Below are 53,802 nucleotides of genomic sequence, written 5' to 3'. Positions count from 1 at the left end.
CCGGCTCCCCGTCCGAGGAGGCGCTGCGGCTGCTGTCGGTCATCGGCACACAGCGCATGAACGTATGAACGTACCGAGCTGAGCGCTCCCCCCGTCAGCCCGTCCCCGGGATCCCCGGGATCCCCCGGCCCCCCCGGACCCCCCTGACCCGGCGGATCTCCTCCAGCGGGTACGGAGTAGCCCGGCTCACCCCCCGCAGCGCGCCGAGGAACTCCGACACCACCACGGCGAGCGGCGCGTCCCGCGCGAGAATCGCGGCGGCCACCGCCGGAATCCCGGTGGGCCGCTCACCCCCGGCCCAGGCGCGGAAGAGCGCGGCACGCTCCTCGCCCCGGCATCCGTACAGGTGGGCGGCCAGCCAGTGGACCAGATACGAGTCGGCGTAGTCGCGGTCGTAGGTCAGGTGCCGCTCAAAGAAGTCGGCTTCCTCACCCGACAACTCAAAACCGGACGAGACGGCAAGCCCGAAGTCCGTGAAGAAGAGGCGCCGGCCGTCGGTCAGGATGTTCTCGAAGTGCGCGTCGAAGTGCAGCAGCCCGCGCCCGTTCATGAACGAGATGCCGGCCTCCAACTCCCGCTCCACCAGGGCGCAGGCCCGGTCGGCGGCCTCGCCCCCGGCGTCCACCTGCTCACCCAGCCACTGGTGCAGGTTCCGCGGGATGTACTCCAGAAACAGCACAACACTGGCCGACGCGTCCCGCAGCCCCTCGATCCGGCGCCGCACCGCCGCACCGCCTCCCCAGAAGGCGACGGTACGGTCCACATCGGCCAGTTCCGGCGGCAGGGGTACGGGCACCCCATCCGGCAGCACCCGCCAGTGATACATGAGCGGGAAGCCCTCGTACGCGCCCGCGAGGACCCAGTCCGTCGTCATGGTGTGCACGGCCAGCTCCCGCCACACCCCGAACCCGGGCCCACCAATGCCGTACTGACACACGACCGGCAGCCCGAACAGATTCGCCGTGGACCGCACATGCTCCGGCCGCCGCTCCCAGTCGGTCAGAGGCACCCGCTTCACAAAAACCGGCGCCCCCGCAACCTCCACCAGCGCCGACGTCCCGCCAATTCCGGCACCCAGGGGCTGGGCACCCGCCACGAGCGCGCCCAACGCCCGGTCACTGAACAACCCCAGAGCCGCAGACACGGCGCCATGGGCGGCAAGGCGCGCACCACGCGGCATGTCGGCCCCGGTCACGGGCAAGATCCCCAGCACTCCGACGCTACGGCCCTCTCGGGGCCCGTTTCGGGCCCTGCCGTCGCGCTCAATGGACCTCGCCCTGTACGCCGCCGATGAACGCGGCCCGTGCGGCGACGGGAGAAATGAGCACGGGGCCGGTCTTGCGCCTGGAGCCCGAGCATAGCCAACACGGTGGCGGCACAGTGGCAGCCGCCGGATGCCCCCGGAGCGGCCAGAGGTCGTCAGCAATCCGCACCGTGGCCAAGACTGGGCAGCAAAGGCCGCCCGCTCACGAAGTTACTCAGGGCGCCGAAGCAAGCAATCGACCCAGCCGTTGCCGTGGAGAGCCCTGCGGGGCATCAAGTGGCTCGGTAGTCCTTTAGTTAGATTTCAGCCACGGCAAAATTTTGCCCTTGCTTTGCGTTTTCACGTCCTCTTACAGTCACACACACCCATCGCGATCTTGCCCATGCCAAAAGCGTGTTGGAGACAAGGGGCCGCGATCACTTCCGGGGCAGGGTGGATCACCAAGAAGTGCCCGCCACACCCAAGGAGGCACATATGCGCAAGTTCGAAACGTTGCCACGGTGGCCACGGCCGCCGTAGTAGCTGCAATGCTCGGAGCCGAAGCAGCCCACGCGGAAGGCAGTTTCAACACAACCATCTCCAGGTGGCTCACCGGAAAGGAGTCCAGACACTGGACAGACAAAAACCTCGATTCCACTGCCACGACGGTGAAATTCTCGGGATGCAGCACCAGCTCGACCAGCTTCAGGTCTGCGACGCTTCAGTTGAAGCGCAAGCGCGAAAATTTGCCCGACCCTGTTCTCGACAGGCACGACAACACCTGCAACACATCGAACTTCGGCCGTCAGGGAAGCGGCAGCTACTACTTCAACCTTTCAAGAATAAATGGTTCGGACAGTGGTCTGCACCTCAACGTCAATTCGGTTACCGTCACGTACTGAGCCAGGCTCGCCAATATGCCGCGCCCGACAGCCCCGTTCGGCGGCCGGGCGCGGCACGCACTCCACCGCCTGTTCGCCACTCCCAACGGAAATCCCGTGCCTCTTCGCTACATAGACTGCACCTTCGGGTACCGAGCACACGCACCCGTCCTCGATTCACTCAGCATGGATTTCCCAGCCGGGTGCACCGTGCTGCTGGGACCGAATGGGGCCGGGAAGTCGACCCTGCTGTCGCTCGGCGCCTCTATTCTCCAGCCTGCCGCAGGCAGGGTGACATTCGGCCGGTTCGACAGCTCTCTGCGCGCTGATCGCAAGTGCTATCGCCGCTCCATCGGCTGGCTGCCACAGAACATCCAGCCCGTACCTGGGCTGACCGTCAGGGAACAAGCAGCATATGCCGGCTGGCTCAAGGGCCTTTCGAAGCGCGAGGCATGGGACCGGTCCTCCCTCGCGCTCGACCGGGTCCGGCTCGCAGATCTGGCCGAACGCCGAAGCCATGAACTCTCCGGCGGCCAGCTACGCCGCCTCGGGATCGCCCAGACCCTCGTCCACGAAGCAGAAGTGGTCCTGCTCGACGAACCCACCGCAGGACTCGACCCCGTACAGCGGGGAGTCTTCCGCGAACTCGTGGGAGGACTCTCCGAGATGGTCCACTTCGTGGTCTCCACACACCAGACGGAGGACTTGGCCGACATCTACGGAACCGTCGTGGTGTTCGACCGTGGCTCCCCCGTCTTCCAGGGCACCACACAGGAGTTCTTCTCGCTCGCACCGGACTCAGTCGCGCCGGAGCGCCGTGCGGAGACCGCGTATCGCGGCCTCGTACGAGGAGAGGTCTGACCATGCGTCCAGGGACCCTTCTCCGTACCAGCCCCGCTGTGTGGGCTGGTGTCCTTCTCATCTTCGGGCTGTTCTTCTTCGGCTCCGGCAACACCGGTGCGGTTATCAACTACTGGGAATCGGTGACAGCCCAGTCAACAGTCGTACTCGGCGTCATCAATGCGGTGTGTGGCGCCAGTGCCGCGTGGGAGTCAGCCAGGTTGAGGCAGGCGGCCATCTCCACCTGGGCCCCGGCTCGCAGCGAGCTGCGGATCGCCTGCGAACACCTGGCGCCGATTGCCCTATTGGGCCTGCTCGGCGTCCTCGCCTCGCTTCTGGTGTTCGCACCGGCCGGGCTGCTCGACGTGCCAGGCGGGCCAGACGTGACCGTGCTCGGCACCGCATACGTCGTGATCCTCGCTCACATCGCACTCGGCTGGCTCGCGGGGCTCCGGGTACCCCGGCTGCTGGGCCCGGCCCTCATGCTCATCGTCGGCTACTTCTGGGGTTTCTGGCCGGCGGCAATAAGCGACCCCGCCTGGCTGCGGCACCTCAACATCCAGGGTATGACGGAGTGTTGCAGCATCGATCAGGTTCCTTCACCGAGGAGCCTGGCCGCCACCGTCGCATTCTCCGCCGGCATCATCGTGGCAGTCCTGATCACCAGTACGACGCTGCGGCCCGGAAGCCGCCTGCTCCTGTCGCTGATTGCCTTCTTCACCGGGCTCACGGTGGCAGTGACGGCCGCAATGCCACTTGAGTTCAACGGAGTACAGCCGCGAGACCGCGCACTGCTTCACTGCACAGGCAGTAAGCCCGAGATTTGCCTGTGGCCAGAACAACGCCCCGCAGCAGATGACTTCCGACGCTGGACCGCTGAAGCCGACAACAACCTACGCGCCATCGGTGTGACGCCGGCAAAGAAGATCGAGTTCTCAGTAGTCGTCCCCGAACGCAACGACGTGCTTGCCGCGACGGCCGGCAGTGCGCTTCGCCTGGACATTCCTTCCTGCGCGGAGCAGCCCTACGCGGAATACCCGGGCGATGAGGCCGCCTCCGTCATCTACCCATGGCTGGTCCTGACAGCAGGAGTCACGCCCGACTCATTGGCCTGGCCCGCCGAGGCCATCAGTCTCGCCCAGGAAGTACGCAAGATGCCCGCCGCCTCGCAGCAGGCATGGCTCGACCGCAATATGCGTTCCGTACGGGACTGCTCGGTGAAACCCGAACTGTCACCTTCGGCATTCGCGCAGGCCGGCAAGGAGAAACGGTGATCTGGTGGCTACGCGCTCACGCGACCGCCGCCTGGGCCGCGACTCTGGCGGCCTGCTTCATCTGCTGCCCGCTGCTCGCGACCTCGTCCATTCCCACCCTCTCGCTGTTCAGCGGCGCATCCGGCAGCATCCCCGTTCCGCTCGTACTCCCCGTCTTCCCCGCCTGCGTCCTCCTCTACGGACTGAACCGAACTCCATGGCAAGCACACGCAACCGCCGTTCGTGAGATGCGCTACTGGACAAGTGGAGCGGTCGCCATCACCGGCGTCGCCGCATTGGCCGTCGCCTTCGCCGAGGCCGCCCTTCTGGACTTCCCCCTGAGCTTCGCCGTGGCCCGCAACCTGATCGGTTACCTGGGCGTCGGCCTGCTCGTCCAATACGTCAGCAACGCCCAGTACGGTGCGGTGGCCGTGGCCGCGATCCCCGTCGTGTGCGGCTTGATCGGGACAGGCCCGGGCGGACGCCCCTACCCGTGGATGTGGCCGGCGCAGCCATATGAATCCGTGACCGCTGCTGGCGCCGCGATCTTCTTGTTCTGCTCAGGAATGCTCTTTACGGCGAGCACCGTGAAGAGCAAGCGGACTCACGTTTGACTTCCGCGTTGATGTCCCGGTCGCGGCACGAACAGACCTGGGAGGCCGGCTCGAACCGTCCGATGCGCACGAAGGCGCGCTCGTACCCGCAGACACGGCACCATGGGCGGCAAGCCGCGCGCCGCTCCTGCGTGCCTTTGGAGGCATTAGACCGTTAGGGGTGTCACGGACGCACTCGGCGTCCCGGCCGGAAGGATGATTGATGTCCACGAAGCGCGTTGCCCGCCGTCTGTTGGTGCTGACCGCCACGGCGGCTGCCGGTACAGGCGCACTGAGCGTTCCGGCCGTCGCGAGCACGAACATTCTGGCGGCCGGCAATGCCGGTTACGACACCACGATGATCAACAAGGGCCGTGAGGTCAAGGCGGTTGGCGCGACGACTCACAGCAGCGGGGTGGGCAGCGGCCTGATCCAGCTGCCGGTGGACAGTCCTCAGAACCGCGGCGGCGGGGGCAGCCTGCTCTTCTCGGATCGCCGACTGAAGACCGATGTCACCGCGGTGGTCTGGGAGCGATGAGCGCCTCCTGGCCGTCGGCCTCGCGCGGCAGACGCCATCACCGACAACGCCCCCGTCGAACGGGCACCTCAACCCGTACCTCAACCCGTACGCCATGTGGAGGACGCAACGAACGCGGTCCAGGCGACAGCGGGGACGACGAGGGCGGGACCGGTCGTACGAGGACTTGAACCATGCCTGCTCGGAGGCTACTTCAGGTGCAGTGTGGTGACTCATACGCCAGATCCCTCCCCATAGTTGTTCCAGAACACGTCCGTCTCACCCGGCGGGAGCCGCTAGCAGAGCCGCTAGCAGAGCCGCTAGCAGAGCCAGCGAGGTGGCGCAGCGTGGGGCCGCCCCCTCCTTTTGCCAGTGTCGCGCCTCCAGGGGAGGTGTAAAGGGCGCTCCTACGTCGCGTCGGCTGCGCCGATTACGCTTCGCTACACCCTTGACACCTCCCCTTCCGGCGCGTGTGCGGATGAGGGGGGGCGGCCGGGGGGAGGGGGCCCAAGGGGTGCCCGGTACTACCGGTCGGCTCAGGGTCCGGCGGCCCGGTGGACCCTGCGGGGCTGCGCGGCAGTGGCATGGGGCTGCCGGGCTCGTCTCGGCGGCTGACGGCCGCCGGTTGGCCGGCACCCATGCCCCGCTGGTCACCGTTGCGTTGTGGTGCCCGGGAGGTGGGCGGTGCCTGCTGTCCGGTCGGGGTCTTGGGGCCGGTCCGGGGTCTCCGGGCGGTGCCCGGGGCGGGGAGTGCGACGTTGGAGCCACTTCGGGCACGGCAGACGGCTACAGCGTCGCAGTCGTCGGGATCAAGCACTCCACCACCCGCCGATCTGTCCCATATGGGGTGATTTGGCGGGCGATTGGGAGTCTCTCCGGACGGCACATGTGTCCTCAGGTGCGTTAGACGCCCTTCTGGAGGCAAAGACCGCCTCCGGGAGCCCACGCCACACGAGTCCCAGCAGACCCTGCCCCCACTCCACGGTCACCAGCGGGGCATGTGTCGCAACCGGCAACGGACCGTTGGCCGCCGAGCCGGTGTCGGACCGCCCCTCTCCTCTGCCGCGCAGCCCCGCAGGGCCCACCCGCCCGAGGACCCCGAACCGAGCGGCAGCCCGGCCGGTCCCCCGGGCAACCCCCTCCCACCCGGCCGCCCCTCCCGATAAGCCGCACTTGCGACTCCGGGACAGGAGTCAAGGGTGAGCGAAGCGAAATCGGCGCAGCCGACGCGACGCAGGAGCGCCCTTTACACCTGTCCCGGAGACGCGACACTCACAGCAGGAGGGGCGGCCCCATACCCAACAACCCGCGCCACCCACCACCCACCCCCACCCCGGTTGAGCGAGTCACGGTGGATCTCCACCAGGAAGTCCACGTCCTCCTGGTCAAGGCCCGTAAACACGGCGCCATGGGCGGCCAGCCGCACACCACGCGGCATATCAGCCACTCCCTCACTCCCTAATCGAAGTCGTAGTCGTAGTCGATGAAGGCGAGACAGACAACGGTTCCGTCCGGCTCCACCGCTGAGTAGCCGTCCCTCTCCTCCCCCTCGACAGGAAAGAACAGGGCGTTGCCGCCGCGGTCCGGATCGGTGACGATCTCGGCATAGTTGGCTCGGCGCCCCTCACCGTCGCCCACCGCGATAACGGACTTGGCCTTGCGGAGATGGGCCGCAGCGCCTTCCACGCCGGCCCGCTTCGGATCGAACGGGGCGCTGCACAAGACCGCGTATCCGTCCAGCGGGGCCGGTTCGTAGCCGTTGTATCCGTCGCCCCAAACAGCCGCCGCGACACGGGCGGGGTCCGCCAACGGCACAACGACGATGCCGACCCGCGCCACCGGAGGCTTACCGTCCTCCCGCCGCCAGTAGAAGCCCGCGTAGACCGGGGCCTTGCTCAGTTCTGCGGGCAGTCCACCGTGATACCAGCCGCCGCGCCCCATCCCGAACCAGGTGACCTCTCCCTCCAGCGCCAACTCCCCTACGTAGGCGAACCATTCCGGTTTGAGCGCGCACGTCTCGCGATTGCGGTTGATGTGATCCACGCACTGCCGCAACAAGGCGTCAACGGCATCCGTGGCGCCCACGAAATCGTCTGAGTCCTTGGCCGAGGTCATGCCACGAACAATGGCACGGGGGTCCGACAGCCCCACCTCCACACCGCTACGCGGTGGTTGGGCCCTCAAGCCGTACGCCACCGACGAACGCGGCCCACGCGGCGGCCGGGACGACGAGGGCGGGGCCGGTCTTGCGCTTGGAGTCGCGGATGCCGACCTGGCCGGTGGCGGCGAGGTCGGCCACCTCCAGGCAGTTGGTACCGTTCTCCGAGCTGTACGAAGACTTGAACCAGGCTGCCTCGAAGACGAGTTGGGGTGTGGCTCGCTGATTCATGAGGGTCAGATCTCTCGTGATAGTCGTTGCAGGAACGCCACTGTCTCACCGGGGGCGAGAGCACCGGCCCGCAGGGCGTCGAATCTGCGGGTGAAGCCCCAGATCTCCGTGTCCTTGTCACCGAGGCGCGAGCCATCAGCCGCGTCGGATTGGACCACCGCGGGCAACGGAGCGCCGAAGTCCAGCAGCGCAAAGTTGTAGCTACAGCGGTAGGTCGGGATGTTCGACGGCAGGATCTGAACCGTCACGCTGTCCAGGCGAGAGAGTTCGACAATCTCCTCGTACTGCTCCCGCATCACATCCGCTCCGCCGATGACTCGGCGCAGAGCACCCTCGTCCAAGATGGCCCACAGTTCCAACGGACCGTGCTTGCGCGTCAACACCTCTTTCCGCTGCATGCGGATCTGAGTGTGGCGCTCCACGAACTCGGTGTTCGTCTCTTCGACGGACTTGGCCGTCTGGAACATCTCCCGCGCGTAGCGCTCAGTCTGGAGCAGTCCGTAGACGAGGTCCGGTTGCCAGGCACGGACACTACGCGCGCCGCTCTCCAGCCCGATGAACATGCTCATACCGGACGGCATAACGCTGCGATAGACGGACCACCAGCCCCGGTTGAGCGAGTCCCGGTGTACGTCCACCAGGAAGGCCACGTCTTCCTCGTCCACCACGCCGTAGCGGTCGAGCAGGTCCTTCAAGTCCTGGACCTTCGGCAGACCGGTCAGTCCGTTCTCCACGCGATGGAGCTTGGACGAGGAAAACGTCAACCCATCGGTTGCCTGGGCAAGGGTGAAACCGGCCTTGTCCCGCAACTCTTTGAGTTCCCAGCCGAGTTGCATACGCCGGACCGTTGGTCCTGTCGGTGCTGCCACGAGCGTGCCTCCGTAGTGGTAGAGCCTGCCGCGCTGCGGTGCTTGTGTCGAGTCTGGCAGCGCGAGTGGCCTCCGGAGAGTCGCTAGCCCCTTCGATCACATATACCAATCCATCGGGGATTCCCACTTCGGCTTGCTAAGCAGGCACAACGCGTCCCAATCTGGCTGAGCGACCACCCAGTCACCGACGGTAGCGATCGCTGAAGTTACCGCTTACGGGTGATCTGCGCCCAAAACCCAGAAAAGCCGCTGGAGTTCCCCATGCCCCTCCACCACCCGGCCGACCCCGCACGCTCCAACCGCCCCTCCACTCACCGCCCGTTCATACTGAGCGCGCTGGAGGCGCACGGCGCCCTCCCCTCCCCCACCGGCCGGCCCGCCTACACCCAGACGCTGCCCTGCGCGCCGGAGTCGGCCCGCCGGGCGCGGCTCCTGGTGAGCGCCGCCTGCACCGCGTGGGAGCTGCCCGGCCTCGTGGACAGCGCGACGCTGCTCGTGTCGGAGCTGCTGGCCAACTCCGTTGAGCACAGCGGCAGTCGACTGGTCCGGGTGGTCGTCTCGCACCCCGAGCACGACCGCGTACGGGTCGCCGTAGCGGACAACTCCCGCACGCAGCCCTCCCCCCGCACCGCACCCGACGACGCCGAGGACGGACGCGGCCTCGCCGTCGTCCAGGCCCTCGCGGACCGGTGGGGTACGGACCTCAGGCGCTGGGGGAAGCTGGTGTGGGCCGAGTGCGCCACGAAGACCGTGAGCCGTGACCCACCTACCCTTGGCCCACCCGCCCCTGACCCGGCTCACACCTCGCCAGCAGATGGCCATCGACTGCGTCCGCTGCGCCCGCCGCCTCGGCATGGACGGCCGCGTACTCGGCGAGGTGCACCACCTCGGCCGGCTCTTCCGCCTCTGGGTCTGCGCACCCGACTGCGCGGGGCCTCACCGCACACCACACGCGGACGGTACGACGTGATCGGCCGACGCCCACACCCACACCCGCGCCGGCGCCGGCGGCCACCCCACCGCGGCCTCCCCAATCGCCGCACGCTCCTGCTGGAGGCCGTGCTGACCAGCCTGACGACCGCCGTCCTCCTCATATCCCTGGCCTACGGGGTCACCGGCCGGAACGGCCCCGGCCGGTGACCTTCGAGGCCGGGAGGCGCCCGGCCTCGGACGCGCCGATCAGGGTGTCGCCGTCGACGGTCACAGCGGTGTCGCTCCACGACGCTATTCAGCCGCCGACGCCCCTCCCAGTGGCATTAGTGACACCCTCCAACGGGATACCGCCAGGCCCACCCGACTCAGGTGCCTTCCGTCCAGTACTGATGGAGCCGGGCCACCGCTTCTTCCTTGGCCAGCCCGGCCACCGTCGCCTCCGCCAGACCGACTCGGTGAATCAGCAAATACACCAGGTCCGCGGGGAGCGATTCCTTGGGTACGGGCGGGACTCCCCGGTCGGGCAGCAGGCCGTCGACCACGCAATCCCAGAATTCGCCTTCGGACACGTCGAGTTGGTCACGGAGGATGTGTCCCCAGATCGCGGCACCGTAGACCGTGCGGTCCACCGGATGGGAAATCCGCGTGCGCAGGATCCGGCCGTCATACAGCGTCAGCTCGTAGGTGACGTGATGCGTGCCAGTGCGTCCGCGCGCGTCCCGGACCCGCTCCCACTGCTCGATGCGGCAGAACCGCTCGTGCCGCTCGCGGTCCGGCCGTGGCCGACTCACCGACTGATTCACCGACTGATTCACCGGCCCGCTCCGACCAGCCAGTCGGCCAGCTGCTGGTCATCGCTCAGCGCGACCAGCTGCACAAGGCCCCAGCCGTCCTGATGATTGGGAGCGGTGCGGAGCCGGTCCTGCCAGTCCTCGGCATACTCGCGCAGCGCGTCGACCATTTCCTGTACGGCCTCGTCGAAGGTCGCTCCGTCCGCCGAGACGGGGAGCCCCGGCAGGAAGATCGACCAGCCTCCGGATTCGGCGACAGCTTCCGCTTTCGACGGGCAGACCAGTGACAGATAGTGGCGAAGCCGTTCCACGTCCACCACAGCGGCACGGCCGGTGTCGCGCCGTACTGTGGCCACCCGGCCCTCGCCTGCCGCGTCAAGCAGTTCCTTGAGGTGTGTACGCGCCTCGGTGTAGCTCTCGTAATGCACTGCTGACATGGCGGGGCCTCCTCGCGGTTTCCCTCAAGACTGCTCCGCCATCCCGCGTACGTCAAGTACGTGAAGTACGTGAAGTACCCGCGTACGTGACGTACGCGGGGCCGGGCCTCAGCCCAGCGCCACCTTCACCGCGTCCGCCAGCCGACCCGCCACCGCGCGCGCCTGGTCGATGTCCGCGGCCTCGACCATGACCCGTACGAGCGGCTCCGTGCCCGAGGGGCGGAGCAGGACGCGGCCCGTGGTGCCCAGGTCGCGTTCGGCCTCCGAGACCGCCGTGGCCAGCTCGGCCGAGGTCTTGACCCGCGACTTGTCGACGTCGGGGACGTTGACGAGGACCTGCGGCAGCCGGTCCATGATGCCGGCCAGGTCGGCCAGCGTGCGGCCGGTCGCGGCGACGCGGGCCGCCAGCATCAGGCCGGTCAGCGTGCCGTCGCCGGTGGTGGCGTGGTCGAGGACGATGACGTGGCCCGACTGCTCGCCGCCGAGGGCGTAGCCGTGCTCCTTCATGGACTCCAGGACGTACCGGTCGCCCACCGCGGTCTCCACCAGGTGGATGCCCTCGCGCTCCATCGCCATCTTGAAGCCGAGGTTGGACATGACCGTCCCGACCACCGCGTCGCCGCGCAGCGTGCCCGCCTCGCGCATCGCCAGCGCGAGCACCGCGAGGATCTGGTCGCCGTCGACCTCCGCGCCCGTGCCGTCCACGGCGAGGCAGCGGTCCGCGTCGCCGTCGTGGGCGATGCCGAAGTCCGCGCCGTGCTCGACGACCGCGGCCTTGAGCAGCCCGAGGTGGGTGGAGCCGCAGCCGTCGTTGATGTTCAGGCCGTCCGGCTCGGCGCCGATCGTGATGACTTCGGCGCCCGCGCGCGCGAACGCCTCCGGGGAGACCCGGGCCGCCGCGCCGTGCGCCTCGTCGAGGACGACCTTGAGGCCGTCGAGCCGGTTCGGCAGTACGGCGATCAGATGCGCGACGTACTGGTCGAAGCCCTCGTCGTACGTACGGATCCGGCCGACGCCCCCGCCGGTCGGCCGCGCCCACGGCTCGCCGGTGCGGTGTTCGTCGTAGGTCTTCTCGATCCGGTCCTCAAGATCGTCGGCGAGCTTGTGGCCGCCGCGCGCGAAGAACTTGATGCCGTTGTCGGGCATGGCGTTGTGGCTCGCGGAGAGCATCACGCCGAGGTCGGCGCCCAGCACACCGGTGAGATACGCCACCGCGGGGGTGGGCAGCACACCGACGCGCAGGACGTCCACGCCCGCGCTCGCGAGGCCCGCCACGACCGCGGCCTCCAGGAACTCGCCGGACGCGCGCGGATCGCGCCCGACCACCGCCGTGGGCCGATGCCCCTCGAACGTCCCCACTTCGCCGAGCACATGCGCCGCCGCCACCGACAGCCCGAGCGCCAGCTCAGCCGTCAGATCGGCATTGGCGACACCGCGCACGCCGTCCGTGCCGAAGAGTCGTCCCACAGCTCTCCCTCCGAGAAACGCGCGGGCCGCTACCCGCCCGCGCGCGAAACTCCGAAAATGCTCCGAAAATGCAAACCCATGCGAACTTATGCCAACACGAGTCGACGGATGCCAACACATGTCGACGCAGGAGGCTCGCTCGCCAAACTGACTAAGTGTCCGATGAGCCTGTGATCCTGTTATACGCCCGCATAAGCAGGAAAACGAATGCCCCGGCAGCACGGAGTGCCGCCGGGGCGTTCGAATGCCGTAAGGCCGGGCCTGAAACAGTCGTGACGTGCGAGTGACGTGCGAGTCTCGCGGACGCGCGGGCGACGTTCGGACCCGTGAGCGATTAACGCTTGCTGTACTGCGGCGCCTTGCGGGCCTTCTTGAGACCGGCCTTCTTGCGCTCGACCGCACGGTCGTCGCGGCTCAGGAAGCCGGCCTTCTTCAGCGTGGCGCGGTTGTTGTCCACGTCCGCCTCGTTCAGCGAGCGGGCCACACCGAGACGCAGCGCGCCGGCCTGGCCGGAGACGCCACCACCCGAGATGCGGGCGACGACGTCGTAGCGGTTGTCGAGCTCAAGCACCTTGAAGGGCTCGTTGACAGCCTGCTGGTGCACCTTGTTGGGGAAGTAGTCCTCAAGGGTGCGACCGTTGATCTTCCACTTGCCGGTGCCCGGGACGATCCGGACGCGGGCGATGGCGTTCTTGCGGCGGCCCAGGCCGGCGGCCGGCTGCGGGTCGCCGAAGCGGCCCGCCAGCGACTCGGAGGTGTACTCGCCCTCGACGGGCACCTCCGACTCGAAGGTCGTCACGGCGTCAAAGGTCTCCTCGACCTCAGCGCCTTCGACGGGGGTCTCAACAGTGGTCTCGGCCACGATGCTCCTCAGATTTCTTTTCGTCTTTGGGGGTGGCCGGAATTACTGCGCGACCTGGGTGATCTCGAACGGCACCGGCTGCTGGGCAGCGTGCGGGTGCTGGTCGCCCGAGTAGACCTTCAGCTTCGAAAGCATCTGACGGCCCAGGGTGTTCTTGGGGATCATGCCCTTGATGGCCTTTTCGACGGCCTTCTCGGGGTTCTTGGCGAGCAGCTCGTCGTAACGGACGGAGCGCAGACCACCCGGGTAACCGGAGTGGCGGTACGCCATCTTCTGGGTCTTCTTGTTGCCGGACAGGTGCACCTTGTCCGCGTTGACGATGATGACGAAGTCACCGGTGTCGACGTGGGGCGCGTAGATCGCCTTGTGCTTACCGCGCAGAAGGTTGGCGGCGGTGGTCGCCAGACGGCCCAGGACGATGTCCTGCGCGTCGATGATGTGCCACTGGCGCGTCACATCGCCGGGCTTGGGGCTGTACGTACGCACGGTCGTATGCCTTCGCTTCTTCAGAGAGTGGAGTCCTGACAAGGCCACCCGGTCGATCACGACAGCCCTGGTGGTACGCCGGGGACGCAACCCGTGTACCTACCGCTGTCCATCGGCCCGGTGGACCGGCGTAAGGGCCCCTCGCGTGAGAACGACCAAGCCAATACGCATAACGAACCAGAAGAATACCGTCGTGCCCCCGTACGGGTCAAAACGAGGTCCCGGGGCGACGAAACGACCCCCGGAAGGGAAGCCCGCGCCACCGCGAACCGCGCCCACTTACCGCCCCTGCTCACCCCGCCCGCTTACCGCGCCCGCTCCACCCGCCGCTCGTCCCACACCGGCTCCGACGTCTCCCGTACGACCCCGTCCGACCCGAAGACCAGATACCGATCGAACGTACGAGCGAACCACCGGTCGTGCGTCACCGCCAGCACCGTCCCCTCGTACGCCTCAAGGCCCTCCTGGAGCGCCTCCGCCGACTCCAGGTCCAGGTTGTCCGTCGGCTCGTCCAGCAGCAGCGCCGTCGTCCCGCGCAGCTCAAGCAGCAGGATCTGGAAGCGCGCCTGCTGCCCGCCCGAGAGCCGCTCGAACGGCTGGTCGCCCTGGCGCTCCAGCTCGTACCGCCGCAGCACGCTCATCGCGCCGCCCCGGTCCTTCGCGTGCTCCGTCCACAGGATGTCGACCAGCGCGCGCCCCAGCAGCTCGGGGTGGGCGTGGGTCTGCGCGAAGTGGCCGGGCACCACCCGCGCGCCCAGCTTCCACGTCCCGGTGTGCCGTACGTCCTCCCCCGCCAGCAGCCGCAGGAAGTGCGACTTGCCGGAGCCGTTCGAGCCGAGGACCGCCACCCGCTCGCCGTAGAAGATCTCCAGCGAGAAGGGCTTCATCAGCCCGGTCAGCTCCAGGTTCTCGCAGGTCACCGCCCGTACGCCGGTACGGCCGCCACGCAGCCGCATGGTGATCTCCTGCTCGCGCGGCGGCTCAGGCGGCGGGCCCGCCTCCTCGAACTTCCGCAGCCGCGTCTGCGCCGCCGAGTACCGGGACGCCATCTCGTGGCTGACCGAGGCGGCCTGCCGCAGATTGACCACCAGCCGCTTGAGCTGCGCGTGCTTCTCCTCCCAGCGCCGCTTCAGCTCCTCGAACCGGGCGAACCGCTCGCGCCGCGCCTCGTGGTACGTGTCGAACCCGGCGCCGTGCACCCAGACGTCCGAGCCCGCGGGCCCCGGCTCCACGCTGACGATCTTCTCGGCGGCCCGCGCCAGCAGCTCCCGGTCGTGGGAGATGAAGAGCACGGTCTTACGGGTCTCCCGCAGCCGCTCCTCCAGCCACCGCTTGCCCGGTACGTCCAGATAGTTGTCCGGCTCGTCCAGCAGCAGTACCTCGTCGGGCCCGCGCAGCAGCGCCTCAAGCACCAGCCGCTTCTGCTCGCCGCCGCTCAGCGTGCGCAGCGCGCGGAACTGCGCCGTGTCGTACGGGACACCCAGCGCGGCCATGGTGCAGATGTCCCAGACCGTCTCGGCCTCGTACCCGCGCGCCTCCGCCCAGTCGCTCAGCGCCTGCGCGTAAGCCATCTGGGCGGCCTCGTCGTCCACCGTCATGATCGCGTGCTCGGCCTCGTCGACGGCGGCGGCGGCCTCGCGGATACGCGGCTGAGCGACGGAGACCAGCAGGTCACGCACGGTGCGCTCGTCCCGTACCGACCCCACGAACTGCGACATCACACCGAGCCCGCCACTGACGTTCACCGTCCCGCCGTGCGGCTGGAGCTCCCCGCTGATCAGTCGCAGCAGTGTGGTCTTGCCCGCGCCATTGGCTCCGACGAGCGCGACGACGCTGCCCTCCGCGACGCGGAACGACGCATCGCCGAGAAGCACCCGTCCGTCGGGGAGGTAATACTCCAAATGCGCGGCCTCTAGATGTCCCATGCCCCGCATTGTCCGTGCATTCGTCCCAACGGCCCAATCACTTTCCGGATTCCCGTTCCGCTCACGGGGCGACCGCACGCGCGTCCGGGCTTAAACTCCCGGCATGAGCTTTGGGCAAGGGGGGGCCTCCTGGGGTGACTCCGGTTCACCGGGACAGAACCCGCATGGATCACAGGACCCGTACGCATCGCAGGACCCACACGGAACGCCGGCTCCCTACGGAGCGGCCGACCCGTACGCGCAGGACTCTTACGCACCGGACTCTTATGCGCGGAAACCGTACGCGCAAGATCCGTTCACTCAAGATCCATTCGCGCAGGACCCATTCACACAAGGCCGTCAGGAACGGCAGAACCAGCAGGACCCATACCCGGCAAGAGAGCCGTACGCGGCACAAGAGCCGTACGCGCGGGACCCGTTCGGACCGTCCAACCGGTTCGGCTCGGTGAACCGGCACGACGGCGAGGACGGGTACGGCAAGAGCACCCCGGACTGGGGCGCGCTCGCCGACGCCTCCGCCGCGCGCAGCCGCCGCAGGCGCTGGCTGCTCGTCGGCGGCGGTGTCTTCGCGACCGGCGCGATAGCCGCGCTCGTCGCGACCAGCGTCGTGTCCGTGGGCAACCCGGACGCCAACGCCTCGGACCGCGCGGCGAGCAAACTGCCCGCGGTCGCCGAACTGCCTTCGGAGAGCGCCGAGCCGGAGCCGAACTTCTCCTCGGTCGCGCCACCGCCGCCGCCGAATCCGAAGGACTACGTCTCCAGCGCCGACAAGGACCAGGCGCCACTCACCGCCGAATCCCTGTTCCCCGGCGCCAAGTTGACCCTCGCGGACCGCTCCTACCAGAAGGGCGCCACCACGACGACGACCAACTGCGCAGCCGCCGCACAGGGCGCGCTCGGCTCCATCCTCGCCTCGAACAGCTGCGACCAGGTCATCCGCGCCACCTTCCGCAAGGACGGGGTCGCCGTGACCGTGGGGGTGGCGGTCTTCGAGAAGGAGGCGCAGGCCCTCAAGGCCAAGGCGCAGGCCGAGGGCGGGATCGCGTCGCTCTCCGGAGCGGGCGTCCCCACCTTCTGCCGGGCCCCTTCGGTCTGCCGCAAGACCGCCAACTCCTACGGCAGGTACGTGTACTTCACGGTCGGCGGCTTCGTCAGCGGCCAGAACGTGACCACCGCGGACAAGGACGTCTTCACCGCCGGTGACGATGTCGCGGAGTTCACGTTCCAGCAGATCCTGGCCCGCGGCCAGGCGCAGGCGTCGGCGGCGGCCACCAGACCCGTGGACCCGTAAACCGGAGCCCGAAGACCGGAGACCCGGAACCCGGAGCCCGGAACCCGGAACCCCGCGAAGGATCCGTTCCGCTCAGCAGCAACCGTCCACCGGAATCCCGCCCAGCGTCCGCTTGTTACGTGCCTGAAGATTGCGCGCACCGAGCAACTCGTCTGCCGGGTAACCGACTTCCTCCAGCGTCAGCCCGTGCGGCCGTACGACATGCACCGCAGAGTCGCGTACGCCCGCCGCGAGCACCTTCGCCGGCCACCCCACGGGCCGGTGCCCGTCCCCCACGAACAGCAGCGCACCGACCAGCGAGCGCACCATGTTGTGGCAGAAGGCATCGGCCCGAACGGTGGCGGTCACGACGCCGTCCGCCCCGCGCTCCCACTCCAGCCGCTGGAGCGTACGGATCGTCGTCGCCCCCTCGCGCCGCTTGCAGTACGCCGCGAAATCGTGCTCGCCGAGCAGCCCGGCCGACGCCTCGTTCATGGCGTCGACGTCCAACTCCCAGTCGTGCCAGAGCACATGGCCGCGCAGCAGCGGGTCGACCCCGCCGGGGTGATCGGTCACCCGGTACGCGTAACGCCGCCAGATCGCCGAGAAACGCGCGTTGAAGCCCGTCGGCGCCTCAGCCACGCTCCACACCCGTACATCGTGCGGGAGGCGCCCTGCGAGCCGCCTGAGCAGCCTCTCGGCGTGCTCCGCCCAGACCTCCGCCGGCAGATCCACATGCGCGACCTGCCCGCGCGCGTGCACGCCCGCGTCGGTACGCCCGGCGACGGTCAGCTCGTACGTACGCGACGAGCGCGTCACCGTACGCAGCGCGTCCTCGATCTCGCCCTGTACGGTCCGCCGGGTCTTCTGCTTGGCCCAGCCGGAGAACTCCTTGCCGTCGTACGACAGATCCAGCCGCACCCGCACCTGCCCGGCCGCCGGCCCCTCGACCGTCACAGCGCCCTCAACGTCCGCACTCACCCGCGGTCACTCCCCTCAGTTCGAGCATCTTCGAGCATCTTCGAGCATCAAAGAAAAACGGGCCCGCTCCCCATGAGGGAGCGGACCCGTCCGTCAGTCGCGTGAACGCGCTCAGGCGTCCTTGGACTCCGCCTCGGCCTCGACGGCCGCGGGCTTGGCGTCCTCGACGGTCTCGGCCGGAGCCTCGTCCTTCTTGAGGGCGTCTTCCTTGACCGCGCGCTTCGTCGCGGCCTCGGCCTCACCGGTGGCCTCCTGCGCCACGGTCAGCGCCTCGACCAGCTCGATGACCGCCATCGGGGCGTTGTCGCCACGACGGTTGCCGATCTTGGTGATACGGGTGTAACCACCGGGGCGGTTCTCGTACCGGGGGGCGATCTCGGTGAAGAGCGTGTGGACGACGCTCTTGTCCGTGATCGACTCCAGCACCAGGCGACGGTTGTGGATGTCGCCCTTCTTCGCCTTGGTGATGAACCGCTCGGCGATGGGACGCACGCGGCGGGCCTTCGCCTCGGTGGTGGTGATGCGGCCGTGCTCGAAGAGCGACTTCGCGAGGTTCGCGAGAAGCAGCTTCTCGTGCGCAGCGCTGCCGCCCAGACGGGCGCCCTTGGCGGGCTTCGGCATGGTGTTACTCCTTCATATCTGCACCGGCCGTGTCAGGTACCGATGTCAGTTCCCGGACGGGCGATTACCCGCCGGAACCCAGAGCTCTCGCTCCGGAAGTATTCACTTCAAGCCCGTCCGGCGATTGAGGACAACGCCCCAACCGCCGGCCGGAGGCGTATCAGTACTGCTCGGTCTCGACGAAACCGGCGTCCGCGTCGTCATCGGCGCCGAAGGCGTCCGCCGCGGCGGTCGGGTCGAATCCGGGCGGGCTGTCCTTGAGCGCCAGGCCCATGCCGGCCAGCTTCGCCTTGACCTCGTCGATCGACTTGGCACCGAAGTTACGGATGTCGAGCAGGTCGGCCTCGGAACGCGCCACGAGCTCACCCACGGAGTGGATGCCCTCGCGCTTGAGGCAGTTGTACGACCGAACGGTGAGCTCCAGCTCCTCGATCGGCAGGGCGAGATCGGCGGCGAGCGCGGCGTCCGTGGGCGAGGGGCCCATGTCGATGCCCTCGGCGTCGATGTTCAGCTCGCGCGCGAGACCGAACAGCTCGACCAGCGTCTTACCGGCGGACGCCATGGCGTCGCGCGGTCGCATGGCCTGCTTGGTCTCGACGTCGACGATCAGCTTGTCGAAGTCGGTGCGCTGCTCGACACGCGTCGCCTCGACCTTGTACGTGACCTTGAGCACCGGCGAGTAGATGGAGTCGACCGGGATCCGGCCGATCTCCTGGCCCACCTGCTTGTTCTGGACGGCGGAGACGTAGCCGCGACCGCGCTCGACGGTCAGCTCCATCTCCAGCTTGCCCTTGCCGTTCAGCGTCGCCAGGACGAGGTCCGGGTTGTGGACCTCGACACCGGCCGGGGGCGCGATGTCGGCGGCGGTGACCAGGCCGGGACCCTGCTTGCGCAGGTACATCACGACGGGCTCGTCGTGCTCCGAGGAGACGACCAGCTGCTTGATGTTGAGGATGAGGTCGGTCACGTCCTCCTTGACGCCCGGCACGGTGGTGAACTCGTGCAGGACTCCGTCGATCCGGATGCTGGTGACAGCGGCACCGGGGATCGAGGAGAGGAGCGTACGGCGGAGGGAGTTCCCGAGCGTGTAGCCGAAGCCCGGCTCCAGCGGCTCGATGACGAACCGCGAGCGGTATTCGTCAACGACTTCTTCGGTCAGCGAAGGGCGCTGAGCGATCAGCATGGCGAGATCCTTCTGTCATGGGCACCCACTATTTGATGCCCTATGTGCAAGGGTACGGGCGGCACAGCCCGAATGAGCCGTACCGCCCGCACCCCAGAAAACAACGCGTGTCACCGACCCCGAAGGGTCAGACGCGACGACGCTTCGGCGGGCGGCAGCCGTTGTGCGGGGTGGGGGTGACGTCCTGGATCGAGCCCACCTCCAGGCCGGTGGCCTGGAGCGAGCGGATCGCGGTCTCACGGCCGGAGCCGGGACCCTTGACGAAGACGTCGACCTTGCGCATGCCGTGCTCCTGCGCGCGGCGGGCGGCCGACTCGGCGGCCATCTGCGCGGCGAAGGGGGTGGACTTGCGCGAGCCCTTGAAGCCGACGTGGCCGGCGGAGGCCCAGGAGATCACGTTGCCCGAGGGGTCCGTGATCGAGACGATGGTGTTGTTGAACGTGCTCTTGATGTGGGCGTGCCCGTGAGCGACGTTCTTCTTTTCCTTGCGGCGCACCTTCTTGGCAGCGCCCTGACGACCCTTGGGGGGCATCTATTACTCCTACAGGGAGGTGGTCGGTCCTACAGCGCAAGACCGCTGATGAGCGTCCGGCTGAGGACTACTTCTTGCCCGGCTTCTTCTTACCGGCGATGGCGCGACGCGGGCCCTTGCGGGTACGAGCGTTCGTGCTGGTGCGCTGGCCGTGCACCGGGAGGCCGCGGCGGTGACGCAGACCCTGGTAGCAGCCGATCTCGACCTTGCGGCGGATGTCGGCCGCGATCTCGCGACGGAGGTCACCCTCGGTCTTGAGGTTGGCGTCGACGTACTCGCGGATCTTGACGAGGTCTTCCTCGGCAAGGTCGCGGACGCGGACGTTCGCGTCGACACCAACGGCGGCGAGGGTCTCCTTGGACCGGGTGCGCCCGATACCGAAGACGTAGGTGAGGGCGACCTCGACGCGCTTTTCGCGCGGGAGGTCAACGCCTGCAAGGCGTGCCATTCATGGCTCCTGTTGATTCGGAGGTCTTCAGCAGTGTCTTTCCCGGCCGGCTGTGGCCGGGTCCCCGGCCTCCGCCGGAGGTGTCGGCCTCTGCCCTGTCATGACTGACGGGGGCGGGACCGGACACTGCGTAATTACGGTGTTGCTCGCGTCGCGCGAAGTACTGCGAGAGGCAGGCGGTCGTACGTCAGCCCTGGCGCTGCTTGTGGCGCAGGTTGTCGCAGATGACCATGACCCGGCCGTGACGGCGGATCACCTTGCACTTGTCGCAGATCTTCTTGACGCTCGGCTTGACCTTCATGGGATGAGGTTCTCCGGGTCAGTGCGGACACCCGTCTGAGGGGTGCCAGCAAGATCTACTTGTATCGGTAGACGATCCGGCCACGCGTCAGGTCGTAGGGAGACAGCTCCACCACTACCCGGTCATCGGGGAGGATTCGGATGTAGTGCATCCGCATCTTCCCGCTGATGTGCGCGAGGACCTTGTGACCGTTCTGCAGCTCCACCTTGAACATAGCGTTCGGGAGGGACTCGATCACGGTGCCCTCGATCTCGATGGCACCTTGCTTCTTGGCCACGCTTCGCCCTTCGAATCGGCTACCTTGATCGATTCTGGCAGCCGCATGAGGACACACGGGTACACCAGAGCCGACGCGTCAGTCTACGGGAGTGCCCTCGAAAAGACGAATCCGTTGAGTTTGCCCAGAGCGCGTGAGTTTTAAGCAGGCGGAACGAGGCCGCCCCTTACGCCAGCGGATCCGGCGCCGCCGTCACGCCCAGCTCCGCGAGCTTCGCCTTGCCGCCGTCCACCGCCGTCAGCACCAGCGGGCCGTCCTCCGTCAGCGCCACCGAGTGCTCCCAGTGCGAGGACCAGGTGCCGTCCGTCGTGATGACGGTCCACTCGTCCTCCAGCACCTCGGTGTGGGGCGTGCCGAGCGAGACCATCGGCTCGATGGCCAGGCAGAAGCCCGGGACCAGCTTCGGGCCCTTGCCGCGCTTGCGGGTGACGTAGTTCAGCAGGTGCGGCTCCATGTGCATCTCCGTGCCGATGCCGTGGCCGCCGTAGTCCTCGATGATCCCGTACTTGCCGCCGCCGGGGCGCGGCTGGCGGCGGATGTACGTCTCGATCGCGCGCGAGACGTCGACCAGCCGGCTGCCGGCGCGCATCGCGGCGATGCCGGCCCACATGGACTCCTCGGTGACCCGGGAGAGCTCGATCAGCTCCGGAGCGTGACCGGTGCCGACGAAGGCGGTGAAGGCCGCGTCACCGTGCCAGCCGTCGATGATCGCGCCGGCGTCGATGGAGATGATGTCGCCGTCCTTGAGGACGGTCTTCCCGTCGGGGATGCCGTGCACGACGACCTCGTTGACCGAGGTGCAGATCGTCGCGGGGAACCCGCCGTACCCGAGGAAGTTCGGCTTGGCGCCGTGCTCGGCCAGCACCTTGCGCGCGATCTGGTCGAGATCGTTCGTGGTGGCGCCGGGTACCGCCGCGGCGCTCGTGGCCGCGTGGACGGCGGCGACGACCAGTCCCGCCTCGCGCATCTTCGCGATCTGGTCGGGAGTCTTGATCTCCACCATGGCTATGCCTTCGCCTTCCAAGAACGTTTCAGCAAATCGGTCATCTTAATGAACGGTCATCTTAATGAACACCGTGTTCAACAGTAAGGCCGCAGTGCCCCGAGGGACACCACGGCCTCACCAAAACTACGTCGTACGTACGGGATCAGGCCGCGGCCGGCCCCCGCCCGAGCGCCTCCATCGCACGCTCGGTCACCTCGGTGACCTTGCCGAGCGCGGAGATCGTCACCACGAGGCCCTGGGCCCGGTAGTGGTCGATGATCGGCTCGGTCTGCGTGTGGTAGACCTCCAGGCGCGTCCGTACCGTCGCCTCGGAGTCGTCGTCCCGCTGGTACAGCTCGCCGCCGCAGAAGTCACAGACGTCCTCCGTCTTCGGCGGGCTGTACGTCACGTGGAAGACATGCGCGCTGTCGTTCCGGCAGATCCGCCGTCCGGCGATCCGCTTCACGACCTCGCCCTCGGGGACCTCCAGGTCCAGCACCGCGTCCAGCTTCACACCCTCCGCCGTGAGCGCCTCGTCGAGCGAGACCGCCTGCGACACATTGCGCGGGAAGCCGTCCAGGAGGAAGCCGTTCTCGGCGTCCGGCTGGGCCATGCGGTCCTGCGCCATCGCGATGGTCACCTCGTCGGGCACCAGGTTCCCGGCGTCCATGTACGCCTTCGCCTGTTTCCCGAGGTCCGTGCCCTTGCTGATGTTGGCACGGAAAAGGTCGCCCGTGGAGATGTGCGGGATCGACAGGTTCTTGGCAAGGTACGCGGCCTGCGTTCCCTTGCCGGCACCGGGCGGCCCGACGAGGACGATTCGCATCAGCGGAGGAACCCTTCGTAATTGCGCTGCTGAAGCTGGCTCTCGATCTGCTTCACGGTCTCCAGACCCACACCCACGATGATCAGGATGCTTGTCCCGCCGAACGGGAAGTTCTGGTTAGCACCGCCGAAGCCCGCCAACGCCATCGTCGGAACGAGAGCGATCAGACCCAGGTACAGCGAGCCCGGCCAAGTGATCCGGTTGAGCACGTAGCTCAGATACTCGGCCGTGGGACGACCTGCCCGGATACCCGGGATGAAGCCACCATACTTCTTCATGTTGTCAGCGACTTCTTCGGGGTTGAACGAAATCGCCACGTAGAAGAAGGCGAAGAACACGATCAACAAGAAGTACGTGGCGATGTAGTAGGGGTGGTCGCCCTTGACGAAGTGCGCCTCGATCCAGGTCTTCCAGCCCGACTGGCCACTGGAGAACTGCGCGACCAGCGCCGGGATGTAGAGCAGGGACGACGCGAAGATGACCGGGATAACACCCGCCTGGTTCACCTTGAGCGGGATGTACGTCGACGTACCGCCGTAGGACCGGCGGCCGATCATGCGCTTCGCGTACTGGACGGGGATACGGCGCTGCGCCTGCTCGACGAAGACGACGAGGCCGACCATCACGAAGCCGATCAGGATGACCGTGCCGAACTCGATCCAGCCGTGGGCCAGATTGCCGCTCTCCTTGATGGCCCAGAGCGCGCCGGGGAAACCGGCGGCGATCGAGATGAACATCAGGATGGACATGCCGTTGCCGATGCCGCGGTCGGTGACGAGCTCACCGAGCCACATGACGCACGCGGTGCCGGCGGTCATGGTGATCACCATGGTGGCGGTCACGAAGATCGACTTGTCGGGAACGATCTCCGAGGCGACCGGGCAGCCGCTGAAGAGAGCGCCGCTGCGGGCGGTGGCGACCAGGCCGGTGCCCTGGAGGATGGCAAGGGCGACCGTCAGGTAACGGGTGTACTGCGTGATCTTCGCCGTGCCGGACTGCCCTTCCTTCTTCAGGGCTTCCAGCCGGGGGATGACCACGGTCAGCAGCTGGAGGATGATGCTCGCGGTGATGTACGGCATGATGCCCAGGGCGAAGATCGTGATCTGGAGCAGCGCCCCGCCGCTGAACATGTTCACGAGCCCGAACAGGCTGTTGTTGCCCTTCTGAGCCGCGTCGACACAGATCTGGACATTCGCGTAGCTGACCCCGGGAACGGGCACGTGCGCCCCGAGCCGGTACAGCACGATGATGGCCAGCGTGAAGAGCAGCTTCTTGCGCAGGTCGGGCGTCTTGAACGCCCGGGCGAACGCGGTGAGCACGGTGCCTCCTGCGACCCCCGCGCTACTGCGTCAGAGGTGACGGTATTGAGGATCGACGGATACGGAACGAGCGGTTCCGGGAAGGGTCCCCGGGTCCGGGGGCGAACCCCCGGCTTCAATACAGCAAGAACGCACGCCACCTTACCGGCGACTGTGCCCCCCTTGGAACGACCAACCGGGGATGCCCCTTTTGAGAGGCATCCCCGGTCGGATGTTCAGGCCATCGAGTTGTCTCAGACGAGCTCGGTGACGGTGCCGCCGGCGGCGGCAATCTTCTCCTTGGCGGACCCGGAGACGGCGTCAACCGAAACCTGGATCGCTACGGAGATCTCGCCCTGGCCCAGGACCTTGACGAGGCTGTTCTTGCGTACCGCACCCTTGGTGACCAGGTCGGCCACCGTGACCACACCGCCCTCGGGGTAGAGAGCGGAGAGCTTGTCCAGGTTCACGACCTGGTACTCGGTGCGGAAGGGGTTCTTGAAGCCCTTCAGCTTCGGCAGGCGCATGTGGAGGGGCATCTGCCCACCCTCGAAGCGTGCCGGAACCTGGTAACGGGCCTTCGTACCCTTGGTACCACGACCTGCGGTCTTACCCTTGGACGCCTCACCACGACCCACACGGGTCTTGGCCGTCTTGGCGCCCGGGGCGGGACGGAGGTCATGTGCCTTCAGCGGGCTGTTCTCCGCCATGTCAGTCAACCTCCTCAACCGTGACGAGGTGCCGCACGGTGTTGGCCATGCCGCGGAACTCGGGACGGTCTTCCTTGACAACCACGTCGTGCAGGCGCTTCAGCCCGAGCGAACGAAGGGTGTCGCGGTGGTTCTGCTTGCTGCCGATGTACGACTTCGTCTGCGTGATCTTGAGACGGGCCATTACGCACCCGCTCCCGCACGCGCACGGAGCAGAGCCGCGGGAGCGACGTCCTCGAGGGGCAGACCGCGGCGGGCCGCGATCTCCTCGGGACGCTGCAGGCCCTTGAGGGCCGCCACGGTCGCGTGCACGATGTTGATCGCGTTGTCCGAGCCGAGCGACTTCGACAGGATGTCGTGCACGCCGGCGCACTCGAGCACGGCACGCACCGGGCCACCGGCGATAACGCCGGTACCGGGGGAAGCCGGCTTGAGCAGAACGACGCCGGCCGCCTTCTCGCCCTGGATCGGGTGAGGAATCGTGCCCTGGATACGGGGGACCTTGAAGAAGTTCTTCTTGGCCTCCTCAACACCCTTGGCGATGGCGGCCGGAACCTCCTTCGCCTTCCCGTAACCGACGCCGACGGTGCCGTCACCATCGCCCACCACGACCAGCGCGGTGAAGCTGAAGCGACGACCACCCTTCACAACCTTGGCGACACGGTTGATCGCGACAACGCGCTCAACGTAAGCGGTCTTCTCGGCGGCAGCGCCACCGTCGCGACCCTTCCGGTCCCGCCGCTCGCCGCCACCGGCACCGCTTCCGCGGCGCTGGGGTCCAGCCATTGGATTTACCTCTCTCTGTTACGTCCGTTAGTCCCGGAACCGGGGCTTAGAACTTCAGCCCGGCTTCGCGGGCGGCGTCAGCCAGAGCGGCAATGCGCCCGGCGTACCTGTTGCCACCACGGTCGAACACGACGGCCTCGACACCGGCAGCCTTGGCGCGCTCGGCGACCAGGGCCCCGACCTTCTGGGCCTGGGCGCTCTTGTCGCCCTCGCCACCGCGGATCGAGGTGTCCAGCGTCGACGCCGAAGCGAGCGTGTGGCCCGCGATGTCGTCGATGACCTGCGCGACGATGTTGCGGTTGGAGCGCGTCACTACGAGGCGAGGACGCTCCGGCGTACCGGAGACGTGCTTACGGACGCGGATGTGACGACGCTTGATGGCAGCGCGCTTGTACGCGTCACCCTTGGCGATCTTTACACCGTATGCCATGGCTTACTTACCCGCCTTTCCGACCTTGCGGCGGATGACCTCGCCCGCGTACTTGACGCCCTTGGCCTTGTACGGGTCGGGCTTCCGCAGCTTGCGGATCTTAGCGGCGACCTCGCCGACCTTCTGCTTGTCGATGCCCTCGACGGTGAACTTCGTGGGCGTCTCGACCTTGAAGGTGATGCCTTCGGGGGCCTCGATGGTGATCGGGTGGCTGTAGCCCAGGGCGAACTCCAGGTTGGAGCCCTTCGCCTGGACGCGGTAACCGACACCACTGATTTCGAGCGCCTTGATGTATCCCGTGGTCACGCCGGTGATCATGTTCGCCACCAGCGTGCGGGACAGGCCGTGGAGGGCCTTGTTCTGACGCTCGTCGTTGGGGCGCAGCACCGAAAGAGTGCCGTCCTCGCCCTTGGTGACCTCGATCGGCGCGGCGACGGTGTGCGAGAGGGAACCCTTGGGGCCCTTCACCGCGACCGTGCGGCCATCGATGGTGACGTCCACACCGGCGGGAACCTGGATGGGGAGCTTGCCGATTCGCGACATGAGCTTTTCCTCCGTTCCCGACTACCAGACGTAGGCGAGGACTTCCCCACCTACGCCCTTCTTGCTGGCCTGCTGGCCGGTCAGGAGACCGTGGGACGTGGAGATGATCGCCACGCCCAGGCCGCCCAGAACCTTCGGCAGATTGGTGGACTTCGCGTACACACGCAGACCCGGCTTGGAGATGCGCTTGATGCCGGCGATCGAACGCTCGCGGTTCGGGCCGAACTTCAGCTCCAGGACGAGGTTCTTGCCGACTTCGGCGTCCTCGACCTTCCAGCCGGTGATGAAGCCCTCCTGCTGGAGGATCTCCGCGATGTGCGACTTGATCTTGCTGTGCGGCATCACGACGTCGTCGTGGTATGCCGAGTTCGCGTTGCGCAGACGCGTGAGCATGTCTGCGATGGGATCAGTCATGGTCATGAATTGGCCTTCGGCCTCTCTCGCCGGGGTTTCCTGTATGCGCCATCCCTCTCCCCGATCAGAGCCGGGACGGGTGCGGTGCGGGGACCTACGGCGTAGTAAGTCTTAATGGACGGCAGGCGCCCAACCCCACAAGCCTACGGCATGTGGGGGAGGGCTCCTGCCCACCCAAATTGCTTACCGAGAGTTTCGAGCAGTTCTCCGGAGAACGGAGGACTACCAGGAACTCTTGGTCACGCCCGGCAGCTCGCCACGGTGGGCCATCTCACGAAGGCACACGCGGCAGAGGCCGAACTTGCGGTAGACGGAGTGGGGACGGCCGCAGCGCTGGCAGCGGGTGTAACCGCGCACACCGAACTTCGGCTTGCGGGCGGCCTTAGCGATCAGAGCCTTCTTCGCCACGGTCAGTTCTCCTTGAACGGGAAGCCGAGGTGACGAAGGAGGGCACGACCCTCGTCGTCGTTGACCGCCGTGGTCACCACGGTGATGTCCATGCCCCGGACCCGGTCGATCTTGTCCTGGTCGATCTCGTGGAACATGACCTGCTCCGTGAGACCGAAGGTGTAGTTGCCACGGCCGTCGAACTGCTTCGGCGACAGACCACGGAAGTCACGGATACGCGGCAGCGCGAGCGACAGCGTACGGTCCAGGAACTCCCACATGCGGTCACCGCGGAGGGTGACGTGGCAGCCGATCGGCTGACCCTCGCGCAGCTTGAACTGCGCGATGGACTTGCGGGCCTTGGTGACAGACGGCTTCTGGCCGGTGATCGTGGTGAGGTCCTTGATGGCGCCCTCGATCAGCTTGGAGTCGCGGGCGGCGTCGCCCACACCCATGTTGACCACGATCTTGACGAGACCGGGGATCTGCATGACGTTCTCGTAGGAGAACTCCTCACGCAGCTTGCCGGCGATCTCCTCGCGGTAGCGCAGCTTCAGACGCGGCGCGGTAGTGGTCGCAGTCATCAGATGTCCTCACCGGTCCGCTTGGCAACGCGGATCTTGTTGCCCTCGTCGTCAAAGCGGTAGCCGACGCGAGTGACGACCTTCTTGCCGTCCTTCTCCACGACCAGCTGAACGTTGCTGACGTGGACGGGGGCCTCGGTGGTCACAATGCCGCCGGTCTGCGAACCGCGAGCCGTCTGACCGGCCTTGGTGTGCTTCTTGACCCGGTTGACACCCTCGACGAGAACACGGTCCTGCGTGGGGTAGGCCACGATGACCTTGCCCTGCTTGCCCTTGTCCTTACCGGTGATGACCTGAACCAGGTCGCCCTTCTTGATCTTCATGCTTACAGCACCTCCGGAGCGAGCGAGATGATCTTCATGAACTTCTTCTCGCGCAGCTCGCGGCCCACCGGGCCGAAGATGCGGGTGCCACGAGGGTCGCCGTCGTTCTTGAGAATGACGGCGGCGTTCTCGTCGAAGCGGATGTACGAGCCGTCCGGACGGCGGCGCTCCTTGACGGTGCGAACGATGACCGCCTTGACGACGTCACCCTTCTTCACATTGCCGCCGGGGATCGCGTCCTTGACGGTGGCGACGATGACGTCGCCGATGCCCGCGTAGCGGCGACCCGAGCCACCGAGAACACGGATGGTGAGAATTTCCTTCGCACCCGTGTTGTCGGCGACGCGCAGTCGCGACTCCTGCTGGATCACGTCTATCTCCTGATCGTCTGCCGGTTCCCCGGGGGCCGCTCGGTGAGCGGCCCCCGGAGCCTGGCGGAACTACCTCCGCGGGGAGACCCCCGCGGAGGGAATTACCGAATTACTTGGCCTTCTCGAGGATCTCGACGATGCGCCACCGCTTCGTGGCGGACTGCGGCCGGGTCTCCATCAGGAGGACGCGGTCGCCGATGCCGGCGGCGTTCTGCTCGTCGTGCGCCTTGAGCTTGTTCGTACGGCGGATGACCTTGCCGTACAGGGCGTGCTTCACGCGGTCCTCGACGGCGACGACGACGGTCTTGTCCATCTTGTCGCTGACGACGAGACCCTCACGGGTCTTGCGGTCTCCGCGGGAAACCTTGTTCTCGGTCACGTTGTTCTCAGTCATCAGGCGCTCTCCACCGTTTCGATGCCCAGCTCGCGCTCACGCATCAGGGTGTAGATCCGCGCGATGTCCTTACGGACGAGCTTCAGCCGCCCGTGGTTTTCGAGCTGACCGGTCGCCGCCTGGAAGCGGAGGTTGAACAGCTCTTCCTTGGCCTCGCGAAGCTTGGCGACAAGCTCCTCGTTGCCCAGCTCGCGCAGTTCGGACGCCTTGGTAACGGCCGCCATCACGACTCACCTGCCTCGCGCCGAACGATCCGGCACTTCATCGGAAGCTTGTGAGCAGCGCGGGTAAGCGCCTCACGCGCAATCTTCTCGTTCGGGTAGGACAGCTCGAACATCACCCGACCGGGCTTGACGTTCGCGATCCACCACTCGGGGGAACCCTTACCGGAACCCATGCGGGTCTCGGCGGGCTTCTTGGTGAGCGGACGGTCCGGGTAGATGTTGATCCAGACCTTGCCGCCACGCTTGATGTGACGGGTCATCGCGATACGAGCGGCCTCGATCTGACGGTTCGTCACGTACGCGGGGGTCAGCGCCTGGATACCGTATTCGCCGAACGCAACCTGCGTGCCACCCTTGGACATACCGCTGCGCTTCGGGTGGTGCTGCTTGCGGTGCTTGACCCTACGGGGGATCAGCATTTCGGTCAGGCCTCCGTTCCGCCGGTAGAAGAGGACGTCGCCTCAGCGGCCGGAGCGGTGGTGGCCTCGGCCTTGGGGGCCTCGGCTCCCGTGCCCTGCGGCTTGCGGCCACGGCCGCCACGCTCGCCACCGCGGCCACCGCGGCCGGCGGGACGGTCGTTGCCGCCACCACGGGCCGGACGGTTGCCGGCGCGGGCCGCGGCGTTCTCGGCGCGCACCTCGGCGATGTTCTTGACGTCGCCCTTGTAGATCCAGACCTTCACACCGATACGGCCGAAGGTCGTCTTGGCCTCGAAGAAGCCGTAGTCGACGTTCGCACGGAGCGTGTGCAGGGGCACGCGGCCCTCGCGGTAGAACTCCGAGCGGGACATCTCGGCGCCGCCGAGACGGCCACCGCACTGGATCTTGATGCCCTTGGCGCCGGCCTTCATCGTCGACTGCATGCTCTTACGCATGGCGCGACGGAAGGAGACACGCGAGGACAGCTGCTCGGCGACGGCCTGGGCCACCAGCTGAGCGTCCACCTCGGGGTTCTTGACCTCGAGGATGTTCAGCTGGACCTGCTTGCCGGTCAGCTTCTCCAGCTCGCCGCGGATGCGGTCGGCCTCGGCGCCGCGGCGGCCGATGACGATGCCCGGACGCGCGGTGTGGATGTCCACGCGGACTCGGTCACGGGTGCGCTCGATCTCGACCTTCGAGATGCCGGCCCGCTCCATGCCCTTCGTCATCATGCGACGAATGGCAACGTCTTCCTTGACGTAGTCCTTGTACAGCTTGTCGGCATACCAGCGGGACTTGAAGTCCGTGGTGATACCGAGCCGGAACCCATGCGGGTTAACCTTCTGGCCCATTACCGGGTTCCTTCCTTGCTGCTGACGACCACGGTGATGTGGCTGGTCCGCTTACGGATCCGGTAGGCCCGTCCCTGTGCGCGCGGCCGGAACCGCTTCAGGGTCGGACCCTCGTCCACGTACGCCTCGCTGATGACCAGCGAAGAGGCGTCGGTGTGGTCGTAGTTGTGAGCGGCATTGGCAATGGCGCTGTCGAGCACCTTGCCTACCGTCACGCTCGCGGCCTGCGGGGCGAAGCGCAGGACCGCCTGAGCCTCCGTGGCATCCATGCCACGGATGAGGTCCACCACTCGGCGGGCCTTCATGGGCGTGACGCGGATGTACCGCGCCTGGGCCCTGGCTTCCATGGTTGTCCCTTCGGTGTAAGTCATAGTCAGTCACCCCGCGTTAGCGGCGCTTCGACTTCCGGTCGTCCTTGACGTGGCCGCGGAAGGTGCGAGTCGGCGAGAACTCGCCGAGCTTGTGGCCGACCATCGACTCGGTGACGAACACCGGGACGTGGATCTTGCCGTTGTGCACCGCGATCGTGTGGCCGAGCATGGCCGGGACGATCATCGAGCGACGGGACCAGGTCTTGATGACGTTCTTGGTGCCTGCTTCGTTCTGGACGTCCACCTTCTTGATGAGGTGTCCGTCGACGAAGGGCCCCTTCTTGAGACTGCGCGGCATCTAAACCCGCTCCTAGCGCTTCTTGTTCGTCTTGCGGCGGCGGACGATGTACTTGCTGCTTGCCTTCTTCGGCGAGCGAGTACGACCCTCCTTCTGACCCCACGGGCTGACCGGGTGGCGACCACCGGAGGTCTTGCCCTCACCACCACCGTGCGGGTGGTCGACCGGGTTCATCGCGACACCGCGGACGGTCGGGCGAACGCCCTTCCAGCGCATACGGCCGGCCTTGCCCCAGTTGATGTTCGACTGCTCGGCGTTGCCGACCTCGCCGATGGTGGCGCGGCAGCGCACGTCGACCATCCGGACTTCACCGGAGGGCATACGAAGGGTGGCCATGGAGCCCTCCTTCGCCAGCAGCTGCACCGAAGCGCCCGCGGAGCGGGAGATCTTCGCGCCGCCGCCGGGACGCATCTCGATGGCGTGGATGGTCGTACCCACCGGGATGTTGCGCAGCGGCAGGTTGTTGCCCGGCTTGATGTCGGCGCCGGGGCCGTTCTCAACCCGGTCGCCCTGGCTCAGCTTGGCCGGGGCGATGATGTAGCGCTTCTCGCCGTCTGCGTAGTGCAGCAGCGCGATGCGGGCGGTGCGGTTGGGGTCGTACTCGATGTGCGCGACCTTGGCCGGCACGCCGTCCTTGTCGTGACGACGGAAGTCGATCACCCGGTAGGCGCGCTTGTGGCCACCACCCTGGTGGCGAACAGTCACACGACCGGCGTTGTTACGGCCGCCCTTGCTGTGCAGCGGGCGGACCAGCGACTTCTCCGGCGTGGACCGCGTGATCTCGACAAAGTCGGCGACGCTGGAGCCACGACGGCCCGGGGTCGTCGGCTTGTACTTGCGGATACCCATTGTCTCTCAGTCCTCGGAAATATTCCGGATCCTGGACGTCTCGACCTCCGTCAGGAGGTCGGGCCGCCGAAGATGTCGATACGGTCGCCCTCGGCAAGGGTCACGATGGCGCGCTTGGTGTTGGCGCGCTTGCCGAAACCGGTGCGGGTGCGCTTGCGCTTGCCCTGACGGTTGATCGTGTTGACCCCGGCGACCTTGACCGAGAAGACCGCTTCCACGGCCTGCTTGATCTGGGTCTTGTTGGCGTGGGGCGCCACGATGAACGTGTACTTGTTCTCGTCGAGCAGCGCGTAGCTCTTCTCGGAGACCACGGGCTTCACGAGAATGTCGCGCGGGTCCTCGAAGGTCTTGCTGGTGATCTCGGCCATCAGTCTTCGGTCCCTTCGGAGTCATCGGCCTTGGAAGGGCCAGACACGAAGGACTCGAAAGCGGCCTGGGTGAAGACCACGTCGTCGGAGACGATCACGTCGTACGTGTTGAGCTGGCCCGGCGCCAGGATGTGCACCTGGGGCAGGTTGCGGGCGGAGAGCCACGCGGCCTCGTCGGAGCGCTCGGCGATCAGGAGCACGTGCTTGCGCTCGGAGATCTTGCCCAGCAGCGTCTTCGCGGCCTTGGTGGAGACCGCGCCGTCGACCACGCCGGAGACGACGTGGATACGGGAGTGACGGGCCCGGTCGGTGAGGGCACCGCGCAGGGCGGCGGCCTTCATCTTCTTCGGGGTCCGCTGCGAGTAGTCACGCGGCTGCGGGCCGTGGACGACGCCACCGCCGGCGAACTGCGGGGCGCGGGTCGAGCCCTGACGGGCGCGGCCGGTGCCCTTCTGGCGGTACGGCTTCTTGCCACCGCCGCGGACTTCGCCACGGGTCTTGGTCTTGTGCGTGCCCTGGCGGGCAGCGGCCAGCTGGGCGACAACGACCTGGTGGATCAGCGGAATGCTGACCTTCGCGTCGAAGATCTCCGAAGGGAGTTCGACGGTCCCGGCCTTGTCGCCTGCCGGCGAAAGGATGTCAACGGTGCTCATCAGTTACCTCAGGCCCCCTTGGCCGCGGTACGGACCAGGACGAGGCCGCCGTTCGGACCAGGAACCGCACCCTTGATCAGGATGAGGCCCTTCTCCGCGTCAACGGCATGAACGGTCAGGTTCTGGGTGGTGACCCGCTCGTTGCCCATACGGCCGGCCATCCGCATGCCCTTGAACACGCGGCCCGGGGTGGCGCAGCCACCGATGGAGCCAGGCGAGCGGTGCTTGCGCTGGGTGCCGTGACCGGCGCCGAGGCCCTTGAAGTTGTGACGCTTCATGACACCGGCGAAGCCCTTGCCCTTGCTCTTGCCCGTGACATCAACCTTGATGCCGGACTCGAACACGGCGGCGGTGATCTCCTGGCCGAGCGTGTACTCGCTCGCGTCGGAGGTCCGCAGCTCCACCAGGTGGCGGCGGGGGGTCACGTCGGCCTTGGCGAAGTGGCCCTTGAGGGGCTTGTTCACCTTGCGCGGGTCGATCTCGCCGAAGGCGATCTGGACCGACTCGTAGCCGTCGCTGTCATTCGTACGGACCTGGGTAACAACGCAGGGCCCGGCCTTGACCACGGTCACCGGGACGACACGGTTGTTCTCGTCCCAGACCTGGGTCATGCCGAGCTTCTCGCCCAGGACACCCTTGATCTGCTTTGCCATCTCTTCCGCGCCTCTCAGAGCTTGATCTCGATGTCAACGCCGGCCGGAAGGTCCAGGCGCATCAGCGAGTCAACGGTCTTGGGCGTCGGGTCGAGGATGTCGATCAGGCGCTTGTGCGTGCGCATCTCGAAGTGCTCGCGCGAGTCCTTGTACTTGTGCGGCGACTTGATGACGCAGTACACGTTCTTCTCAGTGGGCAGCGGCACCGGGCCCGCGACCGACGCACCAGTACGCGTCACCGTCTCGACGATCTTCTTCGCCGAGGAATCGATGACCTCGTGGTCGTAGGCCTTGAGCCGGATGCGGATCTTCTGTCCCGCCATGGCTGCTTCGTAGTCCTGTCTCTCGTAACGCTCTGGGACCCGGTGATTCCGGGCTCTTCTCCGACCCACGCGGTCGGGCGTGTCGCATCCTCGCCAATGAAAATTTCCCTAAGGATTTCCCCTGCGAGGAGCGGCCCGAGTCCGCCGGCCGGAGCAGAACCGCGACCGCCTGAGCGATCACTCTCCGCCACCGGGAGCCTGGTCGGCACCCCACTGACACTTCCCGAAAGATTCCCGTACGTCCGCCCCAGCGCTGCCCCGTAAGGCAGTTGGGACGACGAGTACTGTGGGACTCGCTTCCGGTCCTCCCGGCGGGAGGCGCGCAGCATTGGCACTCAACCGAGCAACCTGAACAGTGTGCCATAGGGCCACTTGCCCTGGCCAATCGGCCGGAAAGAGTAGCACCGGTGACGCGGAGCGACGCCGGGGCCGATCAACGGGGAACACTTTCGGTGACGTTTGGGTCACTGAAAGTGGAGTGGATCGGCACATGGTGCGCTTACGGCTGACGATCGGCAGAGAACACGTGGCGGAACTCGCGCGGCTCGGCAATCCCCTCGGCGCCGTCGAGGAACTGATCTGGAACGCGCTGGACGCGGACGCCGAGCATGTCGAGGTCGTCCTGGACCGCGGCGACCTCGGCGGCGTCGACCGGGTGACCGTCGCGGACGACGGCACCGGCATCGGCGCGGAGCGCTGCGACGAGTTCTTCCGGCACATCGGCGTGTCCTGGAAGAAGCGCGCGCAGAGCAGCCCCCTGAAGAAACGGGCGCTGCACGGCAAGAACGGCCGCGGCCGGGTCCGCGCCTTCGCGCTCGGCCACGATGTGCGCTGGACCAGCGTGAGCGAGGGGCCGCAGGGCCGCCGCCGCGTGGTCATCGAGGCGGACCGCGGCTGCATGGACGAGTTCGACATCAGCGACCCCGAACCGACCGGGGACCGTCCCGGCACGGTCTTCGAGGCGTTCGGCGGCAGAGAGCTGGAGAGACTGGCCGACGACACGGCCCGCTCCGCGCTGACCGCCGCGTTCGCCCTGCATCTGGCCGCGTACCCCGACATCCGCATCACGTACGACGGCCACCTGCTCGACCCGTCGTCGGAGCAGCTGCGGGTGGACACGTACGACATCCCTGCGGCCCCGGCGGGCGCGCCCGAGGCGACGGCGCAGCCGCAGCCGCAGCCGCTGCCGCAGCTCAAGATCATCGAATGGTCGCGCCCCTTCTCCAGGGCCCTCATCCTCTGCGACGGCCGGGGCATGTCGCTGACGCGGCTCCGCCCGGAGATCCAGGCGCCGGGCTTCCACTTCACCGCGTACCTCTCCTGGCCGGGCTTCGAGGACGACGACGCGGGCGATCTCTCCTTCGCCGACTGGACCCCGGACCGCGCCACCGCGGAGGTGCTGACGGCGGCCCGCGACCAGCTGCGCCGGCACTTCCGCGCCCGCGCCGACGAACGCCGCCGGGAGCTGGTCCAGGAGTGGCGCGCTGACGGCATCTACCCGTACGCGAGCGAGCCCGCGAACGGCCAGGAGCGCGCGGAGCAGGAGACCTTCGACGCGGTGGCGACCACCGTCATCCGGCATCTGCCCCAGATGAAGCGGATGCAGCGGACCACGTTCGCGCTGCTCAGGTCCGTACTGGCGCACGATCCGAACGACGTGCTGCGGATCGTCGAAGAGCTCTTCGCCCTCTCCAAGCAGGAGCAGGAGGAGCTGAGCCGCCTCCTCGACCGCACACCGCTCTCGTCCCTCATCAAGGCGTCGACCGAGGCGACGGGCCGGCTCGACTTCCTGGCGGCGCTGGAGCACCTGGTGTTCGACCCGGAGGCGCGGGGGCGGGTCAGGGAGCGGGATGAGCTGCACCGCGTCCTGGAGACGGAGTGCTGGGTGTTCGGCGAGGAGTACGGCCTGCACGTCAGCGACCGGAGCCTGAACGAGGTGCTGAACCAGCACTGCCGGCTGCTGGGCCGCGAGGCGCCCACGCCGGATCCCGTTCTGCGGGAGGACGGGCGGCGGGGTCGCGTCGACCTCATGCTCTCGCGCGCGGCCCGGTACCGGAAGTCCGAGCGGCATCACCTCGTGGTCGAGCTCAAGAGGCCGGACACCGTTCTCGGTGTGACGGAGTTCGCGCAGATCAACAGCTACGCGCAGGCCGTCATGACGGACGACAGATTCCGCGACACCAACGTCACCTGGGACTTCTGGCTGGTGGGCAACACCATGGACGCCGGCCTGCGGCAACTGGCCCACCAGCAGGACCGGATCCCGGGCTGCGCCGTAGCCCAGCCCACGTTCCGGATCTGGGTCCGGACCTGGGGCGAGATCATCCAGGACTGCGAGACGCGGCTGCGTTTCTACCGCGAGCAGCTGGAGTACGAGTCCACGGCCGAGCACGCCACGGACTACCTGGTCAGGGAGCACGCCAACGCGGTGGCGGGGCTGGTCAACGACGGCACCCTGCCGCGCCCCCGATCGGGCGATACGGATTCAGCCACAAGTGCGGTGACCTCACCGTCGTAAAGGCGCGCGCAAGTGGCGGAAAAGGCCCTCTGGGAAAGCGGTGACCCCCTGCGCATCATTAGTCCGGACCAACCTCGCTCCCCCGGACCGGATGACTGGCGCCACTCCCGAACACATCCACCTGTTCGAAGGGGTCAATCGATGTCCCGCATATCCCGTATCCCCGCCGCCCTGCTGGCCGGCGCCTCCACCGCCCTCGCTCTCGGCACGCTCGGCGCCACCGCGACCACCGCGACGGCCAGCGCCGACGCCACCCCGGACGCGGTACAGGTTCAGGTCGCCGGCCAGGCGACCTGGTACAACACCGGCCTCGGCGCCTGTGGTTGGTACAACAACGACAGCGAGCTGGTGGTGGCCATCTCGCCCGCGCTCTACGGCACGTACCCCAACCCCAACAACTCCCCCGCGTGCGGGCGCCGGATGGCGGTCAGCGGCCCCTGGGGCTCGGTGACCGTCACCGTCGTCGACCGCTGCGCCGGCTGTGCCACGAACGACATCGACCTCAGCCCGACGGCGTTCTCCCGCATCGGCGACCTCAACGCGGGCCGTATCAACGTCAACTGGAACTGGCTCTGACCTGGTGCCGGTGCCGACACCGACACCGGCACCGGCCGGGGATACGCCGACTACCGCCTGCTACCGCCTGCTACCGCCGACTACCGCCTGCTACCGCCAGTTCGGCATCATCGCCTCGGAGTAGCGGGAGCCCGCCGCCCCGTGCGGCAGGATCTCCTCGATACGGCCGAGATCCTGAGGCGTGAGGGTGGTACGGGCGGCGGCCACGTTCTCCTCCAGGCGCCGCGGGCTGCGCGTGCCCGGGATCGGGACGATGTCGTCGCCCTGCGCGAGCAGCCAGGCCAGGGCCAGCTGGGTGACCGTAATGCCCTTGCTCTCCGCCAGCGCGGTCAGCTCGCGGACCGCGGCGAGGTTCTTCTCGTAGTTGCCGGGCTGCCAGCGGTCGTCGGTGGCGCGCATGTCGTCGGCGGGATATTCGGCGGCCGGCTTGACGGCATCGGTGAGGAAGCCGCGGCCCAGGGGCGAGTACGGCACGAAGCCGATGCCCAGCTCGCGGAGCACCGGCAGGATGTCGGTCTCCACCGCCCGCTCGAACACCGAGTACTCGGTCTGCAGCACCGAGACCGGGTGAACCGCGTGGGCCCGCCGGATGATGTCGGGGCCCGCTTCGCTCAGCCCGAAGTAGCGCGCCTTGCCTTCGGCGATCAGCTCGCCGACCGTACCGGCCACGTCCTCGATGGGGACGTTCGGGTCCACACGGTGCTGGTAGAGCACGTCGATGCAGTCGGTGCCGAGGTGGCGGAGGCTGCTCTCGGTGACCTCGCGGATGTGCTCGGGACGGCTGTCGAAAGCGACTCCGATCCTGGCCGGGTCGCTGAGGTCGAAGCCGAACTTGGTGGCGAGCAGGATGTCGTCGCGGAAGTCCTTCACGGCGCGGCCGAGAAGCTGCTCGTTGCTGCCCGTGCCCAGGCCGTAGAGCTCGGCGGTGTCGAAGAGGGTGACACCGAGTTCGTAGGCGCGGCGGATCGTGTCGACGCCGCCCCGCTCGTCCGGGGCTCCGTAGGCCATGGTCATGCCCATGGTGCCCAGGCCGATCGCGCCGGCCTGGAGACCCTGTCCGCCCAGGGTCCGGCGGGGGAGGTTCGTCGTGTGCTGTGTCATGTGTTCCACGCTAGGGACGCGGAGCCCGGGGGGCATGGGGCACCGGTCGCGTAGAGTTGCCTGATCCTCTCAGCAAGGAGTACGGCATGCAGGAGCCCGCCACGCACGGACACAGCACGCGAGAGCCTGCCGAGCCGAATCGCGCCATGCTGGACCGGCTGAGCGCGGCCATCGACCGGCACTGTGTGGGCCTGAGCGCGGACACCAGGATCCCGGGGCTCTCCCTGGTCTCGGTCGGTGAACCCATCGAGCGCCATGACCAGCTGTACGAGCCGATGATCTGCTTCGTCAGCGACGGCGCGAAACGCACCGCCGCGGGTGATCTCTGCGGGGGCGCCGACGCCGGCAGCATGCTCCTCATCACCGTCGACCTGCCCGTGGCCGTCGACCTGGCGAAGGTGCCCTACCGGGCCGCCGTCATGCGGCTCGACGGCCAGACCTTCGCCGACCTGCTCATCGAACTGGACGAGACGGACCCGCCCACCCCGTCGGCCGCGGCAGCGGCGGGGCAGGCCAGTGCGCAGATGACACCGGAACTCCTCGACGCGGTCACCCGCTGGGTCGAACTCCTCGACACCCCCGAGGACATCCACGCGCTCGCCCCCCGGATCGAGAGCGAGATCCTCTACCGGCTGCTGCGCGGCTCGCTCGGCGCCATCCTGCGCCAGTGGTCACCGGCCGACTCGGCCACCAACCGGGTCCGCGAGGTGGCCCGTTGGATCTGCGAGCGCTACACCGAACCGCTCAGCATCGACGCGATCGCCGCCGTCGCGCACATGAGCCCAGCCAGCCTGCACCGGCACTTCAAGGCGACCACCGGCATGAGCCCGCTCAAGTACCAGAAACACCTGCGCCTGCAAGCGGCCCGCCGCCGCCTGGTCACGGGCGACGCCACCGCGGCCCAGGTCGCGGAGGCGGTCGGCTACGTGAGCGCCACCCAGTTCAACCGCGAGTACCGCGCCACCTACGGCCTCCCGCCCGGCCAGGACGCGGCCCGCCTCCGCACCCGCCTCACGGAGCAGCGCACGGCGCCGGCGCCTGCGTCTGTGCCAGTGCCCGTGCCTGACGGGCGTAGCGGGACGCATGGGACCTCAACTCTCGGTTGAAGACCCGAATGATGGACTGGACACAAGCACACGACTGCCACTTCGACACCGACCGCGTCCCCAAGCTCCTTGAGCAGGTGGAGCACTCACAACACGGCAGCGGCGCCGAAGCGTGGAAGGAGCTGGGATACCGGCTGCTCCTTGAACATGACCTCGTATCGCCCGCCGGTTTCGCCGCCCTGCCAACGCTGGTGCGTCTCGCCCACAGCAGCGCGAACGCGCGTCGTCTGGCCGGAGAGATCATGGAGCGCGCGGCAGGACCGCACGGCTGCGACGAACTGCTGACGGACTCCGCCGATGCGGTCTCGGAGTTCCGTGAGCTGCTGAACAGGCACCTGCGATCGCGCCCGGCCGACGACTACCTCGCCGCCTTCCGCGCACTGCTCGCGGTTGAGGAGCAGTACCACTGGGCGGCCGTGCTGGGAGACTTCACGGACGACTTCTACCACCTGGCCTGCCCCCACTGCGCCGTGGAAGTGACCGTCGCAGTCGGCCACCACGGGCGCTACTCGGCGATCCGGGACTGGAACCTGGGCGACGTGGACCGACGCGCCCTGCGGCCGGCCTCCGCCGAGGAGCTGTCCGGCACGGGCCGTGGATGCACGAGATCGCCGCCCGGGACGGCCAGAACGTCCTGGCCAGCGGAATCCTCCACCTGTTCGGCAAGGCGGAGTGCGCTCGCTGTGCGAGCGTCTTCACCATCTCGGCCGAGTACGCATCCGCCAATCTCCCGGTCCTGCGGTAAGCCACCGGCACGACCTGCCCCACGGGCATGACTACTTGAAGCCGGAAGCGCGTGTTTTGTAGACGCCGTGGCCGACCGCTCGGCCATCACGGGGAGCCGCGGGAAACCCACCCGGCAAGACGTGGACCTCGGTGCTGCCCGTCCCGGTGTCGCTCTTCTTGATCGCCACCAGATCGGGGCGACCGTCACCGCTCCAGTCGGCGAACGCGAAGGCGAACGTACGGTCCGTCTCGTGCAACGCCGTGCCCGTCTGAAGGATGAACTGCCGATACCCCGACGCACCCGACAGAACATGCACCTCGGTACTGCCCGTCCCCGTCCCGCTCTTCTTGATCGCCACCAGATCGAGGTGGCCGTCGCCGTTCCAGTCCGTGACCGCGAAGTCGAACGTGCTGTCCGTCTCGTGCAGCGCGGTCCCCGTCTGCAGAATGAACTGCCGATACCCCGACGCACCCGACAGAACATGCACCTCGGTACTACGCGTTCCCGTCCCGGCCTTCTTGATCGCCACCAGATCGAGGTGGCCATCACCGTTCCAGTCGGCGAAGGCAAAGGCGAACGAACCGTCCGTCTCGTGCAACGCCGTACCCGTCTGAAGGATGAACTGCCGGTACCCCGACGCACCGGACAGGACATGAACCTCGGTGCTGCCCGTCCCGGTCCTGCTCTTCTTGATCGCCACCAGGTCGAGGTGGCCGTCGCCGTTCCAGTCGACGAACGCGAAGGCGAACGTACGGTCCGTCTCGTGCAACGCCGTCCCGGTCTGGAGTACGAACTGCCGGTACCCCGACGCACCCGAGAGAACGTGAACCTCGGTACTGCCCGTCCCCGTCCCGCTCTTCTTGATCGCCACCAGATCGGGGCGACCGTCACCGCTCCAATCGGCGAACGCGAAGGCGAACGTACGGTCCGTCTCGTGCAACGCCGTCCCGGTCTGCAGGATGAAGCTCTGGAACTCGAATCGGCGCGGAGTCTTGACCAGTCGTATGACCATGCGTAGAGCCTCCTGATCTGGGAGTCCCCCAGCGGCATGACACTAGCAAGCCGCAGACTGACCAAGGCAGTTGTCAGTTGTCAGTTGTCAGTCGTCGGGTACGGAAGCACGCCTCCGACGCATACGAGACGAAGTCGGCCCGGTCCCTCGGCTCAGCCGAGATCGGCCCACGTACTCATCGTCGCTTCCAGCGTCCAGATACGGACCTGGGCCTGCACACGGGTGGAGTAGAGGTCGCGCTCCACCACGATGCTCAGATCGCCCGTCCCGAGCTGCTGCCGCGCGGCGTGGTCGACAAGGTCCATGCCCGTGACGCCGCCGCCGCACAGGGACATCAGGAGCGAACCGTCCCACGTGCGCTCGTGCAGCACCCAGGGTGCTTCGCCGAGCGCGGTCTTCCGCAGCATCTTCATGAACGTGGTGGCGCACCGGCGCCGGGCCGCCCCCTCCTTGATCTGGAAGACGTGGTTCCCGGTCTCCACCACCGTCGCGGTGGGCAGGATGAACTGAACACGGTCGGAGAGCCTGCGGTCCATCTCGGCCAGCACGTCGGCTCTGTGGTCGTTCATGTAGGGAACGTCGAGGATCTCCACGAAGACGGACGTATCGAGGAAATCCACGACGGGAAGCTCTAAGACCGACCGGCACATGGGGGGTGGGTGAAGGAGCGGGGCTGGGTGCGTGTGGCTGCAAGGCGGAGGATTGAGTCAACGCGGAGCGGATGGGGTCTCCCCTGGTCGAGCGAAGCCGAGACCTTGGAGAGGAGTGACGACAACGCCGCAGACGTGCGTGCCCAGCCCCGTGACGCCGCCCCCATGTGCCGGTCGGTCCAAGCCCGTGGCCGGCCGACGCTGCTTGCTCACAGACTCACAGGCTCCTCAAGAAGTCCTCGACGCTGACCGTGCCCACGTCCCTGGGGCGTACGGCGTCCGGAAGCCGCCCCTTGGCGACGGCGTCCCCCAGGTCGCCGGCCGCCAGGAGATCCACGTACCCGGGCAGCTCGGTGAGAGGCGTCAGCCTGCTCTCTCCCGTCTCCGGATCACGGGTGCAGACGACAACCCCTGAGTGGTCCTGCGCGGTGAGCGCGTTGAGCAGGACGGGCTGTACGTGGTACGGCCGTCGACCTTACTGATGTCTCCAGTAACAGCACCCACAATGCACCGTCCAACAGGACAGGCATACGGACATGGGCCACCGCTCACCCGGGCTACGAGAGGCAGCTTTCCGACGCGTACGGGACGAAGTCGGCCCAGGGCCGTGCGCGCGGCTCGGGGCGCGCGGCATGCGGGGCCGCTGGCGGCCGGGGCGGCTCGTCGGCGGGGACGGACCGCGTCAGGTGACGGCACGCACCACGAGCCGGACGACTGTCATTACTCCTTGCCCGATCCACTCGAACAAACCTGCCGGTACGGCCAGGTCGGCGGCGTCGGCGACCACGTCCTCGCGGCCCTCCCCCGCACGGCACCGAGGGCAGGAACGGGGCCAACTGCGCTTCTGCGCACCGCACTTCTTGCACTTCGTCATGGCGGTCATTCTGGTCTGCTGCCCCACCCCGCCGGATCGTCTGCGTGGTGTAGGCGCACGCTCCCGATCTCCTCCTCGTGATGTACGGGCCGTACGCCTCCGGGTGGTCAGCGTTCGGAGGCGTACGGCACGAAGGCGGCCCAGGCGGGGGCGGCGAAGCCGAGGTGGGGGCGGTGGGGGTCCTTGGAGTCGCGAACGTGGACGGCGCTCGGGGTGGCGGCGACCTCGACGCAGTCGTTGTCGCTAGGGCCGCTGTAGCTGCTCTTGAACCAGTCGGCGGGTTCCGAAGACTCCAAGGACATCCCGCTCACCTCTCCGATGCGTACGAGACGAAGTCGGCCCAGGCGCCGGGGCCGAAGCCGAGGTGCGAGAGCTGGACGTCCTTGGAGTCGCGGACGTGGACGGTGCTCGGGGTGGCGGCTACCTCGACGCAGTCGTTGTCGTTGCTGCCGCTGTAGCTGCTCTTGAACCAGTTCAGCTCAGACTCGCGGATCATGTCTCTCCCAGCACTTTCTCGATGAAGGCCAGCGACTCCCGTGGGCTGAGAGCCTGCGATCGGATGATCCCATATCGCATCTCCAGGATCTGAATGTCTTTCGGGTCGGAGAGCACCCGGGTGGTGAGTTGCCCCGACACGTATCCGGCCGCAGAACCGTCCCTCAGCTTCAGCACTTGGAGTTCACCACCCATTCCGGCATGGTCCTCTCGATCCGTCGGCATTACCTGGATCTCCACGTGCCGCAACTTCCCTCGTTCCAGCAGGTGTTCGAGTTGTCGGCGCAATACCATTCTGCCCCCGATCGGCCGCCGTAGCGTGGCCTCTTCCTGGACAAAGGTGAGCGTGGTCACCGGCGTACGGTCGAAGATCTCCTGCCGTGCGATACGGGCCGCCACGTACCGCTCACGGTCGTTCGGGGCGAAGGCCGGGCGCCGGACGTCGAACAGTGCCCGCGCGTACTCTTCCGTCTGCAACAGCCCGTGAAGATTGTGGTTGCCGTACGCTCCCAGCTCTACCGCCTCCGCCTCCAGCCTCGCCAGGTCACGGATCTTCTTCGGGTACCTCGCCTGCGCCACATCCACCTTCATCGCGGCGATCTTGCCCTCCGCGCCCAGCGCCCTGTCCGCCTTGTCCAGGAACTCCGGCCTCGGGATGCGCTTGCCCGCTTCCACCTTGTAGATCTGGTTCTCGCCGTACCCGATCTCCACCCCGAACTCGGCCTGGCTCAGCCCCGCTGCCACGCGCCAGAGCTTGATCTGGCGGCCCACCGCCACCATGACCGCTCGCGAGTCGTCGTCCAGGTCGGCGGCCTCCCAGTCGGGCTCGTCCGCGCCGTCCGTCGTGAAGTCCTTGGCCTTGCCGTCTGCACCCACTTCGTACACCTCCGGAATCGTGTCGTCATGGCTCAATCCCCGTACCCCCACTCAAGGTCACGGCCCGCGACCCGGACAGCGCCCTGACAGAAAAGCGCCCGGACTGTACACATCACCGTCCGTAAGGGGATGCTCACTGTTCAGGCTAGACATATCCGGCCACTCTGTGTGATGTGAACCACGAAATCGTCGATACCGAGCTCGACGCCTGCCACCTGCCCCTCACCCAATCCGCGCCGTACTCCGAGGAGTTCCGCGTCCAGTTCTCGTCCACCCGCAGAGGCGCCCGGCTGGCGCGGCTGCTGGCCGTGGAGCAACTGCGTTCGTGGGGGCTGCCCTTCGACGCGGCGGCGCAGGTCGTGGCGGAGCTGGCGACGAACGCCGTGCAGCACGGCCGTACGCCAGGACGCGACTTCCGGGTGCGGCTGCTGCGGCCCGCGCCGGGGGTGTTGCGGATCGAGGTGTCCGATTCGCAGGGCAACCGGCTGCCCGCGACCGGGCGTCGGCCGGTGGGGCCGTACGAGGAGACGGGGCGCGGGCTCGCGCTGGTCGAGGCGCTGGCCGAGCGGTGGGGTGTGACGTCCGGGCCGCCGCCGTGCAAGACGGTCTGGGCGGAGCTGAGCTTCTCCGAGGCAGAGGGCGGGGCCGAGGTGTCGTGGACGCCGTAACCGTGCGCGTCCTGTGGGGCGTTACGTCGATATCGCTCAGCCTCGTCGTCCTCGCGGCCGGGGTGCTGTACGCGTGGATGGGGAGCCCGGCGCGGGCCGTTCCGCCGGCGCCGCCGACTCCCCTGGAGGCTGAGCAGGGGTACTCGTACACCTGTTACTGCTACCGGGATCCGGTCCAGGTGACCGTACCGACGCACCAGCGGCCCCGCCTCCACGGACGGGGCCACCGGAGCCCGGGAACACGGGCCCAGGTGGGACGGGCGTCGCGGCTGCGGGACGTTAAAAGACCAAAGAACCTAGGGAAATAACCAACCCAACCCAACCAAACCCCGGGCAGGTCACCCACACGGGTGATCTCGCCCTGGACGGCTGGCTTTTGGTGTGTTCGGGGAGGCAGGCTCAGCCTCGACACACCGAACAGCACCAGAACATGAGACGGCCCCCGGCCGGGACTGGCATCCCGATCGAGGACCTGACCACCAAGGAAGAAAAGAGCTTCCCGATGGCTAAAAGCCAGTTTAATGCGCTCGCACGCATCCGTTACGTAGTTCGCAAGTCCGCATCCGGAGTGATGAAGATGACCGAATTCCAGAACCCCGGCTTCACGATCGTGGGCGATCACCTCGCCCAGCACCCCGACCTGTCGTTCTGTGCGATCGGCCTGGCCACCTACATCCAGTCGCTGCCCGAGGGCGCACCCGTGGACATCAGGACGCTGGCGGCGAGGTTCCCGGAAGGGCGCGAGCGGATCGCCGCCGCCATGCGGGAGTTGGAGGCCCACGGGTACATCGAGCGGCGCCGCATGCGGACGCCCGAGGGCAAGATCGTCACCCGGACGATCTCGTACAACAACCCCGAGGCCACCCGTGCCCGCCTCGCACGCGAGGCAGCCGCCGCGCAGGGGGCCCGGCCGGGCCAGGGCCAGAGCCAGGGCGGCGAGCCCGCGCCCGAGGAGCCTGAACCAGCGCGGCCCCCTGTTGCTCCGGACGTCCTGCCCGCCCCTACTCCGACCACCGCCGCTCGCCACACGCCGCCCGCCACGGCCGCCGACGCACCGCCCGTGCCACCGGCGCCGGCCCCGGCTTCCGCGCCGGCCCCGGCCCCCGCGCGGGAGCCCGCCGTACGGGAAACCCCCGTACGGGAAACCCCGTCGCCCCCGCTTCCCCAGGCCGCCGCACACGACCTGGACCGCCGCCGCGCCGCAGCCGACCTCCTCGCCGGGCTGCGCCGCGACGACCCGCGCCTGCTCCTCTCGGAGCGGGACGTACAACGCCTCGCCCCGGGCGTCGAAGCCTGGCTGGAACGCGGCACCACGCCATACGCCGTACGCCACGCACTGACCGCCGCACTCCCGCCCGACCTGCGCCACCCGGCCGCCCTCCTGGCCCACCGCCTCACGGCGCTGCTGCCGCCCCCACTCCTGCCGTCGCCCCCGCTCCAGGCCGCGCCGCCCGTCGGCGCCGTAACCGCTCCCCGCCCGCACCCGCTCCAGAACTGCGACCGTTGCGACCGCGCCTACCGGGCCCCGGAACCGGGCACCTGCCGCGGCTGCACGGCAGCGGTCGCGGCCCAAGGTGGTCATGTCCAAGCCGCCTGAGCTGCCTGAGCTGCCCGAGCTGCGGATGAGCGGCCCTTGAGTCGTAAGGAAACGGAATGGACGACGAGCCGCTGTCCGAGTGGGCGGAACGCCGTGACGCGAAGATCGGGCAGCTCCGTGCCCTCCCGCTGGTGCCGGGCGACGGTCCACAGGGCTCCCACGTGAACCCGGACGCGCCCCGTGTCATCCAGCGATGGAACGGACACGCGTGGGAACCCCATGGGTTCGCCGTCAATCTCGCCGAGGCGAAGCGCATCCTGTACCCGCAGGCCGGTGAGCCTCCCGTCTCGGAGCCGGAGCCGGTGCCCGCGCCCGCGCAGAAGCCGCTTGGCGCAGGCACCGGCAGGCACCGTAAACCTCCGGCGAAACCTCCGGCGCCCGGGCCCGGCAAGCGCTGAGCCTCAGGAGTGGCCCGGCGCCCCTGGGAGGGACGCCGGGCCGGGCGGCAGAGCCGACGGCCGCACGCGTCAGCGCGGCAGGCGCTCCGGGGCCGTTGCCCAGGTCGTGTTCGGGCTGTCGGTGAGGCCGAAGGTGAGTGATCCGCCCTTCCGTACGAGGGAGCCGTCGACCCACGAGGCGTCGCGCGTACGGCCGTTGAGGCGTACGGAGTCGACGTAGGAGTTCGTCGTCGACGCGTCCGGCGCGCTGATCGTGATCGCGCCGCGCCCGCCCGCCGGGGCGATCACCGCGCGCGGGAAGAGCGGGCTCGTCAGGAGGAGGTCGGCGCGGCCGGGGGTCTGCGGGTAGATGCCGAGCGCGGCGAAGACGTACCAGGCGGACATGGTGCCGAGGTCGTCGTTGCCGGGGAGGCCGGCGGGGCCGGTGCCGTACACCGCGTCGACCAGTTCGCGCACCGTCTCCTGGGTCTTCCAGGGCTGCCCGAGCGCGTTGTAGAGCCAGGGCGCGTGGATGCCCGGCTCGTTGGTGGCGTCGTACCGCAGCGGGTCGCCGCCGCGCAGCGACCAGGAGCCGTCGGGCTTGTGGAAGAAGCCGTCCAGCCGCGCCGCCGCGATCTCGCGCCCGCCCATGGCGTCGGCCAGGCCCTGGACGTCCTGCGGCACCATCCAGGTGTACGTGGCCGATGTGCCCTGGGCGAAGCCGCGGTCGGAGGCGGGGTCGAAGGGGGTGACCCAGGAGCCGTTGAGGTTCCTGGCCTGGATGTAGCCAACGCCGTTGCCGGCCTGTGGGTTGAAGACATTGCGCCAGTAACCGCCGCGCGCCTCAAGCTCCTTGGCCTCAGCCTCGCGGCCGAGGAGCTTCGCCCAGCGCGCGAGCGCCGAGTCCGCCACGGCGTCCTCCAGCGTCTCGGCGGCGCCGCCCCAGCAGTGGCACACGTCCTGGGCGGCGTAGTGGGAGTCGAGGTACTGGGCGAGGTTGGGACGCTGGCCCTCGCACTGGCCGGGGCAGCCGGCGTCGGACAGGCCGTCCGGGTGCGGGACGGTGGCCTGACGGTAGAGGGAGGCGAAGGCGCCCTTGACGTCGAAGTTACGGACGCCCATGGCGTAGAAGGTGGCCAGGGTCGCGGCCGTGGGGTCGCCGGTCATCACATGGGTCGCGCCGCTGATGTGGACCCAGCGGTCCCAGACGCCGCCGTTCTGGCGCGCGAAGTTGAAGAGCGACTGCGCGAAGTCGCCCGCCACGCGCGGTTCGAGGAGGGCGAGCAGCTGCACCTGGGCGCGGTACTGGTCCCAGCCGGAGAAGTTGCTGTACTGCGCGCCCTGCCCGCGTACGACACGCTGCGTCTCGCCGACCCTGTCGGTTTTGTCGTCGGGATTGCGGGCCATTCCCGGGTAGCGGCCGTCGCGGTCGCTGATCAGGTTGGGCTGCTGGAGCGCGTGGTAGAGCGCGGTGTAGAAGGTGGTGCGCTGCGCCTCGCTGCCCCCGCTGATCCGCACCGCGCGCAGCTTCTTGTCCCAGACGGCCCGCCCGGCCGCCGCGACGTCGGCCGCGCTCGCGCGGGGGGCTATCTCGCCGCGCAGGTTGGCCTCGGCGCCGGCGAGGGAGACGTACGAGATGCCGAGCCGCATCCTGACATCGTTGTCGCTCGCCGTGTCGAAGCTGACGTAACCGCCGGAACCGCGACCCGCCCGGTCCGCGCCCGTGAGGTACCCCTCGCCGCCGTCGGCCGTCGTGGCGCCCGGCGAGAGCGTGCCGTCGCGCCAGGTGCCGACGCCGGAGAAGGCGCGGTCGAAGGACGCGGTGAAGTAGAGGCGGTAGTAGCTCGTACGGTTGTTCGAGCCGCCGTTGGCGCGCCGCCCGCAGAACGCGCCGGTCTCCACCCAGCCCGTCACCTTGCGGTTCTTGGCGTCGATGTCGATGTGCGCGTCCTTGCTGCCGTTGAGGGAGTTGGAGACGCGGAAGAGCAGATTGGCCGGCTGGTCCGCCGGAAACGTGAAGTCCGCGACGCCGGCCCGCTCGCTGACGGCGAGGTCGGTGGCCGCCCCGGAGTCCAGCTTTACGCGGTAACGCCCGGGCTCGGCGTTCTCGTTGGCGTGCGTGAAGCCCGACGCGTACTTCTGGTCCTTGGTGTCGGCGGTCGGCGAGGAGTCCACCTCCCCCACGAACGGCATGACCGGTACGTCCCCCGCCGCGCCCGGGTGGCACCCGGCGCCGTTGACGTGCGTGAGGCTGAAGCCCCGGACGCGGGTCGTGTTGTACGAATAGCCGTTGGCGGCGGCGGTGTTGGTCTGATCACCGGCGGTGCTGGTCGGGGACCAGGCGATCATCCCAAAGGGCAGATTGGCCCCGGGGTACGTATTGCCGCCGTTCGCCGACCCGATCAGCGGATCGACGTACGCGGAGGGGCTGCGCACCTCACCCGCGGGTACGTCCACGGCGCCCACAGCGCCCGCGGCCCCCGCGGCCCCCGCGACGGGGGCGGCGACGAGGAACGGCGCGATCAGCCCCCCGACCGCCGCGGCCACCACTCCCCCACCGAACCTGCCCGGTCTCCCGGGTCCGCTCCTGGAAAACACACTCATCGCTGGCCTCAACCTCTCGTCAGCCGTGCTCAGTTGGAGATCGGCAGTGACGATAGGGCCACCCGGCGATCCCCACCATGCCCCGCGAGGCACAAGCGGTGAAGCTTGGATGAAGTCGCCAGGTGTTCCCGCCGGCCGGTCGGCGGCCAGTCGGCGGTCAGTCGGCCAGGGCGGTTTCCGGCGGAAGAGGGCAGGTGAGCGGAAGGACTCGTTCGGTCAGCCGGCCCGTGAGGTGGGTTTCGGTGAGGACGGCGTCGGTGAGCCAGTCCGCCGCGGTCAACCGCTCCACAAGGTGGGGCAGTTCGACGGGGTCGACGGCGCAGCCGGATACGAGGGACTCCAGGGCGATGCCCCGGCCGCCGGAGGGGCCGAGTTGGCCGTCGCCGCAGATCCGGGTGGCGAGTGTCAGGGCGAGCAGCCGGACGTCCGCAGGGGCCTTGCGCTTGCGGAGCTTCTTCTCCGAGACGACTCGCTGGGCCCATCCGCTGAGCTTGGGCCGCATCTTCCTGCCGAACGTGAACGGTCCTGGCGTGTCCGGGTGGGGGGTGAGGGACGGCACGGTGATGGGGGTCGGGGATTCCGGCCGGGAGGCGAGAAGGTCGGCGACGGTGCCGGGGAGCTCCAGCCAGCCGCACCCGGCCAACTGCTCGGTCAGCAGCTCCGGATCGGTCAGTCCCAGTGCGGTGATGTCCTGTCCGACGAGATTGCCGGCGCCGCTGTGCGCGGTGCGCAGGGTCAGCATCACCACCAGCAGGCGGGCTTCCGGGCCGGGGAGCGGGGTGTTGGCGGTGGCGTGAGCGAGGACGGACCGGGCGAGATCCCACTGCGCGGGACCTGGCAGCAGGCGGGCCACGGCAGGCCCGTCGCCGACCGTAATGCCGGTGCGCTGCTGGTGCTGGAGGAGGGCGGCGGCGGCGGCCTGCTCGGCGCGTTGGCCGTCCAGCCGCAGGCTCGTGTCGCCGGTGGCCTCGGCCCAGGCGGCGAAGGCGCGCGCCTTGCGCGTGTGGAGGTCGGCGAGCTGCGCCAGGTCGGGCTCGTCGCGCCGCTGGTAGGCGCGGAAGAGATCACCGAGTTCCATCAGCTCGTCGCGCAGGGCGACGGGCCGCAGGTCGTACGGGATGATCCGCTGCGCGATCTTCGCGCGCCGGGAGCGGCTCCGCGCGGGCGCGGTACGGGACGCGGGCGCGGTACGGGAGACGGGCGCGTTCTGCGGACCGGCCGCGGACATCGCGGCGGGTGCCGAGGCGCTGTGGGAGAACTGCACGCTCGCAGCCGGAGCTGGGGCCGGGACCCGGCCAGGGGCACGGCCGGGGGCACGGCCGGGGGCACGCCCGGAAGCGGCCGGAGCCGGTGCGGCGGCAGTCGAGACGATCTTCGTGCCGGGCGTGGCTGCCGCGCAGCGTGCGCAGCACTCCATGGCCCGCCACCAGCGCCCGCCCCGGTCGCCGAGCACGGCCAGAACGACCGCTCCACCGCACCGCCAGGGTTCGGCGCGCTCACGCTCACCACGCTCGGCGGGCCGGACATGGGCGCGGCAGCCCTCGGACTTGCACGCGCAGTACGCATCGGCCCGAGGCCCGGCAGCGGCCCGCAGATGGGCCTTGAGATGCTCCACCGCCGCCGCACGGCCCTCCGCCGCGGACGGCAGAAGCTGCGCGGCACAGGAGGGACGGCCGCACGAGACACGCACCGCCGCGCTCTCGCGGCCGACCGCGTCCAGACGCACCGTCCACCTGCGCCCCAGCACCCGTTCATCCAGCTCGCCGGTCATGACCTCCGCCACCTGACTACCTCCTTCTGGTGTCCCCACCGTCTGCCGCCATCACCAACGGCGGGCCCCACAGAGCCTCCTCCGCCTCCGGCGTGCTGATCCACACTGGTAAACGACGATCAGCCGTATGGGTGACCGCTTTGAAGAACATCTGGCCGGTTCCCGGCGACGACGGGCCGATCGGACACCGTACGGAAGCGCCCGGCGCCCCTGGGGATTCGGGGCGCCGGGCTGGTTGTGCGGTGTGCGTTGTGGTTGTCGTACGGGTAACTGTCAGCCGGTGACGGAGATACGGCGTCGCCGTACAAGCACCGCCGCCGCGCCCGCCAGGATCAGCAGGGCCGCCGTGCCGGCCAGCGGGAGTACGGAGCTGCCGGTGGAGGCGAGGCCGCCGCCGGTGCCGCCGATGGTGTCGACGCCGCCGGTGGTGTCCGCGCCGCCGACGGTTCCGCCGGTGGTGTCCGAACCACCCGAGGTGGAGCCGCCCGTGGTGGAGCCACCCGAGGTCGTACCGCCGCTGGTCGTGGTGGTGCCACCGTCGGTGGTCGAACCGCCGTCCGTGGAACCACCGTCGGTCCCACCATCAGTGGTGCCACCATCCGTGGTCCCGCCGCCATCCGTCCCACCATCGGTAGAACCACCGTCCGTCCCACCATCGGCAGAGCCGCCGTCCGTCCCACCATCAGTGGAGCCGCCGTCAGTGGTCCCGCCATCGGCAGAGCCGCCGTCCGTCCCACCGTCGGTAGAACCCCCATCGGCACCCCCATCGGCACCGCCGTCAGCGCCCCCATCGGCACCGCCATCAGCGCCCCCGTCCGTACCCTCGTCATCGGCGGGCTCGACCGTCAGCCGTGCCGCCGACGTCCGCGCGCTGCCGACCACGTTGCTGAAGACCGCGCGGTAGCGGTAGCCGTCATGGGCGGCGAGCGCCGTGAAGGTGAGTTCCGGGGCGGCCGAGCCGGCGATGACACTCCACGTCCGGCCGTCGTCCGTGCTGACCTCCCAGAGCGCGACCGGCGCCGGAGTCGCCTCCGCGGCGGCCGTCAGGGCCACCTCCGCGCCGGCCTTGACCGTGGTGTCCGCAGGGGCCTCCGTCACCTTCGGGGAGACCTGCCGGGCGATCTGGTGGACCTTGCCGTCGGCCAGCGCGTACGCGGTGTGCCGAGGGGCGTCCAGGACCAACGCCGAAGGAGCAGCAGGCAGTTCGACGGCGTCAACGACCGGGGTCTCCCCGGCCACATCGACCACCGCGACCGCCGTGCTGTTCAGCCGGCCCGCGTACAGCGTCTTCGTGTCCCCGTCGAACGCCAGGTACTTCGGCGCACCCCCGACCGGGATCGTGCCGGTGACCGCGCCCGCGGCCAGGTCGACGACCGAGACCGTACCGGCCGCGATATTGCCCACGTACGCCGTCCGCGTCGACGGGTCGACGGCCACGCCCTGGCTGCCCAGCGCCGTGGTGCCGATGCTGACCGTGGAGGTCAGAGTGGCGGTCGCGCCGTCGATGGCTTCGAGGTTGTTGGCGAAGGTGTACGTGCCGTTGACGACCGCGCCGCCGACGTAGACCGCGTACCCGATGTGGTGCACGGGGTCGACCGTCAGCCCGTACGGCGCGAAGGGCAGCGCGACCGGCTCACCGACCGCCCGCCGGGTCTCCGTGTCGTACACGAGCACCGATTTGGCGTTGGCGACGGCGACATAGAGCCGCCTGCCGGCCGGGTCGAGGGCCATCAGCCCGACGCTGCCCGGGACGGTGATGGGTTCGCCAACCGCCTCGCCCGTACGGGAGTTGACGACGGCGACCGCGTTCGGCCGGGGTACGTAGAGCAGGCCGGCGTCCGGGTCCAGCGCCATGGAGGCGGCGGTGGCGGTGCCGGGGCCGGTCAGCGGGTCGCCGGCCGGTTCGCCGGTCGCCGGGTCGTACGTGGAGAGGCCGCGCGCCTCGCTGACGTGGACGCTTCCGTCGGCCGGGTCGACGGCGACGGCCGCGGGGCCGGTGCCGAACGAGCGGGTCAGCGCGTGCCGTACGGTCCCCTCGGGCACCTCGGGCGTGGGCTCCTCCGTACCGTCACCGTCGCCCGTACCGAAGGTGACCGGGACGATCACGTCCTGGGCGCGCTCGGTGAGGTGCGTGTGATCGGCCTTGGTGACGACGGCGCAGCGGACCTGGGTGCAGTCGATCTCCGCGTCCTGCGCCTTGACGGTGAGCTGGAGTTCGAACCCGCCCTTGCCGTCGGCCTGTTGGGTGAAGGGCTTGACCATCTCCGTCGCGTAGTCGGGCGGGTTGCTGGAGATCCAGTACGAGGATCCCGAGGAGCCGGTGGTGTCGGCGCCGCCGAGGCAGGGGGTGGGCTCCTTGCCGGTGTCCGGGATGACGCAGAAGGCGAGGTAGATGCCCTTGTCGAGGGCGTAACCGGAGCCGGTGACGGTGACGGTGGCGCCCTTGGGGGCGAGGCCCTCGGTGGACGAGACGGTAAGGGTCTGCCCGGTGGGCCCGGTGCCACTACCGACAGTGGCACTACCGACAGTGGCACTACCGGCGGTGGCACCACTCGCAACGGCCACCGCCGCGACGGGCGCCGCACCGGTTACTCCGGTGATCAGCAGACCCGCCGCGGCGGTGGCCGCGAGAAGACGGCCTCTTTTGGTGAGAGGTCTTTTCGGGAGGAGTGAACTCACTGGAAGGTCACC

The 53,802-nt window shown here is 68.3% G+C and carries 68 protein-coding genes and 1 pseudogene (2 of these 69 running past the window's edge); 16 read left to right on the top strand and 53 right to left on the bottom strand.

The window, feature by feature from the left end; genetic code table 11:
• On the top strand, positions 1–68 hold the 3' end of the coding sequence (locus tag AB0389_RS03710; RefSeq protein WP_366393651.1) for a helix-turn-helix transcriptional regulator. 778 nt of this gene lie to the left of the window's left edge; the window shows 68 of its 846 coding nt (coding positions 779–846); the start codon falls outside the window, past its left edge; its stop codon occupies positions 66–68.
• 26 nt (positions 69–94) lie between these two features.
• Here AB0389_RS03710 and AB0389_RS03705 read toward each other — a convergent pair whose 3' ends face one another.
• The gene (locus AB0389_RS03705) at positions 95–1,180 is read right to left on the bottom strand and encodes a protein kinase family protein (RefSeq protein WP_366393769.1); all 1,086 of its coding nucleotides are present in this window, start codon (positions 1,178–1,180) and stop codon (positions 95–97) included.
• A 584-nt stretch (positions 1,181–1,764) separates the two neighbouring features.
• Between AB0389_RS03705 and AB0389_RS03700 the strand changes: the two genes are divergently transcribed.
• From AB0389_RS03700 to AB0389_RS03680, 5 genes are all read left to right on the top strand, one after another.
• Complete coding sequence (locus AB0389_RS03700) at positions 1,765–2,145, top strand: hypothetical protein (protein ID WP_366393650.1); 381 nt, start codon at positions 1,765–1,767, stop codon at positions 2,143–2,145.
• A gap of 165 nt (positions 2,146–2,310) precedes the next feature.
• Entirely contained in the window at positions 2,311–2,985 is a 675-nt protein-coding gene (locus tag AB0389_RS03695) for an ATP-binding cassette domain-containing protein (RefSeq protein ID WP_366393649.1), read from the top strand.
• 38 nt (positions 2,986–3,023) lie between these two features.
• Positions 3,024–4,238 (top strand): hypothetical protein, encoded by a 1,215-nt coding sequence (locus tag AB0389_RS03690; RefSeq protein WP_366393648.1) that lies wholly within the window; start codon positions 3,024–3,026, stop codon positions 4,236–4,238.
• Positions 4,235–4,831: a hypothetical protein gene (locus AB0389_RS03685; protein WP_366393647.1), complete on the top strand. Its 597-nt coding sequence runs from the start codon at positions 4,235–4,237 to the stop codon at positions 4,829–4,831. The genes AB0389_RS03690 and AB0389_RS03685 overlap by 4 nt, the downstream gene beginning before the upstream one ends.
• 202 nt (positions 4,832–5,033) lie before the next feature.
• On the top strand, positions 5,034–5,348 hold the full coding sequence (locus AB0389_RS03680) for a hypothetical protein (RefSeq protein ID WP_366393646.1): 315 nt from the start codon (positions 5,034–5,036) through the stop codon (positions 5,346–5,348).
• Between the two features lie 1,437 nt (positions 5,349–6,785).
• Here the strand turns inward: AB0389_RS03680 and AB0389_RS03675 are convergent.
• The 3 genes from AB0389_RS03675 to AB0389_RS03665 are packed head-to-tail and all read right to left on the bottom strand — an operon-like array spanning position 6,786 to position 8,585.
• A complete protein-coding gene (locus AB0389_RS03675) occupies positions 6,786–7,442 on the bottom strand; it encodes a hypothetical protein (RefSeq protein WP_366393645.1) in 657 nt (218 codons plus the stop codon).
• A gap of 46 nt (positions 7,443–7,488) precedes the next feature.
• Positions 7,489–7,716, bottom strand: a complete 228-nt coding sequence (locus tag AB0389_RS03670; RefSeq protein WP_366393644.1) for a DUF397 domain-containing protein — start codon at positions 7,714–7,716, stop codon at positions 7,489–7,491.
• A gap of 5 nt (positions 7,717–7,721) precedes the next feature.
• Positions 7,722–8,585, bottom strand: a complete 864-nt coding sequence (locus tag AB0389_RS03665) for a helix-turn-helix transcriptional regulator (RefSeq protein WP_366393643.1) — start codon at positions 8,583–8,585, stop codon at positions 7,722–7,724.
• Between the two features lie 261 nt (positions 8,586–8,846).
• On the opposite strand from AB0389_RS03665, the pseudogene AB0389_RS03660 reads away from it, so the two are divergent.
• Positions 8,847–9,236: pseudogene (locus AB0389_RS03660) on the top strand (ATP-binding protein); the annotation flags it as partial.
• A gap of 121 nt (positions 9,237–9,357) precedes the next feature.
• Entirely contained in the window at positions 9,358–9,555 is a 198-nt protein-coding gene (locus AB0389_RS03655) for a hypothetical protein (protein WP_366393784.1), read from the top strand.
• A gap of 328 nt (positions 9,556–9,883) precedes the next feature.
• On the opposite strand, the gene AB0389_RS03650 is transcribed toward AB0389_RS03655, so the two are convergent.
• From AB0389_RS03650 to AB0389_RS03625, 6 genes are all read right to left on the bottom strand, one after another.
• Positions 9,884–10,333, bottom strand: coding sequence for a cytotoxic translational repressor of toxin-antitoxin stability system (locus AB0389_RS03650; protein ID WP_366393642.1), 450 nt, complete (start codon positions 10,331–10,333; stop codon positions 9,884–9,886).
• Positions 10,330–10,746, bottom strand: a complete 417-nt coding sequence (locus AB0389_RS03645) for a prevent-host-death protein (RefSeq protein ID WP_366393641.1) — start codon at positions 10,744–10,746, stop codon at positions 10,330–10,332. Before AB0389_RS03645 ends, AB0389_RS03650 begins: the two co-directional genes overlap by 4 nt.
• Before the next feature lie 108 nt (positions 10,747–10,854).
• The gene (gene glmM, locus AB0389_RS03640) at positions 10,855–12,213 is read right to left on the bottom strand and encodes a phosphoglucosamine mutase (protein ID WP_366393640.1); all 1,359 of its coding nucleotides are present in this window, start codon (positions 12,211–12,213) and stop codon (positions 10,855–10,857) included.
• Between the two features lie 334 nt (positions 12,214–12,547).
• Positions 12,548–13,075, bottom strand: coding sequence for a 30S ribosomal protein S9 (gene rpsI, locus AB0389_RS03635; protein ID WP_366393639.1), 528 nt, complete (start codon positions 13,073–13,075; stop codon positions 12,548–12,550).
• Between the two features lie 42 nt (positions 13,076–13,117).
• A complete protein-coding gene (rplM, locus tag AB0389_RS03630; protein ID WP_114659644.1) occupies positions 13,118–13,561 on the bottom strand; it encodes a 50S ribosomal protein L13 in 444 nt (147 codons plus the stop codon).
• A gap of 305 nt (positions 13,562–13,866) precedes the next feature.
• Positions 13,867–15,495: an ATP-binding cassette domain-containing protein gene (locus AB0389_RS03625; protein WP_366393638.1), complete on the bottom strand. Its 1,629-nt coding sequence runs from the start codon at positions 15,493–15,495 to the stop codon at positions 13,867–13,869.
• A gap of 436 nt (positions 15,496–15,931) precedes the next feature.
• On the opposite strand from AB0389_RS03625, the gene AB0389_RS03620 reads away from it, so the two are divergent.
• Positions 15,932–16,777 (top strand): hypothetical protein, encoded by an 846-nt coding sequence (locus AB0389_RS03620; protein ID WP_366393637.1) that lies wholly within the window; start codon positions 15,932–15,934, stop codon positions 16,775–16,777.
• A gap of 72 nt (positions 16,778–16,849) precedes the next feature.
• On the opposite strand, the gene truA is transcribed toward AB0389_RS03620, so the two are convergent.
• From truA to rpsJ, 31 genes are all read right to left on the bottom strand, one after another.
• Positions 16,850–17,713: a tRNA pseudouridine(38-40) synthase TruA gene (truA, locus tag AB0389_RS03615; protein WP_366393768.1), complete on the bottom strand. Its 864-nt coding sequence runs from the start codon at positions 17,711–17,713 to the stop codon at positions 16,850–16,852.
• A gap of 135 nt (positions 17,714–17,848) precedes the next feature.
• Entirely contained in the window at positions 17,849–18,358 is a 510-nt protein-coding gene (gene rplQ, locus AB0389_RS03610; RefSeq protein WP_114659648.1) for a 50S ribosomal protein L17, read from the bottom strand.
• 160 nt (positions 18,359–18,518) lie between these two features.
• On the bottom strand, positions 18,519–19,541 hold the full coding sequence (locus AB0389_RS03605; protein WP_003956430.1) for a DNA-directed RNA polymerase subunit alpha: 1,023 nt from the start codon (positions 19,539–19,541) through the stop codon (positions 18,519–18,521).
• A 127-nt stretch (positions 19,542–19,668) separates the two neighbouring features.
• The gene (rpsK, locus tag AB0389_RS03600) at positions 19,669–20,073 is read right to left on the bottom strand and encodes a 30S ribosomal protein S11 (RefSeq protein ID WP_003956432.1); all 405 of its coding nucleotides are present in this window, start codon (positions 20,071–20,073) and stop codon (positions 19,669–19,671) included.
• Between the two features lie 67 nt (positions 20,074–20,140).
• Positions 20,141–20,521, bottom strand: coding sequence for a 30S ribosomal protein S13 (gene rpsM / locus AB0389_RS03595; RefSeq protein WP_366393636.1), 381 nt, complete (start codon positions 20,519–20,521; stop codon positions 20,141–20,143).
• A gap of 187 nt (positions 20,522–20,708) precedes the next feature.
• Positions 20,709–20,822 (bottom strand): 50S ribosomal protein L36, encoded by a 114-nt coding sequence (gene rpmJ, locus AB0389_RS03590; protein WP_003956441.1) that lies wholly within the window; start codon positions 20,820–20,822, stop codon positions 20,709–20,711.
• Between the two features lie 55 nt (positions 20,823–20,877).
• On the bottom strand, positions 20,878–21,099 hold the full coding sequence (gene infA / locus AB0389_RS03585) for a translation initiation factor IF-1 (protein WP_003956442.1): 222 nt from the start codon (positions 21,097–21,099) through the stop codon (positions 20,878–20,880).
• Between the two features lie 166 nt (positions 21,100–21,265).
• On the bottom strand, positions 21,266–22,102 hold the full coding sequence (map, locus tag AB0389_RS03580; RefSeq protein ID WP_366393635.1) for a type I methionyl aminopeptidase: 837 nt from the start codon (positions 22,100–22,102) through the stop codon (positions 21,266–21,268).
• 145 nt (positions 22,103–22,247) lie between these two features.
• The gene (locus AB0389_RS03575; RefSeq protein ID WP_366393634.1) at positions 22,248–22,910 is read right to left on the bottom strand and encodes an adenylate kinase; all 663 of its coding nucleotides are present in this window, start codon (positions 22,908–22,910) and stop codon (positions 22,248–22,250) included.
• The gene (gene secY, locus AB0389_RS03570; RefSeq protein ID WP_366393633.1) at positions 22,910–24,229 is read right to left on the bottom strand and encodes a preprotein translocase subunit SecY; all 1,320 of its coding nucleotides are present in this window, start codon (positions 24,227–24,229) and stop codon (positions 22,910–22,912) included. The genes AB0389_RS03575 and secY overlap by 1 nt, the downstream gene beginning before the upstream one ends.
• A 233-nt stretch (positions 24,230–24,462) precedes the next feature.
• The gene (rplO, locus tag AB0389_RS03565) at positions 24,463–24,918 is read right to left on the bottom strand and encodes a 50S ribosomal protein L15 (RefSeq protein ID WP_366393632.1); all 456 of its coding nucleotides are present in this window, start codon (positions 24,916–24,918) and stop codon (positions 24,463–24,465) included.
• Position 24,919: 1 nt separating this feature from the next.
• Positions 24,920–25,102, bottom strand: coding sequence for a 50S ribosomal protein L30 (rpmD, locus tag AB0389_RS03560; protein WP_024491595.1), 183 nt, complete (start codon positions 25,100–25,102; stop codon positions 24,920–24,922).
• Positions 25,102–25,704, bottom strand: a complete 603-nt coding sequence (gene rpsE / locus AB0389_RS03555; RefSeq protein WP_017239585.1) for a 30S ribosomal protein S5 — start codon at positions 25,702–25,704, stop codon at positions 25,102–25,104. The genes rpmD and rpsE overlap by 1 nt, the downstream gene beginning before the upstream one ends.
• A 46-nt stretch (positions 25,705–25,750) precedes the next feature.
• Positions 25,751–26,134, bottom strand: a complete 384-nt coding sequence (gene rplR, locus AB0389_RS03550) for a 50S ribosomal protein L18 (protein WP_114659653.1) — start codon at positions 26,132–26,134, stop codon at positions 25,751–25,753.
• A gap of 3 nt (positions 26,135–26,137) precedes the next feature.
• The gene (gene rplF / locus AB0389_RS03545) at positions 26,138–26,677 is read right to left on the bottom strand and encodes a 50S ribosomal protein L6 (RefSeq protein ID WP_114659654.1); all 540 of its coding nucleotides are present in this window, start codon (positions 26,675–26,677) and stop codon (positions 26,138–26,140) included.
• A gap of 21 nt (positions 26,678–26,698) precedes the next feature.
• Complete coding sequence (rpsH, locus tag AB0389_RS03540) at positions 26,699–27,097, bottom strand: 30S ribosomal protein S8 (protein WP_030351444.1); 399 nt, start codon at positions 27,095–27,097, stop codon at positions 26,699–26,701.
• A gap of 216 nt (positions 27,098–27,313) precedes the next feature.
• The gene (locus AB0389_RS03535; protein ID WP_003948630.1) at positions 27,314–27,499 is read right to left on the bottom strand and encodes a type Z 30S ribosomal protein S14; all 186 of its coding nucleotides are present in this window, start codon (positions 27,497–27,499) and stop codon (positions 27,314–27,316) included.
• A 2-nt stretch (positions 27,500–27,501) separates the two neighbouring features.
• Positions 27,502–28,062 carry a 50S ribosomal protein L5 gene (gene rplE, locus AB0389_RS03530; protein WP_114659656.1) on the bottom strand — a complete coding sequence of 187 codons (561 nt, stop codon included), beginning with the start codon at positions 28,060–28,062 and terminating at the stop codon, positions 27,502–27,504.
• The gene (gene rplX, locus AB0389_RS03525) at positions 28,062–28,385 is read right to left on the bottom strand and encodes a 50S ribosomal protein L24 (protein ID WP_114659657.1); all 324 of its coding nucleotides are present in this window, start codon (positions 28,383–28,385) and stop codon (positions 28,062–28,064) included. The genes rplE and rplX overlap by 1 nt, the downstream gene beginning before the upstream one ends.
• Before the next feature lie 2 nt (positions 28,386–28,387).
• The gene (gene rplN / locus AB0389_RS03520) at positions 28,388–28,756 is read right to left on the bottom strand and encodes a 50S ribosomal protein L14 (RefSeq protein WP_003974257.1); all 369 of its coding nucleotides are present in this window, start codon (positions 28,754–28,756) and stop codon (positions 28,388–28,390) included.
• 109 nt (positions 28,757–28,865) lie between these two features.
• A complete protein-coding gene (gene rpsQ, locus AB0389_RS03515) occupies positions 28,866–29,150 on the bottom strand; it encodes a 30S ribosomal protein S17 (RefSeq protein WP_114659658.1) in 285 nt (94 codons plus the stop codon).
• Entirely contained in the window at positions 29,150–29,374 is a 225-nt protein-coding gene (rpmC, locus tag AB0389_RS03510) for a 50S ribosomal protein L29 (protein WP_030351440.1), read from the bottom strand. Before rpmC ends, rpsQ begins: the two co-directional genes overlap by 1 nt.
• Positions 29,374–29,793: a 50S ribosomal protein L16 gene (rplP, locus tag AB0389_RS03505; RefSeq protein ID WP_014047785.1), complete on the bottom strand. Its 420-nt coding sequence runs from the start codon at positions 29,791–29,793 to the stop codon at positions 29,374–29,376. The genes rpmC and rplP overlap by 1 nt, the downstream gene beginning before the upstream one ends.
• A gap of 5 nt (positions 29,794–29,798) precedes the next feature.
• Positions 29,799–30,644: a 30S ribosomal protein S3 gene (gene rpsC / locus AB0389_RS03500; RefSeq protein ID WP_114659659.1), complete on the bottom strand. Its 846-nt coding sequence runs from the start codon at positions 30,642–30,644 to the stop codon at positions 29,799–29,801.
• Positions 30,644–30,991, bottom strand: coding sequence for a 50S ribosomal protein L22 (gene rplV, locus AB0389_RS03495; protein WP_114625505.1), 348 nt, complete (start codon positions 30,989–30,991; stop codon positions 30,644–30,646). Before rplV ends, rpsC begins: the two co-directional genes overlap by 1 nt.
• Positions 30,992–31,031: 40 nt before the next feature.
• Positions 31,032–31,313 (bottom strand): 30S ribosomal protein S19, encoded by a 282-nt coding sequence (gene rpsS, locus AB0389_RS03490; protein ID WP_003966956.1) that lies wholly within the window; start codon positions 31,311–31,313, stop codon positions 31,032–31,034.
• A 12-nt stretch (positions 31,314–31,325) separates the two neighbouring features.
• Positions 31,326–32,162: a 50S ribosomal protein L2 gene (gene rplB, locus AB0389_RS03485; protein ID WP_114659660.1), complete on the bottom strand. Its 837-nt coding sequence runs from the start codon at positions 32,160–32,162 to the stop codon at positions 31,326–31,328.
• Positions 32,163–32,212: 50 nt separating this feature from the next.
• Positions 32,213–32,530, bottom strand: coding sequence for a 50S ribosomal protein L23 (gene rplW, locus AB0389_RS03480; RefSeq protein ID WP_366393631.1), 318 nt, complete (start codon positions 32,528–32,530; stop codon positions 32,213–32,215).
• Complete coding sequence (gene rplD, locus AB0389_RS03475; RefSeq protein ID WP_366393630.1) at positions 32,530–33,183, bottom strand: 50S ribosomal protein L4; 654 nt, start codon at positions 33,181–33,183, stop codon at positions 32,530–32,532. Before rplD ends, rplW begins: the two co-directional genes overlap by 1 nt.
• 8 nt (positions 33,184–33,191) lie before the next feature.
• Entirely contained in the window at positions 33,192–33,836 is a 645-nt protein-coding gene (gene rplC / locus AB0389_RS03470) for a 50S ribosomal protein L3 (RefSeq protein ID WP_114659663.1), read from the bottom strand.
• Positions 33,837–33,850: 14 nt separating this feature from the next.
• A complete protein-coding gene (gene rpsJ / locus AB0389_RS03465) occupies positions 33,851–34,159 on the bottom strand; it encodes a 30S ribosomal protein S10 (protein ID WP_003948644.1) in 309 nt (102 codons plus the stop codon).
• Positions 34,160–34,649: 490 nt separating this feature from the next.
• On the opposite strand from rpsJ, the gene AB0389_RS03460 reads away from it, so the two are divergent.
• On the top strand, positions 34,650–36,677 hold the full coding sequence (locus AB0389_RS03460) for an ATP-binding protein (RefSeq protein WP_366393629.1): 2,028 nt from the start codon (positions 34,650–34,652) through the stop codon (positions 36,675–36,677).
• 141 nt (positions 36,678–36,818) lie between these two features.
• The gene (locus tag AB0389_RS03455) at positions 36,819–37,253 is read left to right on the top strand and encodes an RlpA-like double-psi beta-barrel domain-containing protein (RefSeq protein ID WP_366393628.1); all 435 of its coding nucleotides are present in this window, start codon (positions 36,819–36,821) and stop codon (positions 37,251–37,253) included.
• Positions 37,254–37,343: 90 nt separating this feature from the next.
• Here AB0389_RS03455 and AB0389_RS03450 read toward each other — a convergent pair whose 3' ends face one another.
• Complete coding sequence (locus AB0389_RS03450) at positions 37,344–38,354, bottom strand: aldo/keto reductase (protein ID WP_366393627.1); 1,011 nt, start codon at positions 38,352–38,354, stop codon at positions 37,344–37,346.
• A gap of 86 nt (positions 38,355–38,440) precedes the next feature.
• Between AB0389_RS03450 and AB0389_RS03445 the strand changes: the two genes are divergently transcribed.
• Positions 38,441–39,460, top strand: coding sequence for an AraC family transcriptional regulator (locus AB0389_RS03445; RefSeq protein ID WP_366393626.1), 1,020 nt, complete (start codon positions 38,441–38,443; stop codon positions 39,458–39,460).
• 86 nt (positions 39,461–39,546) lie between these two features.
• Here AB0389_RS03445 and AB0389_RS03440 read toward each other — a convergent pair whose 3' ends face one another.
• On the bottom strand, positions 39,547–39,957 hold the full coding sequence (locus AB0389_RS03440; RefSeq protein ID WP_366393625.1) for a hypothetical protein: 411 nt from the start codon (positions 39,955–39,957) through the stop codon (positions 39,547–39,549).
• A gap of 101 nt (positions 39,958–40,058) precedes the next feature.
• On the opposite strand from AB0389_RS03440, the gene AB0389_RS03435 reads away from it, so the two are divergent.
• Positions 40,059–40,205 (top strand): hypothetical protein, encoded by a 147-nt coding sequence (locus AB0389_RS03435; RefSeq protein WP_366393624.1) that lies wholly within the window; start codon positions 40,059–40,061, stop codon positions 40,203–40,205.
• A 31-nt stretch (positions 40,206–40,236) separates the two neighbouring features.
• Here the strand turns inward: AB0389_RS03435 and AB0389_RS03430 are convergent, their stop codons facing one another.
• The 6 genes from AB0389_RS03430 to AB0389_RS03405 all read right to left on the bottom strand — a co-directional run bounded on the left by AB0389_RS03430 (position 40,237) and on the right by AB0389_RS03405 (position 44,094).
• Complete coding sequence (locus tag AB0389_RS03430) at positions 40,237–41,199, bottom strand: VCBS repeat-containing protein (RefSeq protein ID WP_366393623.1); 963 nt, start codon at positions 41,197–41,199, stop codon at positions 40,237–40,239.
• Between the two features lie 152 nt (positions 41,200–41,351).
• Positions 41,352–41,819: a hypothetical protein gene (locus tag AB0389_RS03425; protein WP_366393622.1), complete on the bottom strand. Its 468-nt coding sequence runs from the start codon at positions 41,817–41,819 to the stop codon at positions 41,352–41,354.
• A gap of 712 nt (positions 41,820–42,531) precedes the next feature.
• Positions 42,532–42,723 carry a hypothetical protein gene (locus AB0389_RS03420; protein WP_366393621.1) on the bottom strand — a complete coding sequence of 64 codons (192 nt, stop codon included), beginning with the start codon at positions 42,721–42,723 and terminating at the stop codon, positions 42,532–42,534.
• Between the two features lie 107 nt (positions 42,724–42,830).
• A complete protein-coding gene (locus AB0389_RS03415; RefSeq protein ID WP_366393620.1) occupies positions 42,831–43,025 on the bottom strand; it encodes a DUF397 domain-containing protein in 195 nt (64 codons plus the stop codon).
• 5 nt (positions 43,026–43,030) lie between these two features.
• Positions 43,031–43,219 (bottom strand): DUF397 domain-containing protein, encoded by a 189-nt coding sequence (locus AB0389_RS03410; protein ID WP_366393619.1) that lies wholly within the window; start codon positions 43,217–43,219, stop codon positions 43,031–43,033.
• The gene (locus AB0389_RS03405) at positions 43,216–44,094 is read right to left on the bottom strand and encodes a helix-turn-helix transcriptional regulator (protein ID WP_366393767.1); all 879 of its coding nucleotides are present in this window, start codon (positions 44,092–44,094) and stop codon (positions 43,216–43,218) included. Before AB0389_RS03405 ends, AB0389_RS03410 begins: the two co-directional genes overlap by 4 nt.
• A gap of 215 nt (positions 44,095–44,309) precedes the next feature.
• Between AB0389_RS03405 and AB0389_RS03400 the strand changes: the two genes are divergently transcribed.
• From AB0389_RS03400 to AB0389_RS03390, 3 genes are all read left to right on the top strand, one after another.
• Complete coding sequence (locus AB0389_RS03400) at positions 44,310–44,762, top strand: ATP-binding protein (RefSeq protein WP_366393766.1); 453 nt, start codon at positions 44,310–44,312, stop codon at positions 44,760–44,762.
• Between the two features lie 577 nt (positions 44,763–45,339).
• A complete protein-coding gene (locus AB0389_RS03395; protein WP_366393618.1) occupies positions 45,340–46,359 on the top strand; it encodes a hypothetical protein in 1,020 nt (339 codons plus the stop codon).
• Positions 46,360–46,415: 56 nt separating this feature from the next.
• On the top strand, positions 46,416–46,757 hold the full coding sequence (locus AB0389_RS03390) for a DUF6087 family protein (protein ID WP_366393617.1): 342 nt from the start codon (positions 46,416–46,418) through the stop codon (positions 46,755–46,757).
• 69 nt (positions 46,758–46,826) lie between these two features.
• On the opposite strand, the gene AB0389_RS03385 is transcribed toward AB0389_RS03390, so the two are convergent.
• The 4 genes from AB0389_RS03385 to AB0389_RS03370 all read right to left on the bottom strand — a co-directional run.
• A complete protein-coding gene (locus tag AB0389_RS03385) occupies positions 46,827–49,202 on the bottom strand; it encodes a GH92 family glycosyl hydrolase (protein WP_366393765.1) in 2,376 nt (791 codons plus the stop codon).
• A 295-nt stretch (positions 49,203–49,497) separates the two neighbouring features.
• The gene (locus tag AB0389_RS03380) at positions 49,498–51,111 is read right to left on the bottom strand and encodes a hypothetical protein (RefSeq protein ID WP_366393764.1); all 1,614 of its coding nucleotides are present in this window, start codon (positions 51,109–51,111) and stop codon (positions 49,498–49,500) included.
• 273 nt (positions 51,112–51,384) lie between these two features.
• Positions 51,385–53,790 carry a YncE family protein gene (locus tag AB0389_RS03375; protein WP_366393616.1) on the bottom strand — a complete coding sequence of 802 codons (2,406 nt, stop codon included), beginning with the start codon at positions 53,788–53,790 and terminating at the stop codon, positions 51,385–51,387.
• On the bottom strand, positions 53,787–53,802 hold the 3' portion of the coding sequence (locus tag AB0389_RS03370) for a hypothetical protein (RefSeq protein ID WP_366393615.1). It continues 551 nt past the right edge of the window; the window shows 16 of its 567 coding nt (coding positions 552–567); its start codon lies beyond the right edge, outside the window — the gene reads right to left on this strand; the stop codon is at positions 53,787–53,789. The genes AB0389_RS03375 and AB0389_RS03370 overlap by 4 nt, the downstream gene beginning before the upstream one ends.

Origin of the sequence: Streptomyces sp. NPDC093109 (assembly GCF_040701725.1) — a bacterium.
GTDB lineage: Bacteria > Actinomycetota > Actinomycetes > Streptomycetales > Streptomycetaceae > Streptomyces.
This window is presented reverse-complemented; position numbering and strand designations above follow the sequence as displayed.

Excerpts from the sequence above, each read along its gene's own strand:
- AB0389_RS03705 (WP_366393769.1), bottom strand. The coding sequence starts at position 1,180 with ATGCCGCGTGGTGCGCGCCTTGCCGCCCATGGCGCCGTGTCTGCGGCT.
- AB0389_RS03695 (WP_366393649.1), top strand. The coding sequence starts at position 2,311 with ATGGATTTCCCAGCCGGGTGCACCGTGCTGCTGGGACCGAATGGGGCC.
- AB0389_RS03680 (WP_366393646.1), top strand. The coding sequence starts at position 5,034 with ATGTCCACGAAGCGCGTTGCCCGCCGTCTGTTGGTGCTGACCGCCACG.
- AB0389_RS03675 (WP_366393645.1), bottom strand. The coding sequence starts at position 7,442 with ATGACCTCGGCCAAGGACTCAGACGATTTCGTGGGCGCCACGGATGCC.
- AB0389_RS03670 (WP_366393644.1), bottom strand. The coding sequence starts at position 7,716 with ATGAATCAGCGAGCCACACCCCAACTCGTCTTCGAGGCAGCCTGGTTC.
- AB0389_RS03645 (WP_366393641.1), bottom strand. The coding sequence starts at position 10,746 with ATGTCAGCAGTGCATTACGAGAGCTACACCGAGGCGCGTACACACCTC.
- AB0389_RS03625 (WP_366393638.1), bottom strand. The coding sequence starts at position 15,495 with ATGCGGGGCATGGGACATCTAGAGGCCGCGCATTTGGAGTATTACCTC.
- rplQ (WP_114659648.1), bottom strand. The coding sequence starts at position 18,358 with ATGCCGAAGCCCGCCAAGGGCGCCCGTCTGGGCGGCAGCGCTGCGCAC.
- AB0389_RS03605 (WP_003956430.1), bottom strand. The coding sequence starts at position 19,541 with ATGCTGATCGCTCAGCGCCCTTCGCTGACCGAAGAAGTCGTTGACGAA.
- rpsK (WP_003956432.1), bottom strand. The coding sequence starts at position 20,073 with ATGCCCCCCAAGGGTCGTCAGGGCGCTGCCAAGAAGGTGCGCCGCAAG.
- rpsM (WP_366393636.1), bottom strand. The coding sequence starts at position 20,521 with ATGGCACGCCTTGCAGGCGTTGACCTCCCGCGCGAAAAGCGCGTCGAG.
- rpmJ (WP_003956441.1), bottom strand. The coding sequence starts at position 20,822 with ATGAAGGTCAAGCCGAGCGTCAAGAAGATCTGCGACAAGTGCAAGGTG.
- map (WP_366393635.1), bottom strand. The coding sequence starts at position 22,102 with ATGGTGGAGATCAAGACTCCCGACCAGATCGCGAAGATGCGCGAGGCG.
- AB0389_RS03575 (WP_366393634.1), bottom strand. The coding sequence starts at position 22,910 with ATGCGAATCGTCCTCGTCGGGCCGCCCGGTGCCGGCAAGGGAACGCAG.
- rplO (WP_366393632.1), bottom strand. The coding sequence starts at position 24,918 with ATGGCGGAGAACAGCCCGCTGAAGGCACATGACCTCCGTCCCGCCCCG.
- rpmD (WP_024491595.1), bottom strand. The coding sequence starts at position 25,102 with ATGGCCCGTCTCAAGATCACGCAGACGAAGTCGTACATCGGCAGCAAG.
- rpsE (WP_017239585.1), bottom strand. The coding sequence starts at position 25,704 with ATGGCTGGACCCCAGCGCCGCGGAAGCGGTGCCGGTGGCGGCGAGCGG.
- rplR (WP_114659653.1), bottom strand. The coding sequence starts at position 26,134 with ATGGCATACGGTGTAAAGATCGCCAAGGGTGACGCGTACAAGCGCGCT.
- rplF (WP_114659654.1), bottom strand. The coding sequence starts at position 26,677 with ATGTCGCGAATCGGCAAGCTCCCCATCCAGGTTCCCGCCGGTGTGGAC.
- rpsH (WP_030351444.1), bottom strand. The coding sequence starts at position 27,097 with ATGACCATGACTGATCCCATCGCAGACATGCTCACGCGTCTGCGCAAC.
- rplE (WP_114659656.1), bottom strand. The coding sequence starts at position 28,062 with ATGACTGCGACCACTACCGCGCCGCGTCTGAAGCTGCGCTACCGCGAG.
- rplX (WP_114659657.1), bottom strand. The coding sequence starts at position 28,385 with ATGAAGATCAAGAAGGGCGACCTGGTTCAGGTCATCACCGGTAAGGAC.
- rpsQ (WP_114659658.1), bottom strand. The coding sequence starts at position 29,150 with ATGACTGAGAACAACGTGACCGAGAACAAGGTTTCCCGCGGAGACCGC.
- rpmC (WP_030351440.1), bottom strand. The coding sequence starts at position 29,374 with ATGGCGGCCGTTACCAAGGCGTCCGAACTGCGCGAGCTGGGCAACGAG.
- rplP (WP_014047785.1), bottom strand. The coding sequence starts at position 29,793 with ATGCTGATCCCCCGTAGGGTCAAGCACCGCAAGCAGCACCACCCGAAG.
- rpsC (WP_114659659.1), bottom strand. The coding sequence starts at position 30,644 with ATGGGCCAGAAGGTTAACCCGCATGGGTTCCGGCTCGGTATCACCACG.
- rplV (WP_114625505.1), bottom strand. The coding sequence starts at position 30,991 with ATGGAAGCCAGGGCCCAGGCGCGGTACATCCGCGTCACGCCCATGAAG.
- rpsS (WP_003966956.1), bottom strand. The coding sequence starts at position 31,313 with ATGCCGCGCAGTCTCAAGAAGGGGCCCTTCGTCGACGGACACCTCATC.
- rplB (WP_114659660.1), bottom strand. The coding sequence starts at position 32,162 with ATGGGTATCCGCAAGTACAAGCCGACGACCCCGGGCCGTCGTGGCTCC.
- rplW (WP_366393631.1), bottom strand. The coding sequence starts at position 32,530 with ATGGCCGAGATCACCAGCAAGACCTTCGAGGACCCGCGCGACATTCTC.
- rplD (WP_366393630.1), bottom strand. The coding sequence starts at position 33,183 with ATGAGCACCGTTGACATCCTTTCGCCGGCAGGCGACAAGGCCGGGACC.
- rplC (WP_114659663.1), bottom strand. The coding sequence starts at position 33,836 with ATGGCAAAGCAGATCAAGGGTGTCCTGGGCGAGAAGCTCGGCATGACC.
- rpsJ (WP_003948644.1), bottom strand. The coding sequence starts at position 34,159 with ATGGCGGGACAGAAGATCCGCATCCGGCTCAAGGCCTACGACCACGAG.
- AB0389_RS03460 (WP_366393629.1), top strand. The coding sequence starts at position 34,650 with ATGGTGCGCTTACGGCTGACGATCGGCAGAGAACACGTGGCGGAACTC.
- AB0389_RS03455 (WP_366393628.1), top strand. The coding sequence starts at position 36,819 with ATGTCCCGCATATCCCGTATCCCCGCCGCCCTGCTGGCCGGCGCCTCC.
- AB0389_RS03450 (WP_366393627.1), bottom strand. The coding sequence starts at position 38,354 with ATGACACAGCACACGACGAACCTCCCCCGCCGGACCCTGGGCGGACAG.
- AB0389_RS03445 (WP_366393626.1), top strand. The coding sequence starts at position 38,441 with ATGCAGGAGCCCGCCACGCACGGACACAGCACGCGAGAGCCTGCCGAG.
- AB0389_RS03435 (WP_366393624.1), top strand. The coding sequence starts at position 40,059 with ATGCACGAGATCGCCGCCCGGGACGGCCAGAACGTCCTGGCCAGCGGA.
- AB0389_RS03430 (WP_366393623.1), bottom strand. The coding sequence starts at position 41,199 with ATGGTCATACGACTGGTCAAGACTCCGCGCCGATTCGAGTTCCAGAGC.
- AB0389_RS03420 (WP_366393621.1), bottom strand. The coding sequence starts at position 42,723 with ATGACGAAGTGCAAGAAGTGCGGTGCGCAGAAGCGCAGTTGGCCCCGT.
- AB0389_RS03415 (WP_366393620.1), bottom strand. The coding sequence starts at position 43,025 with ATGTCCTTGGAGTCTTCGGAACCCGCCGACTGGTTCAAGAGCAGCTAC.
- AB0389_RS03410 (WP_366393619.1), bottom strand. The coding sequence starts at position 43,219 with ATGATCCGCGAGTCTGAGCTGAACTGGTTCAAGAGCAGCTACAGCGGC.
- AB0389_RS03395 (WP_366393618.1), top strand. The coding sequence starts at position 45,340 with ATGACCGAATTCCAGAACCCCGGCTTCACGATCGTGGGCGATCACCTC.
- AB0389_RS03390 (WP_366393617.1), top strand. The coding sequence starts at position 46,416 with ATGGACGACGAGCCGCTGTCCGAGTGGGCGGAACGCCGTGACGCGAAG.
- AB0389_RS03380 (WP_366393764.1), bottom strand. The coding sequence starts at position 51,111 with ATGACCGGCGAGCTGGATGAACGGGTGCTGGGGCGCAGGTGGACGGTG.